This is a genomic window from Collimonas sp. OK307 (assembly GCF_900113705.1).
Classification (GTDB): Bacteria; Pseudomonadota; Gammaproteobacteria; order Burkholderiales; family Burkholderiaceae_D; genus Collimonas.
In genome coordinates this window covers 57,672-115,342 of sequence record NZ_FOQI01000009.1, presented here as the reverse complement: position 1 = coordinate 115,342, position 57,671 = coordinate 57,672, and the positions used below count along the sequence as shown (strand labels likewise).

The following is a 57,671-nucleotide window of genomic DNA, read 5'->3' as shown; positions in this document are numbered from 1 at the left end:
TACTGTTCCGCCGCACCCATCATCTTGTTTTGACGGCCCAGCGCAAGGATCTGCGTGAAACCGACGTAGAAGAAAAGTCCTTCCATGATGCAGGCGAACACGATCAGCGAGCGCAACAATTTCTGATCGTTTTCAGTAGTGCCGGTCTTGAATTCAGGATCGGTCAGCGTATTGATAAAGGGGATCAGGAACTCGTCTTTGTCGCGGATCGATTTGACTTCGTGATAGGCGTTGAAGATTTCCGCCTCGTCCAGACCGAGCGATTCCACGATGTATTGATAGGCGTGGGTGTGGATTGCTTCTTCAAAAGCCTGGCGCAGCAAATACTGCCGGCATTCCGGCGCAGTGATATGGCGATACGTGCCAAGCACGATATTGTTGGCGGCGAGCGAGTCGGCGGTAACGAAAAAACCCAGGTTACGCTTGACCAGACGGCGTTCATCGTCCGTCAGGCCGTTCGGATTCTTCCACAGCTCGATGTCGCGCTGCATGTTGATTTCCTGCGGCATCCAGTGGTTGGCGCAGCCGGCCAGGTACTTGTCCCAGGCCCATTTGTACTTGAACGGGACCAGCTGATTGACGTCGGTATGGCCGTTGATGATGCGCTTGTCAGCGGCATTGACGCGGTGCGTCACGTCGACTGCCGGAGCTGCTTGGAATGCGCTATCGGACATTTGCGGAAGTGCTGAAGGTGCAAATGCCGCTTGCGCCGGCATAGGCGGGGTACGAGGAGCGGGGGCCGAACTTTTTTCTTCATCCCAGGAGAGCATGCTTTATTCCTTTATCTTTCGTAGGGTGGGCACCTGTGCCCGCGCGTGACTTTGCGACTTCAAATTGATCGCCGCGCCTGTTTCGGTAACGCGTGGGCAAAAAACCTGCCCACCCTACTTTCTTTGCAATTGTTTCGTTCTATATGAACTGTTTTACTGGCTTACTGGCAGGCTTCGCACTCTTCAAAACCAGGATCGCCAGGACGCATGGTGCATGCCGGTCCATCCAGTTCTTGTGGCGCAGCCGCAACAGCAGCTGTACCGTAAGTCGCTGCCGCACCGCCGCTGGCGCCGCCATCTACCGAAACCGCATTCAGCGCGCCGGTTTTAGATGTCGACTTTTCAGTATGCGTTGCGCCAATGGTACGCAGGTAGTAAGTAGTCTTGAGACCGCGCAACCATGCCAGCTTGTAGGTTTCGTCGAGCTTTTTACCCGATGCACCTGCCATATAGATATTCAGCGATTGCGCCTGATCGATCCATTTTTGACGACGCGACGCCGCTTCCACCAGCCAGGATGGCTCAACTTCAAATGCCGTGGCGTAAATCTCGCGCAGATCTTGCGGAATGCGATCGATCTTGGCCAGGCTGCCGTCGAAATACTTGAGGTCGGAGATCATCACTTCATCCCACAAACCACGTGCTTTCAAATCGCGCACCAGGTATTCGTTGATTTCGGTGAACTCGCCTGACAGGTTCGATTTCACGTACAGGTTCTGGTAAGTCGGTTCGATACAAGCCGATACGCCAATGATGTTAGAGATGGTGGCGGTCGGTGCAATCGCTACGCAATTCGAGTTGCGCATGCCGAATTCCTTGATGCGGGCACGCAGCTCGGTCCAGTCCAGTGCTTCCGACATGTCGACTTCGAGGTAGCCGCCACGCTCTTCAGCCAGCAGTTTCACGGAATCTTGCGGCAGGATGCCACGATCCCACAAGGAACCGCGATAGCTGCTGTAACGGCCGCGCTCTTCCGCCAGTTCGGTCGATGCCCAATAAGCGTGGTAGCAAACCGCTTCCATCGAATTATCGGCAAATTCAACCGCTGCTTTCGAGGCATAAGGTACGCGCATCATGTGCAGGCAATCCTGGAAACCCATGATACCGAGACCAACCGGGCGATGCCGCAGATTGGAATCACGCGCCTTCTTCACTGCATAGTAGTTAATATCGATCACATTATCCAGCATGCGCATTGCAGTATTGATAGTTTTCTGCAATTTGGCGTGATCCAGCTTGCCGTCTTTCATGTGCGCCGGCAGATTGACCGAACCCAGGTTACATACGGCGATCTCGGATTCGTTGGTGTTCAGCGTGATCTCGGTGCACAGGTTCGAGCTGTGGACCATGCCAACGTGCTGCTGCGGCGAGCGGATGTTGCATGGATCCTTGAAGGTGATCCATGGATGGCCGGTTTCGAACAGCATCGACAGCATCTTGCGCCACAAGTCGAGCGCCTGGATCTTCTTGAACAGGCGCAGTTCACCGCGGGCAGCCTTGGCTTCATAGCCGGTATAGGCTTCCTCGAAGGCCTTGCCGACCTTGTCGTGCAGGTCCGGCGCATCGCTTGGCGAGAACAGGGTCCACTCGCCCTTTTCCATGACGCGCTTCATGAACAGGTCTGGAATCCAGTTGGCAGTGTTCATGTCGTGGGTACGACGGCGATCGTCGCCGGTGTTCTTGCGCAGGTCGAGGAATTCCTCGATATCCATGTGCCAGGTTTCCAGGTAGGCGCATACCGCGCCCTTGCGTTTGCCGCCCTGGTTCACTGCCACGGCAGTGTCGTTTACCACTTTAAGGAACGGCACCACGCCTTGCGACTTGCCGTTGGTGCCCTTGATATGGGCGCCCAGCGAACGTACCGGTGTCCAGTCGTTACCCAGGCCGCCGGCATATTTGGCCAGCAAGGCGTTTTCCTTGATGGCTTCGTAGATACCGTCGAGATCGTCGGCAACCGTGGTCAGGTAGCAAGACGACAGTTGCGAGCGCAGTGTGCCCGAATTGAACAGGGTCGGTGTCGAGCTCATGAAATCGAAGCTGGACAACAGGTTGTAAAACTCGATTGCGCGTGCTTCGCGATTGACTTCATTCAGCGCCAGGCCCATCGCTACCCGCATGTAAAACGCTTGCGGCATTTCGATGCGGATATCCCGGATGTGCAGGAAATAACGGTCGTATAAGGTTTGCAGGCCAAGATAGCCGAATTGCAGGTCGCGTTCTGGCTTCAGTGCTTCGCCCAGGGCTTTCAGGTCGAATTGCGCCAGCTTGCTATCCAGCAGGTCGGATTCAATACCCTTTTTAATGAATTTCGGGAAATATTCGAGATATGCGGCGGGTGCATCAGCTTGCGCCACTTCTTTGCCGAATACTTCCTTACGGATTGTGTGCATCAGCAGACGCGCAGTAACCGTGCTGTAGGCAGGGTCTTTTTCCATCAGTGCACGGGCTGCCAGAATCGCTGATTTGTGCAGTTCTTCGACCGGCACGCCGTCGTACAGGTTCTTGACGGTCTCGGCCAGGATGGCTTCCGCGTCAACGTGCTTTTCCAGGCCGATACAGGCGGCGGTAATCAGGTCACGCACCTGCTGCATGTCCAACACGCGGCGCTGGCCGTCTTCTGTCACAAACAATTCGGTGCCGGCTACGGTTGCCGTGGCGCCGGTTTGTTGCTGCGAACGCTCTTCCATGCGCTTGGCGCGATACAGCACGTAGGCACGCGCCACGTCATGCTCGCCGGAGCGCATCAGGGACAGTTCAACCTGGTCCTGGATGTCTTCAATATGGAACGTGCCGCCATTCGGCTGCCGGCGCACCAATGCGGCGACGACGTTGGAAGTCAATTGCTCGACCAGTTCGCGTACCCGTGCCGATGCAGCACCCTGGCCGCCATTGACTGCGAGGAATGCCTTGGTGACAGCGATCGAGATCTTGGACGGTTCAAAGCCGACCACGGCGCCGTTGCGGCGGATGATGCGGTAGTCGCCGAAACTGCTGGAAACCTTGACGGGAGAGCCGCTACCGGTTGATGGCGGAACACCAGCGACTTCGGCTGATGATTTAACGGAAATTTCTTGAGTAGATTGCACTGAGCCTCCCGAGACTGTGAAAACAGGCGAAACAATTACGCCTGCTGTTATTAATTAGAACCCTGGAACCATTGATGGTTCAGATACTGCTTGTTGCCACATCAGTCATTGCTGCAGTCACTGCTTGATCGACTGCTTCATCGACTACTAATCGGCAGGCGCTCATGACAGATGCCCGAATTCAGATAAAAAAGAGAAAAAACAGCGTTGTTAAATAATAGAAATACGTAATAGAAATACGGTAGAACTACAACAAACCCAGAGGCCGCTTAGCAGCCTGTCCGACACCTGCATTTATACTGATATGAGTACAAAAACAAAACACCACACGGTGGACAGACCATGCAAAACAAGCCACGGACGAGATACGAAAAACACTACATATAGGTTTCTGGATTTGATTTTTACTAATTGTAGTACCTAGGGCGCGCCGATGCAATCCAAAAGTGGGATCTTTTTTATATGCAAAAAGAGACTATTCAATTGACTTTTTTGTCTATGGCTGGAAAGTGCAAAGACGGTTTGCCGGAGGTCTGCTGCATATGCCCGGCTAAGGCTTGCTGGTATTGGGTCCAGTCAAAAAACGGACCTGGATCGGTCTTTCTGCCGGGTGCGATATGTTCATGCCCAGCCACCGCGGCGAGAGGGTAACGCAACTGCAAGGCATGGGTCAATGCCGCAAGTGCTCGATATTGCAATGCTGGAAACTGTTCGAAATCGGTGCCCTCCAGCTCGATCCCGATTGAAAAATCGTTGCAGCGCTCGCGGCCTTCGAAACAAGATACGCCCGCATGCCAGGCACGATCATTGGCCGAGACGAACTGGACCACGCCGCCGTCGCGCAGTATCAGGAAATGGGAGGAAACCCTGAGCGGGCGCAACTGCTCGAAATAAGGATGGGCGTCATAATCCAGGCGATTGCCGAACAGGTCGGCAATATAATGGCCGCCAAACTGGCCAGGCGGCAGGCTGATGTTATGAATCACCAGCAAATCCGCCACGCAACCATCTGGCCGCGCATCGCAGTTGGGCGACGACTGCCGCACCACTTCCTCGGGACGGCACCAGCCGTCTGCACCGATTGAAAAACTTGGGGGAAGCGATGTCTGCTCCGTCATTGTTACCTGGCCCTGGTTCTGAATGAAATCTTAATCCTGCTCATGGATCGACAAACGCTGCATCCGGTAGCGCAACTGGCGAAAGCTGATGCCCAGCAAATCGGCTGCCTTGGTGCGATTGAAATGCGTACGCGTCAGTGCTTGCCGAATCACGTCGCGTTCGATGTCGTCAAGATAATCCGGCAGCGAAGGCGGCAGTTCGGCGCCGTTGAATTGCGTTGCAATGGCAGCCACGCCAGCCGCACCAGTCACAAGCGGCTCCAGGTTCATCGCCATGGCGCTACCAGCCATCCCGGCTTCATAGTAATGATCGCCAGGCTCCAGTGCCTCTGCTACTTCTGCGGACCGCCCTTGGTTGCCCGGCTTCAAACCCAGATCCGCCACCTCGATCACGCCGTCGTTGGCAAACGCCAACGCGCGCTCCAGGATATTCTCCAGTTCGCGCACATTTCCCGGAAACGCATAAGCACGTAGCGCGGACAAAGCCGCCGGCGCCAGCGTCACCTGCTCCGCCTGCGGGGTAAACGCCGACAAGCGTCCCAAGATCGCCGCGACCAGCAGGCCGATGTCATCCAGCCGCTCTCGCAACGGTGGCAGTTTTAATTCAATGACATTCAAACGATAGTACAAATCCTGGCGAAATCTACCTGATTCGACGCACTCGGCCAGATTCTGATGAGTAGCGCTGACCAGACGGACGTCCACCGCCTCCTCCACCGTGGCGCCAACCTTGCGCACCCGGCGCTCCTGGATCGCGCGCAACAGCTTTACTTGCATCGCCAGCGGCAAATCGGCGACCTCATCCAATAGCAAGGTACCGCCATTCGCGGCTTGAAAGAATCCGTCGCGGTCATCGGCGGCACCGGTAAATGCGCCTTTACGGTAGCCGAAGAACTCGGCTTCCATCAAAGCTTCCGGGATTGCGCCGCAATTGACGGCGACAAAGGGTTTGTCGGCGCGCGGACTGAGTGCATGGATATCCCGTGCCGCCAATTCCTTGCCGCTGCCGGATTCGCCGGTAATCGCCACCGGCGCCATGCTGCGCGCCAGACGCACGATCTGCGTACGCAACTCTTGCATGGCGGCAGATTGGCCGATCAGGCGTAACGCAGCGCCGGAGCGTAGTTTGGCATCCGCTGCCGGGCGCTGGTTTTCGACCGGCTTACCGACACGCAACGCCGATTGCACCATCAAGCGCAACTGATCGAGCGCCACCGGTTTCGACAAATAATCGAAAGCACCTGCCTTTAACGCCATGACGGCATTGTCGGCACTGCCGTAGGCGGTAATCACGGCAATCGGTATGACCTTTTCGCCAGTGGTGACTTCGCGCACCAGTTCGATCCCCAGTCCATCCGGCAGACGCATATCGGTCAGGATCAAGGCATAGTCGTTTTGCGCCAAATGGCTGCGCGCCACAGACAAATTTTCTGCGCTATCGACATCCAGCCCCATTTTTACCAATGCTATTTCCAGCAGTTCGCGCAGGTGCGCTTCGTCATCAACAACCAGAATACGGGGTGAAGTCATGGCATTCGTCTTTTTCAGTCAAATCTAATCGGCAAGAGACACCGGGTCATGGGCAGCAAACGCAATAACAAAACGACCACTCACGTGGCTGGAATTCTGTCCTTGAACATCATGCCGGTATTCATAATCGAGCAGTGCGCCGTTATTCAAACACAACTCGCGCGCTAAAAACAAGCCTAATCCGGTACCTTTGCTGGAGGTCGTATAGAACGGCTCGAACAGGTGCGCCCGGACCGCCGGAGAAATCGGTTCGCCATCGTCCTGCACATGCAATTCCAGGCGCTCCGCCACGCTGGACATGACGTGCAAGCGCATTGCGCCCGGCCGGGCACTGGCGTAACGCACCGCGTTCGATAACAGATTTGTCACTACTTCACGCAGATGCAGCGGATCAAACCAGACACTCTGCAGATCTGCAGCATCGATCTGTAAGGCAATCGCAGCCGGCGCCACTGCATGGGTTTGCCTGAAATCCCTGACGATATCGTGCAACAAGGGCGCCAGCAGAATCGGTTCAAGCTGCCGCTGCGCCTTGCGCGACAGCTTCAGGATATCCTCAATCATGCGATTCAGGCGTGCCACATTGTCGTCGATAATCGTCAGCAGGCGCATCTCGGCCGACTCGGTGGCGTCTTCCGCCAGCAAGGTCGCAGCATACGAAATCGACGCCAGCGGATTACGTACCTCATGCGCGATACTGGCGGTCAGGCGACCCATGGCAGCCAGTTTCAGTTGTTGGGCCTGGTTTTCAATTTCGCTGACATCCTGCAAAAAAATGACTGCCCGGTACTCACTCAGTTCGCGCATCCTGACGGCAGCAAAGCGCACTTTCAAATGCGCCGCCAGCTCGCGCCGCCCGCTCCAGCCGATAGCCGCCTCCTGGCCCTGGCCAAGATCGTCGGTATGTTTGATGGTGACGAAAACCGCCTCTCCCACGCTCGGAGAAACCGTGCGTGGCAGGTCGCTTACATGTGACTCCCAGGCAAACAAGGCATCGGTGATGGGTGCCAGCACCGCATAATCGCTCAACTTGTGCTGCTGGTCCTCATCAGACAGGGACAAACCCAGCATGCGCTCGGCCGCCGGATTTGCCATAATCAAAGTGCCAACCGGGTCGACCACCAGCAGACCATCACCCATGTCCTTGATCGCAATGCGGTTAATGTCCATTTGCACCCGCAAATCCCTGCCGCGCTGGGTCGCCAGCTCCTCTTGCTTGATTAGTTTGTTGGCCAGACGGTTAATAACCAGCACCGCAAAAAAGAAGGCGCCGCCATACAAGCCAGCTTGCAAGGTGGAGGCGTCCGGCGCCGACTGCAGAATCTGGTAACCGCTTTCCCCGAGCAGTACGATGGTCGCTATTGAAACAAACAACAGCGCCAACAGCAGCGGCGCCAGGATCGCTGCGCCAGCCAGAGGAAACAGATACAGGATCGCCAGGCCGCCCTTGGCGCCGCCGGCACCTATATACAACATCGACACCGCGATCATGTCTACCGTGATCGGCACCACGATCTGCGCCATGTAATGGCGATGATGATATGCGGTGACCGCAGTGAAGATGCCGGCGCACAGCAGGTAGACGCTGCAGGTTTGCGGATTCGTGAATAGCTGCGAAAACCAGGATTCGCTTTTGCTCTGGGTGCTGAGATAGGCCAGCATGACCATCGCAACCACGATACGCGTCACATTGAAGGTTTGCAGCGTGCGCCAGAAGGTGTCCGGCTTATCGTCCAGCGAAGTGACGGTGGCGGTGTGACTCGGGCTGGGGCTCCTCATACGTATATGTCCTGTCTCACGATGCATCTTGAATTCGCCGGCGCAATGCCCTCAAGCGCCGGCCTCGGCCCAGGGCCACAATAGTTGTAACGGCTCAAAGTGGGACAGGATCTAGGACGAATGCAGGCGGCGATGCTCCGCACTGCAGAAAACCGTGCCGGAGGCATCGGCAAGCGCTTCCGATGCCGGGAAATGCATGCCGCAATGGGCGCAGGCTACCATGGCTTCGGCCTGCACGGAGGTGGCCGCAGTGGAATCCGCACCGTTGGGAAAAGCCGATCCACCAGAAGCGGCACGACCGGAACGATGTCGCTCAAGATTTTTCTTGAGACGCTGTAGCCACACAATTACGGCCAGCACGATGACAATTAGAATAATCAGTTTCATACCAATACCCGATGCAACACAACTTCAAGCACGAAACGGCTTCCTACATACGCCAGTAACAAAATGGCAAATCCGGTCAAGGTAAAACTGAGCGCGGTGCGGCCGCGCCAGCCCTGCCATTTGCGGCCAGCCAGCAGCAGGCCGAACAAGGCCCATGACAGCATGGTGAAGATGGTCTTGTGATCCCATTTGAAGGCCTGGTTAAACAACTCTTCAGAAAACACCACGCCCGACAACACCGTCAGCGTCAACAGGAAGAAACCGAAAGCGATCAGGCGAAACAACAATTTTTCCATGGTCAGCAGGGCCGGCAGACGATCCAGCGCAGCGCCGAACCAGCCGGTTTTAGCCCCGCCCGGGCGGGTGTGCAAACGCGATTCCTGCAACACCATCAATACCGCATGGAAGGCGGCGATGGTCAGGGTGCTATAGGCCAGGATGGAAATGACGATATGCCACAAGAACACCGGCGACTTCCCCCCCAGCGGCACCATGTTTCCCGGAAAGACCGCCGGCAGGATCGCTGCCAGTGCCGCCATCGGCAACACCAGGACCCGCAGGCCGTCCAAAGTGTAGTTGCGATTTTCCAGCCAATAGGCGGCTACCGAAACCCATAAGGTCGCCGACAGCATCATCGAAAATCCGACCCGCAACTCTTGCGGCCCGACGACGTCAGCCCACAGCACGGCGCCATGCAGTAGCCATGCTGCCGCAACGACAATGGAAATAGTCTGGCGTCGGCTCGACGGCAAAAAGGTGCAGCCTATATATAGCAGCGCCACCAGAACGAAAAGATATGTTTGCATCGCGTAAGTTTACAACATGTGGCGTCTGCGCGGCGTGCTCAAACAGGGTGACTATCCAGCTTGCCATGGCTTGCCACGACCGCGGTCTTTATTTCTTGCAATTTCAACATCACATTCATCAATCCTGAGATGTCGGCTCTTATTCCAGGGTCGGCCTCAGCCCGCATCGGGTAAAATGGCTATTTACACTCTTTACCGTGTCAGCTTTAATACGCGTTGCCTTAAAAATTGGCCTATTAGCCTATTAGTTGCGCGGGATTAAGCAAAAACTGGTTCACTTTGACCAATTGCACCTCTTCTGGAAACGCTGTTACCCATGCTCGACAATCTTACCCAACGCCTCGCCAAAGTAGTAAAAACCATGCGCGGCGAAGCGCGCCTTACCGAAACCAACACCGCTGAAATGCTGCGCGAAGTACGTCTGGCCTTGCTCGAAGCCGACGTCGCCCTGCCCGCTGTGCGCGAGTTCATCGCCAACGTCAAGCAAAAAGCATTAGGCGAGGAAGTGATTGCATCGCTGACACCAGGCCAGGCCCTGGTCGGCGTGGTGCAACGCGAGCTGGCCTCATTGATGGGCGCCGATCTCGGTCCCGAGGCGTCGCAACTTAGTTTCGCCACGCAGCCGCCGGCGATCATCCTGATGGCTGGTCTGCAAGGTGCGGGTAAAACCACCACCGTCGGTAAACTCGCCAAATATCTGCGCGAGCAAAAGAAGAAAAAAGTACTGACTGTCTCCGCCGACGTTTATCGCCCGGCCGCAATCGGACAGTTGCAGACCGTAACTGCACAGGTCGGCGCCGACTTCTTCCCGACCGCCACGACCGACAAGCCAGTCGATATCGCACTGGCCGCGCTGGACTACGCCAAACGCCATTATCACGACGTGCTGATCATCGACACTGCCGGCCGGCTGGGTATCGATGAAGCGATGATGAAGGAAATCACCGCTATCCATGCTGCCGTCAATCCGATCGAAACGCTGTTCGTGGTCGACGCCATGCTCGGCCAGGATGCGATCAACACCGCCAAGGCCTTCAACGATGCCCTGCCGCTGACCGGTATCGTGCTGACCAAACTGGACGGCGATGCCCGCGGCGGCGCGGCGCTGTCGGTAAGGCACATCACCGGCAAGCCGATCAAGTTTGCCGGCACTGCCGAAAAACTGGATGGATTGGAAGCTTTCGATCCAACCCGCATGGCCAACCGAATCCTCGGCATGGGCGATATCCTGGCGCTGGTCGAAGAAGCCCAGAAAGGCGTCGATGTTGCCGCAGCCAAGGACCTGGCGCATAAAATCAAGGGCGGCGGCAAATTCGACCTGAACGATTTCAAGGCGCAGCTCGGCCAAATGAAGAAAATGGGCGGCTTGTCCAACCTGATGGACAAATTGCCGGCGCAATTCCAGCAGGCGGCAGGCGGCGCCAATATGGACCAGGCAGAAAAACAGGTACGCCGGATGGAAGGCATCATCAACTCGATGACCGCCCAGGAACGGGCCAAGCCTGAACTGATCAAGGCTTCGCGCAAACGCCGCATCGCCACCGGCGCCGGTGTGCAGGTCCAGGAAGTCAATCGCATGCTGTCGCAATTCGACCAGATGCAGTCGATGATGAAAAAACTCAAGGGCGGCGGCATGATGAAAATGATGCGCGGCATGAAAGGCATGATGCCTGGCATGCGCTAGACCCTGTATCGGTACTGTCCCAGCACGCTCAAAGTACGGTCACTTCGCCTTCAAAAGCCTTGCAAGTCATTGACTTGCAAGGCTTTTCGCAAAATTGGGCCGACTCTGCGCAGCTGCTAACCGGTGGCTGCGGGCATTTGTTACCGCCCCGAATGCTGCAAAGAATACTGAAAATCAGCAAAAACCGGCCGCATAAGCCCGCCAACCGGTGTTTCTCCCGGCGTGGCCGGTGGTTCCGCATCCGTATCAAATCCCGCACAAACCCGTAAAAAACGCTTGCATCGCCAGGAAAAGCGCAACACTATTAGCGATGCGTGCTTGACGCATTTTTTCACTATCCCTGAAGGAGGCTCAAAGATGGCCACAGCAGCAAAAAAACCAGCGGCAAAGAAAGCTGCAGCACCAGCAAAAGCACCGACTAAATCGGCGCCAAAGGCAGCTCCTAAAAAAGTAACTGCAACCGGTACTGTAGCGCGCAAGCCGAATGCAGCGTTCATGAAACCACTGACACCATCGGCTATCCTGGCTGCGGTTGTCGGCGCGACTCCGCTGCCACGCACGGAAGTTACCAAGAAGGTTTGGGAATACATCAAGAAGCACAATCTGCAAAATCCAGCCAACAAGCGCAACATCCTTGCAGATGAAAAATTGAAAGCTGTCTTTGGCGGCAAAAAAGAAGTGTCGATGTTTGAAATGACTAAACTCATTTCCGATCACTTGAAATAAAGCTTAGGGCCTGGCTGCTGGACATTGTTCAACGCGTCGCCCTGAGTGCCAAACAAAAACGCCCGCATCACGCGGGCGTTTTTGTTTCTGCAGATTCCGGCATCAATCTAGTAAATCCGAATAGTCGATTTCTGCATAGCCTGCCAGCGTCTTCCACGGCAGGACCGGCGGCGCGGCAATCACGCGGACCGAAGTCTGGCGACGTGCCGATCCGTGCGCATCGAACGACTCCACCCGGCGCGGATACTGGCCTTTGACATCCCAACCGACCCGCACCGTCAACTCACCACGCTTGCTCTCATAAAGCTGGACACCGTCTTTGACCGGACCAACCGCACGCATGTTTTTCAAACTTTGCGGATCGCTCAAATAGAACGTGCTGCCCCAGTTACCGTTGAAACCGATATTGCCGTAATACTGAGAGTCAACCTTGATGGTGCGACGTTGATGACGCTCGATCAAACGCGCATCCAGCGAACCATCGGCTTGCCGCCGCACCCACATCGGCGAACTGCCGGCATCGGGATGATTGTGTCCGCTGTGATCGTGTTCGTCTGCCACTCCGCTGCCACCAATCTCGCGCTCGGTCCAGACCTGGTCGTTGCGACGGTACACGCGCTCGGTGAATGTCGTTTCGCGCTTGACGCCATCGCGTCCCGACACCATCGAATAATGTTGGACCAGCAGGTTCTGGTCAGGAGGATTGACCGCAGCCTGCGTAAGCAACATCGGCGACAACAGCACCACTGTCATCAACATTTTTATGCCATTCATTCGACTCTTTAAAAAAAACATTTTTCCACCGAAAAAAATTGCCGCCATCGCTGCGATGGCGGCGGTAATACTATTGAAGAAAATTATTACAGGCCAAGCGCATTTTTAACTTTGCCAAACACCTTGATGTTTTCAAATGTGCCTTTGAAACTGTCGCTGCCGGCGCCTGCCGAGAACAGCATCACGTCACCGCCGCCATGCGTCTCCGAACCGGGCGAACCGGCAAAGCGGACGCCAACCTGCTGCAGGTAATCGTCAGCTTCTGTATCGACATTGGTCAAATCCGCTGCATCCGGACGACGCGGCGCGCTGCCGTTACCGAACACCAGCGTGGTGTAAGGCTTGCCATCGGCCGCCAGCGCCAGCTTGCCATCGTAATAGTTGGCGACCTTGCCCAGAATCGGATTGCCGCGTTTCGGATAGCCATTGAAGCCGATCGCATGGTCATGGTCGGCAGTGACCACGATCAAGGTATCTTTCAAGTCGACCAGTTCCAGCGCCTTCTTGATGGCCGCATCGAAAGCTAGCGTATCTTCCAGCGCTCGCTTGGCGTTGGTCCCGTGCAAGGCATGGTCGATGCGGCCGCCTTCGACCATCAGGAAATAACCTTTCGGATTCTTCTTGAGTACGCCGATAGCTTTTTCCGTCATCTCCGCCAGACTCGGCTGGTTCAGGTTTTTCTTGACCCGATCCAGTTCATAATCCATGTCGCTGGCGGTAAACAAACCGAGCAATTTGCTGACATTGGCCGGATTGACGCTCTTCAGTTCAGTGCCCGAAGCGACATAGGTATAGCCGGCCGCCTTGAACATGCTCAGTGCATCAAGCTCGTCATTGCGCTGGCTGGCCGGATTACTTTTCGGCAGGAAATGCCGCAAGCCACCGCCCAGCAAGACGTCGATGCCATCCTTCAACGCCGTGTTATAACGCGGTGCGCCCGGTGTCGCCTGTTCCGTGATGGTGTTGTACGCATCGCGATTGCACACATGGGCGTAGGTCGCGGCTGGCGTAGCGTGGCTGATGCGTGTGGTGCTGACCGCACCGACCGCCTTGCCGGCCCCCTTCGACAATTCCAGCAAAGTCTGTACCGCCTGGCCGTTACCGGCGACGCAGGTGGAGTCCGCCTTGGTTTGATACGGCTTACCGGTGGCATCGAAGGCATTGGTATCGGAAGACATTGAAATCACATCGTTCTTCATTTTGACGCCGGTCATGTACGCCGCCATCGACGGCGCGCTGTCGGTGGTTTGACCGTCCAGCGAGAAAGTCTTGATGCGCGCGGTACGCGTCAAGGTTTCCATCGTCAGGCGGCCAGCTTCGCCATGACCGTAGATGCGTGCCGCGGTAACCGTTACCGGACCCATGCCATCCCCCAGGAAGAAGATGACATTTTTCGCAGTTGCAGTGTCGGCTGCCATGACATTCGCGGTGAATAATAGAGACAGCGGCGATAACGCGCACAGCGTGGCGCATTGATAGATTCGACGTTGCAGCTGCTTGCTAACTGGTTTGATTATTTTCATGTCTGACCTTTGCATATATTCGACAAATTCGTTTCACGGGCGGTAGGCAGTGGGTCGTGGGCCATTTCAGAGGCCTACCGCTTTTTTCACCAGGCCGAACACTTCAGTGTTGTCCAGGACGCCGCGAATATTTTGCGCACCCATACCCTGTGCACCGATAAAGACATTGGTGCCGCCATGCGTTTCACCGCCGGCTTCGGTCGGAACCACCGACTCTTGCATATAGTCTTTGTCAGCCACTTGCATGTCGGACAGCGCACCGCGTGTGGCCAGATGGTTAGGCCCATTGCCGAAGCCGATCACGGTGTAAGGATTGTTGTTGATGTCGCGCTCGGGCTGGCCGGTGAGGACGTTCTTTACCAGGCCAAGAACGCCCGGCTCGCTGCTGGTGGTTTTGCCGGTACGCTTGGCGTAGCCGTTCAGCAGGATCGAATGATCGTGGTCGGCGGTAACCACTACCAGCGTATTTTTCAAACCCGGATCGACTTGCTCCATCTTGTCGAGCGCAACCTTGATCGCATCGTCGAAAGCAACGGTTTCCTGCAGTGCGCGACGCGCATTGGTGGCGTGCAATGCATGATCGATACGACCGCCTTCGACCATCAGGAAGAAACCGGTCTTCTTGCTGTTCAACAGGTCGATCGATTTGCTTGTCATCTGCGCCAAGCTTGGTTCCTTGGCTGCATCGCGATCCAGGTCGTAAGTCATGTGATCTTTGTTGAACAGGCCAACCACTTTCGGTGTTGCGGCGCCGATTTTATCGAACTCCGTAAAATTGCTGGCATAGGTATAACCGGCAGCCTTGAATTCCGCCAGCAGGTCACGGCTATCGCTACGCTTGCTGTCGGCATCGGTCTTCGGCAGGAAATGACGACGGCCGCCGCCGAAAATGACATCGACGCCATCGCTCAGCTTGCTGTTGAAACCGGCGCCCTTGGGCGTCAGCTGCGCGGCAATATTGTTTTCGCCGTCACGGTGGCAGATATGTGAATACGTCGCAGCCGGAGTTGCGTGCGTAATCCGGGTGGTGGTCACGACGCCGGTGCTGTATCCCTTGGCCTTCATGATTTCCAGCAAAGTGTCGGCCGGCGTGCCATTGCCGCTCGGGCAGGTGCTGTCGGCGCCGTTGACATATCCTTTACCGCTGGCGTCGCGGGCGCTGGTATTGGCCGACATGGAGATCACTTCGTTATTCGCCTTGACTCCGGTCATGTAGGCCGCCATCGACGGCGCGCTGTCAGTTACCTGGGCATCGTTGGAATAAGTGGTGACGAAACCGCTTTCCGGCAATGTATCGATGGTCAGGTCGCCCTCTTCGCCGACCTTGTAGATGCGGGCAGCGGTCATCGTGGTGATGCCCATGCCGTCGCCCAGGAAGAAGATGACGTTCTTGCCGGGAACCTTGACTTCAGGTTTCTCGATCGGTGTCTCAACCAGTGAGCTGCTGCCAGAACCGCTGCAACCCGCCAACGCCACCGATCCGATGGCGGCGGCAATCAAAATACGTAATTTCATTCATCGCTCCGTGTTATCAATCAGAAATATGCAGATATTTGTAATAATGTGTAACAACTGTAACCAAAAGTTATTACATGTTGATGACGAACATGCTGATGACGAAGAACGCAGATCTGCGGCCGAAACCGGAAGGGAAACGATGAATGATTGGCCCGAGTACAACTGGGCCAATGAACGGATTGCTTCTTATAGAGGGAGCCGACGACGCCCGGGACAGGCGTCGGCCGCGGGGAGAGTTACCGGTGGGCGGAAACTGTATGGATTGGCAGGTCGTCCTTATATTCCCAGCGCTTCCACGCGGCCAATACCGCATTGGGATATTCAGGACGTCCGCGGCTGCCGTTGTAGCGGCCGAGCGCGAGATACAGGTTGCCCTTTTCCATATCGATGTACATCCGCAGGATCGAACAGCCGTATCGCAGATTGGTCTGCATGTTGAATAATTTGCTACGGTCGGCGTCGCCGATGACGCGGGTCCAGAACGGCATGACTTGCATGTAGCCATGGGCGCTGACGCTGGATAGCGCGTATTTCCGGAATGCCGACTCGACCTGGATCAGGCCCAGCACCATGCCCGGATCGAGACCGGCGCGCTTGGCTTCATACCAGGCGGTTTCCAGGAACTCGATGCGCATTTGCGTATCCGGCAGTTTCTTCTTCAGGCGCTCCGACATTTCGCCCAGCCAATACAAATACTGGATGCGCTGGTCGATGTCGGAAAATTTGGGTTTAGGCGGACGGGCGTCATTGATTGCGCGCGACAAAGCCAGGCGTACTGAATCCGCCAGCTCTTCTTCTTTTTGATTGCCGGCATGCGCCATGCTGCCAAATAATAAAGGCAGCAATATCGGCAACAAGCCAAGCCAACGAGACCAACGCAATCGACACTCCCCAAAATGCACTTTTATTTTGGGATGAGTATACAAAGGTGCGCAAAGAAAGCGCAAAGAAAACGGCGCAAAAGCCCGATGCGCCGTTATTTTGTTGTTTTTAGGAAACTAGACGAGTCTTGATGAAGTCAGCCACCTCTGCCAGCGGTACAGTTGTGGCCTCGGTATCGCGTCGTCCCTGGTATTCCAGCTGACCGTCCTTGAGACCACGATCGCCGATCACCACGCGATGCGGCACGCCAATCAGCTCCCAGTCGGCAAACATTGCGCCCGGGCGTTCGCCGCGGTCGTCCAGGATCACGTCGACGCCAGCCGCCAACAGTGTTTCATACAACTTGTCGGTCTCTTCTTTTACCGCTTCGCTACGGTCATAACCCATCGGGCACAAGACCACTTCGAACGGCGCGATAGCTGTCGGCCAGATGATGCCCTTGTCGTCGAAATTCTGTTCAATTGCAGCGCCCAGGATACGCGTAATACCGATCCCGTAGCACCCCATCTGCAACAGCTGCGGCTTGCCGTTCTCATCCAGGAAAGTCGCCTTCATCGATTCCGAATAGGCGGTTCCCAGCTGGAATACATGGCCGACTTCGATCCCGCGCAGGATGGCCAACGCACCTTTGCCGTCCGGCGATGGATCGCCCTCGACCACGTTGCGGATGTCGAACACCATCGGTTCCGGCAAGTCGCGGCCCCAGTTGACGCCGGTGAAATGGAAATCCACTTCGTTGGCGCCGCTGACAAAGTCATGCATGTTGGCGACGGTAACGTCAGCCACCACGGTAACCGGCTTTTTGGTATTGACCGGTCCCAGATAACCTGGCGGCGTGCCGAAATATTCGACGATTTCCTGTTCCGTGGCGAAACGATAACCGGCCAGGCCAGGGATCTTGTTGACCTTGATTTCGTTCAGCTCATGGTCGCCACGCAGCATCAGCAGCCAGACGACCTTGCTTGCCGGTTCTTTATCGGTTGCGTCTTTTTCAACAGTCAACACGATCGATTTGATGGTGTGCGTCAAAGGTATTTCCAGCAATTCTGCTACCGCTTCGCATTTAGCCTTGCCCGGTGTCGCCGTCTTGGTCAGCGCTTGTGCCGGCGCAGGCCGGGTCGGGTTCAAGGGCAAGGATTCGGCCGCCTCCATATTGGCGGCGTAATCCGACTCAGGACAGTACACGATGGCATCTTCGCCGGTAGCCGCGATAACGTGGAATTCGTGCGAACCGGTGCCGCCGATGGCGCCGTTGTCGGCAGCCACAGCACGGAACTGCAAGCCGAAACGGTTGAAAATGCGTGTGTAAGCGTCATACATGATCTTGTAAGACTGCTTCAGGCCGTCCAGGTCGCGATCGAAAGAATAGGCGTCTTTCATCGTGAATTCACGCCCGCGCATCAAGCCGAAACGCGGCCGGCGCTCATCGCGGAATTTGGTCTGGATATGGTAAAAATTCACCGGCAGCTTGCGATAGGAGCGCAATTCGGTGCGGGCGATGTCAGTAATCACTTCTTCCGAAGTCGGCTGGATGATGAAGTCACGACCGTGGCGATCTTTGACGCGCATCAGTTCAGCGCCATATTTTTGCCAACGCCCGGTTTCTTGCCACAACTCGGCCGGCTGTACCACCGGCATCAGCAACTCGACCGCTCCGGAACGGTTCATCTCCTCGCGCACGATGTTTTCGACCTTGCGGATTACGCGCAAGCCCATCGGCATGTAGGTATAAATGCCGGAACTGATGCGTTTGATCATGCCGGCGCGCATCATCAGTTTGTGGCTAACGATTTCAGCGTCGGATGGAGCTTCTTTGAGCGTGGAGATAAAAAAACGGGAGGCGCGCATAACGATGAATTCTTTTTAAAAAGAGAGGGTTATAATCAACTCAATTTTAAAGGATTAGCTGGCTGATGCGCCTACTCTTTGCACAATTGATTAATGTTCTGGCCATTGTTGCTACAGGTCAGGACAAATTGCGCGCCTAGTCGGGTGAGGACAGAGCTCTTTGCATAGCCATGGCGGCTTTATGGCTCTGTTCCGCAATGATGACGGCAAGCAAGGAATCTAGCAGAAGAAGCAGTAGATCCGCCCGGCCGCAGAAAGTTTTGAGGTAACAACATGCTTGACCGTGAAGGCTTTCGCCCGAACGTCGGCATTATCTTGCTCAATACCCAGAATGAAGTCTGGTGGGGCAAGCGCGTGCGTGAACATTCGTGGCAATTTCCACAAGGCGGTATCAAATACGGTGAAACCCCGGAGCAGGCAATGTTTCGCGAACTCGAGGAAGAAATCGGGCTGAAGGCGGAACACGTCAAGATCATCGGCCGCACGCGCGACTGGTTGCGTTACGAGGTACCTGATCATTTTATCAAGCGTGACGTACGTGGGCATTATCGCGGCCAGAAACAGATCTGGTTTCTGCTGCGCATGGTGGGACGCGACTGCGATGTCAACCTGCGCCTGACCGAGCATCCTGAATTCGACGCCTGGCGCTGGCATGATTACTGGGTTCCGCTGGACGTCGTGATCGAATTCAAGCGGGATGTATACCAGCGGGCCTTGCAAGAACTATCACGTTTCCTGACACGCCCCTTGCAGAATACCCCGCATCACGCCCGTCATTTACGCACCGGCCACGGGCCGCGCGCATCGACATCGACTGAATCCCCCCCGGCCTGTGCCGAACCCGAAAAGAAGTGAGCGTTTCCATGGCTTTTGATTTTGCTTTCCGCATTCCCGCTGCAAAGAAGATCCCGCAACTGCTGCTACTGGCCGCCAGCCTGCTGTTGCCTGGTACCGCCGCACAAGTGCATGCCGCTACCGATCCGTTCTACCCAAGTGCGGCTCCGCAATCGAATTCCGGCTTGCCCGACGAGGACGACGACGACGGGAAATCATGGCAGGAAGTCAAGGCGCAAATCCCGCCGACCCCGCAGACGGCCAATCTGGCGCCGCTTGATGTCGGGCCGACTGCATCGATGAAATTCTTCGTCGATATCAATTCGATATCCGTCGGCAGTGATGGCGTAGTCCGCTATACCTTGGTCAGCAAGAGCCAGGGCGGAGCAGAAAATATCAGCTACGAGGGAATTCGCTGCCAGACTGCTGAAAGCAAGCTGTATGCATTTGGCCAGAAGGATGGCAGCTGGTCGCGTTCACGCATAAGCGACTGGAAGCGGATCAGCGAAGTGTCCGGAAACCGGCAACATGCTGAATTGGCCAAAAACTATCTTTGCCAGGATGGTACGGTGGCCGGCAAAGTTGAAGATATCCGTAGCAGGCTGCGCAGCAATCGCCCGATCAAACCAGGTAGCTGATCGAGAATCCCTACGCCCCAAACAAAAACGGCTCCTGCAATCTGCGGAGCCGTTTTTTATTGCCTGAGACTGCGGTCAGTCTCGTTTGCTGCTTATGTTGCTTATGTTGCTCAAAGCAAAACCATATTATCCCGATGAATCAGTTCCGACTCTTCGACGAAACCAAGGATCGCCTGGATTTCCGATGAAGGATGGCGCATGATGCGGCGCGCTTCGGAGCTGGTGTAGTTGCTGATGCCGCGCGCGATCGCATGGCCATCGACGTCGGTACAGGTAATGACATCGCCGCGGCCAAATTCTCCGGACACTGCGGTCACGCCGATCGGCAACAGGGATTTTCCTTCGTTGCGCAATTTTTGCACGGCGCCGGCATCCAGTATTACCTTGCCTGCGGTTTTCAAATGATCCGCCATCCACTGCTTGCGTGCGGTGAGTTGCGCAGTTTGCGCGGTCAATTGCGTGCCGATCGCCTCGCCACCGGCAAGTCGCGTCAGTACCGCATCTTCACGGCCCCAGGCAATCACGGTGTGGGCGCCCGAAGTCGCGGCCCGCTTGGCCGCCAGAATCTTGGTAATCATGCCGCCGCGGCCGATGCTGGTGCCGGCGTCGCCCGCCATCACTTCCAGCGCAGGATCGCCGGCTTTCGCCTCATGCACAAACTCGGCATTCGGGTCTTTGCGCGGATCGGCGGTATACAGACCCCGTTGATCGGTCAGGATGATCAAGGCGTCGCCTTCGATCAGATTGGCAACCAGCGCGCCCAGGGTATCGTTGTCGCCGAACTTGATTTCATCGGTGACCACGGTATCGTTCTCGTTGATGATCGCCACCACGCCAAAGCGCAACAGGGTGAATAACGTCGAGCGGGCATTCAGGTAGCGTTCGCGATCGGCCAGGTCGGCGTGCGTCAGCAATACCTGCGCGGTACGTATATTGTGTGCACGGAAGCTGGTTTCGTAGATCTGCGCCAGGCCCATCTGGCCAACTGCGGCACAAGCCTGCAATTCGTCGATGCTGGTCGGCCGCTTGTCGAAACCGAGCCGTTGCATGCCTTCCGCCACCGCACCGGAACTGACCAAAACAACTTCCTTGCCCATTGCCCGCAACTCGGCGATCTGGGTCGCCCATTTGGCAATGGCGCCGGCATCCAGGCCCTTACCGTCATTGGTTACCAGGGAGGATCCGACTTTGATGATGATGCGCTTGGCTTTTTGAATGACGGAATTCATATTTTTATCTATAGCGGCCGCTCACCTTCGTTGGCGCAATTCGATTGGCAAACGATGGGGAAACAGCGGGCAAAAAAATAGGCCGCGATCGAAGCAGGTCTTTATTCCCCCCATCGACAACGGCCGCCAACTTCCAGTTTAATCCAGGATCTTGAAACGCGGATCGTCCGGATCGATCGACAGGATGGCTTGGGCTTCCACCACCATGTGCTTCTCTTCCGAGCGCGTTTCCTGCTGGCGCTTCTCGGCCAGGTAGCCGTAGATTTCGGTTACCAGCTCAGGACAGCCATCGCGGTTCAGCGCGGAAATTTCAAATACCGGGCCCTTCCAGCCGAAGCGCTTGATGAAGTCCTTGACGCGCTTGACGCGCTCGCCTTCCGGGATCACGTCGATCTTGTTGAGCACCAGCCAGCGCGGCTTGTCGAACAGCGACTGATCGTATTTCTTCAGTTCCTTGACGATCGCCTTGGCTTCCTTGACCGGATCGACCGTGTCTTCGAATGGCGCCAGATCGACGATGTGCAACAATAAACCGGTACGCTGCAAATGTTTCAGGAACTGGATACCCAGTCCGGCGCCTTCTGCCGCGCCCTCGATCAGGCCCGGGATATCGGCGATCACGAAGCTTTTTTCGTGGCTGACGCGCACTACTCCGAGATTCGGATGCAGCGTGGTGAACGGGTAATCGGCGATTTTCGGACGGGCATTGGACACTGCCGTGATGAAAGTCGATTTACCGGCGTTCGGCTGCCCCAGCAGGCCGACATCGGCCAATACCTTCAGCTCCAGACGCAATTCGCGGCGTTCACCTTCTTTGCCGTCGCTTTTCTGACGCGGTGCACGGTTAGTCGAAGACTTGAAGTGGATATTGCCCCAGCCGCCCTCGCCGCCCTTGGCCAGCAATACTTCCTGTCCATGATCGGTCAGATCGGCAATTGCTTCGCCGGTATTGACGTCAACGATCAGTGTGCCAACCGGCATGCGCAGCTTGATATCGTCGGCGCCCTTGCCGTAGCAATCCGAGCCGCGGCCATTTTCGCCGCGACCGGCGCGATGCATCTTGGAAAAACGATAATCGACCAGCGTGTTGATATTGCGGTCGGCAACGGCCCAGATACTGCCGCCTACGCCGCCATCGCCACCGTCAGGGCCGCCAAACGGGCGGAATTTTTCACGGCAAAAACTCGCAACCCCATTGCCGCCATCGCCGGCAATGACTTCGATTTTTGCTTCATCTATAAACTTCATTCGAAGGTCCTAATGAGGTTGGAGGTTAAATTCTTATTGAAAGACACTGGTAACTTTACCGATTTTTGGTGATTGTTGCAGCACAGGCCGCAACTGGCATTGCAATAATGCCATTATTTTCAAGTGCAACTTGCCGCAAGCGAGTGGACACGCTGCGCGCTCCAAGTTGTCTGAGCAGTGTTTTCAGTGTCAGTTTCAGTGTTTTATGACCAGAAACTAAAAAGGCTCTACCAGCGGCAGAGCCTTTCGCAACAAGGCTCGAAAGCCTTGCTTATGTCGAACTTAAAGAAACTTAAGCTGCTACGACAGTAACGTAGTTACGCTGGGCAGCGCCCTTGGTTACGAATTGTACTTTGCCGTTGATCAGTGCGAACAGGGTGTGATCCTTGCCCATGCCAACATTTTCGCCTGGATGCGTCTTAGTGCCGCGTTGACGAATAATGATGCCGCCAGCGTTGATCGCTTGGCCACCGTAGACCTTGACGCCGAGTCGCTTTGACTCTGAGTCACGGCCGTTGCGCGTAGTGCCGCCGCCTTTTTTATGTGCCATTTAAAACTCCTGGTATCTAGTTAAGTCAATCCGCGCTATTAAGCGTTGATCGAAACGATTTGAATTTCGGTGTAATTTTGACGATGGCCTTGATGCTTCTGATAATGCTTACGACGACGCATTTTGAAGATCTTGACTTTATCGTGGCGACCTTGCGCCAATACCTTAACCGACACCGTAGCACCTTCGACCAACGGTGCACCAAACTTAATGGTGTCACCAGCGCCAACTGCGAGCACTTGATCAATAGTGAGTTCGGTGCCAATGTCTGCAGGTATCTGTTCTATTTTGAGTTTTTCGCCGGCAACAATCTTATATTGTTTGCCACCGGTTTTTATGACCGCGTACATATGAAACCTCATCGAAATGATTGAAGACTATTAAAAAATTTTCTTTCCTAAAACACCATAATCAGCAACAAACAAACACTAAATCGCTGGGCGGAATCGGGAGAACCTGAGATTGTACATGGACTCGGCACTTTCGTCAAAATCTCTTGACAAGTGTGGAATCCACCACACATTCATGCTTCTACCGGGCAACCTTAACCGAATCTTGCCCAAACATTGCTACGCGGCTACACGCCGACACAGACTCACCAGCAGCACAACGGCCTTTTTCATATAATGGCGGTATTCTGAAACTTTTTAAGGTATTGCCATGAGCGATGTACAAGCGTGGATCAAGGAAACCGTGACCAGCAACCCAGTGGTGCTGTTCATGAAAGGAACCGCGCAATTTCCACAATGCGGATTTTCCGGCCGTGCGATCCAGTTATTGAAAACCAGCGGCGCTGAGAACATCGTCACTATCAATGTCCTGGAAGACCCGGTCGTGCGCCAGGGCATCAAGGACTATTCCAACTGGCCTACCATTCCGCAACTCTACGTCAACGGCGAATTCGTCGGCGGTTCCGACATCATGAACGAGATGTTTGAATCGGGCGAACTGCAAACTTTGCTGAAGGCCTGAGACCGCAAGTGGTCTCGTCCAGTCGCCCTGCCGCCGATTCCGTCCAGCCGCCGCGCCGCCTGATTGTAGGCATTACCGGCGCTACCGGCGTCATCTACGGCGTACGGCTGCTGCAGCTGTTGCGCGACATACCTGGCGTCGAAAGCCATTTGATGATTTCCGACGCCGGCGTACTCAACCTGCACCAGGAACTCGATATGCGCCGCAAGCAAGTCGAAGCACTGGCGCATGTGGTGCACAATGTGCGCGACATCGGCGCGGCCATTGCCAGCGGCTCGTTTCAGTCGGACGGCATGATCATTGCGCCCTGCTCGATGAAAACCCTGGCCGCAGTCGCCAACGGACTGTCTGACAATCTGATCACGCGTGCCGCCGATGTGGTCCTCAAGGAGCGTCGGCGCCTGGTCTTGATGGTGCGCGAAACGCCCTTCAATCTGGCGCATCTGCGCAATATGACCAGCGTCACCGAGATGGGCGGCGTCATTTTCCCACCGCTACCGGGGTTTTACCACCGGCCGCAAAGCATCGCGGAGATGGTCGACCATACGTTGGGACGGGTACTGGATTTATTTGCTATCCAGCATACCCTCACGCCACGCTGGAATGGCTTGAAAGCCGATTAAAAAAGACCGGACAAACTGCTCCGGCCTTTTTTTCATTTCTTAGAAAATTTCCAGCACTTACCGTCCGCTACGCCCTGCCAGCCACGCAGTACGCAGCGCCGGCACCAATGCCGGTTTCGCGTCTGCCTTGATGCCTATTTGCGGCGCGCTGTCAGCCAGCAATCTCACTCTAAAGGTCATCAACTCATCGCGTCGAAAGGCATGGATGGTGACGGTGTCGCCAACCCGGTAACGCGCCAGTAGCGCATCCGGCTTGCCAGGTACCCGGATACCATCGACCGCCACCAGCATGTCGCCGGCCGACAAACCGGCACGATGAGCCGCACCGCCTTCATACACATTCGCCAGTTTGCAATCGCCGCCATTGCTCACGGTGCGCACGCCGAGCGAGGGCTTGCCCGGTTTGCGGCTATCGCTCAGCACGATGCCGGTCGGCGCCAATAATTTCGCCAGCGGCAAATCATCGGTTGCTCGCACATAACGATCGAAGAAACGCTTCAGCTTGAGGCCGGTTATTTCATCGAACAAAGCTTCGACCGCAGCCTCGCTGACACCGCGGCCGCTCAACGGATTGTCTGCATAAAAATCGCGGCCATACCTTTGCCACAAGGCGCGCATTACATCGTCCAACGATTTCCGGCCCTTGGTTTCGCTACGGATTGTCAGGTCCAGTGCCAGCGCTACCAGCGAACCTTTGGTGTAATAGCTGACAATCGCATTGGGCGCATTTTCATCCTGGCGATAATATTTGACCCAGGCATCGAAGCTGGAATCCGCCACGCTTTGCTTATGCCGGCCACTGCCAAGCAGCACACCGTTGATAGTTTTTTCAATCAACTTGAAATAAGCCAGCTGATCAATCAGGCCGCTGCGCAACAGCATCAGGTCATCGTAATAGCTGGTGAAACCTTCGAACAACCACAACAAGGGCGTGTAATTCTCGACTTGCAAATCGTAAGGCGCAAACGCCGCCGGCTTGATGCGCTTGACGTTCCAGGTATGGAAATATTCGTGACTGCACAGACCGAGGAAGGTACGGTAGCCATCGCTCATTTCCGCCTGCCCCTTGACCGGCAAATCGGCGCGCGCACAGATCAATGCGGTGGAAGCGCGATGCTCAAGGCCGCCATAACCGTCGCCAACTGCCAGTGTCAGGAACACGTAGCGCTGCATCGGTGCGCGCTTGGCAAACTTGCCGCCAGCTGGCTCGAAGAAGGCAATCTGGGTTTCGCAAATCTTTTTCAGGTCGGCGCTCAAGCGCGCCATGTCCAGATTCGGTACATTGCCGGTAATGGCAATCTCATGCGGTACGCCGTGTGCCTTGAAACTGGCTAGCTGGAAGGTGCCCATCTCGACCGGATGGTCGATCAGTTCGTCGTAGTTGGCGGCGACATAACGGCCAAAGGAACCGCGCTTGGCTTTCAGCGTCGGCAACGCGGTAGCGATACGCCAGGCGTCAAAGGCATCGCCTTGCGGACGCTGGATATCGACGATGTGCGAGGTATTCTCCTGGCCGACCACGCGCAAGAATACGCTGGTGCCGTTGAAGAAACCGTGGGTCTGGTCCAGATGCGCGGTACGCACGGACAGATCCCACGCATACACCAGGTAATGCAAAGTCAACGGCCCGTCGCACGGCGCCGCTTGCCATGAGTGCTTGTCGAGTTTCTTGAGGGCGATCTTGCGACCGTTGGATTCGGCCCGTATTTGTACGATATTGCGGGCAAATTCGCGAATCATGTAGCTGCCGGGAATCCACGCCGGCAAAGCGACGATCTGTCCGACTGCAGCCGGCTCGGCAATCGTCAGCGTAACGGCAAACAGATGTGCGGCCGGATCGGCTGCGACGATGCTGTAGTTCAGGCCGCTGCGGGCGGATTTGGCATTTAATCTGGCAGTATTTTTTTTCATGTTTTATCCCCGAACGTTACCGGCAATCACGGTCAGCATCAGCGCCGCCACCGCCACACAAGTCAATCTGAAACGCAGCTCGATAAACCAGGTAGGCAAGCCGTACCATGGGAACAGGCGTTTGTCAGCCTGATATGCCGCGATAAAGCCGGCAATCAGCAAAGCGAAACCGAAACCGCCAGCCATGGTCGAGAACCAGGCAATGCTGGTCGGCGCCACGCCCCAGACCAAGGCTTTTTTCGTGTGATCTGCCGACAAGTCGGCCCGCAGCACCACCGCGCCCCAGTGGATACCGCCGAGAAAAGACAAGGCGGCGATGCCATAGGCAAGCTGGCCGCGAATGAAATCGCGGAGCCAGTCGGCGTTGACCAGCCAGCATGCCAGTGTCAGCAGCACGAACGGAATCAAGCCGGCATAACCAAGTAAATGAATAAGGCGTTTGTTGAGGAAATGTGGATTCATCTGGGGGCTTCGTCAGGGAGCGTCGGTTTGCACAGGGTGATCACGGGCTGCGCAAAAAGACGCTAGTGTAGCGGGATTGTGCGAATAGGGCCTCACCTCTGCCGATCACTGTCGTATATCGGCGACGATGTCGATATCCTGATGGATGGCCGGATCGGCGACCGCCACTTCGACCACAGGAAATGTTTGCAACAAGCTGCGCGCGCCTTGATCGCCGCGCAATGCCAGCAGCTGCGGTAGATACTTGCGGCTGAAGCCAACCGGATTGCCGCGCCTGCCTTGATAAATCGGCACCGCAATGTCAGCACCTTGACGCATGGCAGAGACCAGGGCCTGGATAGTGGTTGCTTGAAGATAAGGCATATCGGCCAGGGCAATCACCCAGCCGTCGGCATCGACGGTTTGTTGCAGGCCGCAGACCAGCGATGCCGCCATGCCGTCATCGGCAGTGTCGCACCGGACCCAGGGATGGCCTGCAATTTGCGTTACCAGGTCAGCTACGCCAGGACGCAAGACAACACATATCGGCAACGATGCCGCCAGATTGCCGGCAGAAGCTGCCAGTACAGTCTGGCCGGACGCGGTCGGCAACGGCTGCAACAATTTGCTGCGGACACCGCTAGGATCAAAACGCCGGCCGCGGCCTGCTGCCAGCAACAGGCCGACGATTTTTCCACTATATTGTTGACGGCCCATGACGAGTTTCAGATGGGTATCTGTCTATTTCAACGTACTGAATTTAGCTTCCATCGTTTTGGCGTCGATCCAGCCCGGCGAGCGCGTGCCATCGGCAAAGATAATCGTCGGCGTGCCAGTCACATTCAATTTCTGACCGAGCGCCAGCACTTTGTCGTTCGGCGCCTGGCAGTTTGCGGGTGCCGCTGCGGCGGCTTTGCCATCGGCCATCAGGTCAGTCCAGGCCTTGTTGCGGTCTGCGCTGCACCACACATTCCGAGCCTTGACCGCGGAGTCTTCCGCCAGGATGTTGTACAGGAAGGTATACACGGTAACGTTATCGACTTCCTGCAGCGTAGTCTTGTGGAAGCGCTTGCAATAGCCGCAGTTGGGATCTTCGAATACAGCGATCACACGTTTGCCATTACCTTTGACTTTTTTCATGGCCAAATCCAGCGGCAAATCCGAAAAATTCACCTTGCTCAACTCATCCACCCGCTCCCGGGTGAAGTCGCGCGAAGATTGTGCATCCATGATGCGGCCGACAAAGACATACTTGGCGGCGGCATCGGTATAAAAAATATCCTTGCCGACACGCACTTCAAACAAGCCGGAATAAGGGGTCTTGGTCACCTCGTCGACCTTGACGCCATCCCCCAGGCGCGGCTCTATCAGCTTTTTAACCGCAGCCTCCTGCAAAGTCTCGGCACCGGCAACGTTTACCGACAATCCCGACAATCCCGACAGGGCCGCCAAGGCCACCAACATCACTCTTATTTTTTTCATCATCGTTCCAGTTATTCCAGTTATTCGCTATCGGCTGTCCGACCCAAAGCGTGGGTCATTAGTTGTCTTTTTAAGACTGGTACATTATTCAGCAAGTTCAACCCGAGATTGCGCAGCAAGCGCAGCGGGCCTACATCCACACCAAACAGTCGTTCCAATCCGTCGGTAGTCATTTGCATCAACAATATTTCTTCTTTGCGTGCACGCGCATAACGCGCCAGCACGCGTTCATCGCCGCAATCGCCACCACCACTACGCGCGCCACGTTCGGCCAGCACCCGAATCAACGCCGTGACATCGCCGAAACCTAGATTCATGCCATGTCCGGCCAGCGGATGCACTACATGGCCCGCGTCGCCGATCAGGGCAACCCGTGGCGCCACCAAAGCATGGGTTTTGAGCAAGGATAAAGGAAACGCTTGCGCCAGTTCCGGCTGCAAGGGTTGCAATTGGCCCAGCTTGTCGCCAGCCAGGTTTGACAGGCGCGCGGCCAGTTGCGACAACGGTTCCTCTAACAACGAGAGCGCGAGTGTCTCCGGCGCCGACCAGACCAGAGACACGCGCTGTCCGGGCAACGGCAATAAGGCGACGATGCCTTCGTTTTCGGTAAACCATTGGTAGGCAATGCCGTGGTGCGGCCGCTCACAAGCGAAATTGGCAACCACCCCGCGTTGCTTGTAAGAGCGGTAATCGATGCCGATCTGGCATTGGCCGCGCACCCAGGATTGCGCACCGTCAGCGCCCACAACCAGGGCAGCGTCGACGGTTTCGCCCGACTCCAGTTGCAACGTCGCAGCCGCCGCATCCACTTGCATCGCCTTTACACGGCCACCGAGCACCCGCACATTAGAGGAGAATTTCAGCGCTGCATCAAGTGCCTGGTTCAAATTACCATCTTCAACTATCCATGCCAACGCATCGACATGCGCGCTGTAAGCATCGAACGTGAGAGTCCCGGCGGCACTGTCGGTCCCGCCTTTGATTTCCATGCCTTCCACCGCGCTGACACGCGCCGGATCCAGGGCATTCCACACCTTGACCGTCGACAGCAAACTGCGCGCCACATGATTCAATGCGTACACCCGCGTGTCCCAGGCATCTGGCGAGGCGGCCGCTGTAACCGCGGGCGGCGCCATCCCCAACAGGGCGACGCGCAACCCCGCCTGCGCCAAACCCAGCGCCGCCGCCTTGCCAACGGCGCCATTGCCCACAATACAAATATCGTATTTGAGCGTCGGCGCGGCGCCAGTTTTTTTCGAGACTGATCCGATATCTTTCATCCCGCCATTATAGCGACTACGCTTGCAATGGCCTGCGGGTCCCACAAATAGAAATCACCGCGAGAGTCCCCCGCCCCGCCAGACGTGATGTTGCCGCCCGAAATTCAAGCAAAGAGATAAGCAATCGAAAGTTTTTTCAAGAAGTTGCAACAAGGGGCTTTGCAGATCGAAAATGCTTTGCTATACTCCTGTCCCTTGGCCTGGTAGCTCAGTCGGTAGAGCAGAGGATTGAAAATCCTTGTGTCGGTGGTTCGATTCCGCCCCGGGCCACCAAAATCAGAAAAGGGCTTAGCTTCGGCTAAGCCCTTTTTGCATTTGTGGTGCGATATTAAAACGCCTGAAACGCGGAAATTAAAATGCAAAAATCAGCCGCCAGCGCCACCTGGCTCGGGTAAAGTTGCAGATGAGGCCAATGCGATCGGCGAGTGTTGGCAAGTAGTGACAAGTAAAGACGGGTAACAACAGATAACGGCAATGCTTTTGTCGTGATCGCCCGGAGATTTGGTAAGATCACAAATTACGACAATATTTTATATACCTTTAAAGCGAACCAATTGCCGTCTAAACGTTCTATAAACCAATTCGCCAATACTTTCCGCCTTGGTTTATCCCTACATCTCACTGCTTTATGCTCAAAAACAAATCCCGCAAGCCGATTGAAATAAAAATTGCAACTGTGGTCGCCGTATCCGCCATCCTGCATGATTCCGATCCGATGGCATTAGAAGCCGCTCTGCAGGAGATGACCGGCGGCACCGCCGACTTCTTTGACAATGAGTTTGCGGTCATTGATGTAGCCGCGCTAGGACCGGACCGGCCGCCAATAGATTGGCCGCAATTGATTACCCTCTTGAAGAAATATCGCTTGAATGCGGTTGCGGTGCGTAATGCCCCTGCAGAAATGGAAGAAGGCATCATCGCCAGCGGACTGAGCATCGATCACGTCGTGGCTGCACGCCAGGAACCTGCCGCTGCGCCGCCGCCGCCCGCCGCAGTCGCAACAGCTCCCCGCCCCGCCGCCAGCACCATGATTATCGATACGCCGATCCGGGCAGGACAGCGGATTTATGCGCGCGACGCCGATCTGGTCATTACTGCCACAGTCAACAATGGCGCCGAAATCATTGCCGACGGCAGCATCCACGTCTACGCGCCATTGCGCGGGCGGGCACTAGCCGGCGCCAGCGGCGATACTTCGGCACGTATTTTTGCGGCCAGCATGGAAGCCGAACTGGTCTCCATCGCCGGTGTGTATCGCACTTTTGAAAACGGCTTGCCGCCGGAGCAAAAGGGCCAGCCGGCACAAATTCGCCTGAGCGGAGACCGGATTGACGTACTATCGCTCAATTCCGCTTCACGTAATTAGCCGAATAATCGCATCCGGAATCTTATAACGCTTTATCTAATCAGTTGAGGACAGGGTAACTCGCCACGCTTCGGTGGCTCTTGAACTCTGTCCCGCAATGCATAACAAAGGAGCTCTTCGTGGCAAAAATCATCGTTGTTACGTCCGGCAAAGGCGGAGTTGGCAAGACCACTTCCAGCGCCAGTTTTGCATCGGGTCTGGCCATGCGCGGCCACAAAACCGCTGTGCTCGACTTTGACGTCGGCCTGCGCAATCTGGATTTGATCATGGGCTGTGAACGGCGTGTGGTGTACGATCTGATCAATGTGGTCAACAAGGAAGCGACACTGACCCAGGCCCTGATCAAGGACAAGCATTGCGAAAACCTGTTCATTTTGCCGGCTTCGCAAACCCGCGACAAAGATGCCTTGACCGAAGAAGGTGTTGAGAACGTTCTCAACGATCTGGTTAAAATGGATTTCGAATACATTATTTGCGATTCGCCGGCCGGTATCGAACGCGGCGCCGTGATGGCGTTGACATTCGCCGACGAAGCGATTGTCGTGACCAACCCGGAAGTATCGTCAGTGCGCGACTCGGATCGTATCCTTGGCATCATCCAGGCAAAATCGCGGCGCGCGCAAAACGGCGGCGAACCGGTCAAGGAACATTTGCTGATCACCCGTTATTCGGCGAAACGCGTCGACGCCGGCGAAATGCTGTCGTACACCGACGTTCAAGACATTCTGCGCATCCCCCTGGTTGGCATCATTCCCGAGTCGGAATCGGTATTGCACGCCTCCAACCAAGGCAACCCGGCGATTCACATCAAAGGCAGCGATGTTGCCCTTGCCTATGAAGACGTAGTGTCGCGCTTCCTCGGCGAAGAACTCCCCCTGCGCTTTACCTCCTATGAAAAGCCGGGTTTCTTGCACCGCATTTTTGGAGGGAAATAACATGGCATTGCTCTCGTTCTTGTTTAACAGCAAGCCTAAAACGGCATCGGCCGCCAAGGAGCGTCTGCAAATCATCATTGCGCGCGAGCGCAATGGCCGCAACGGGCACGATTTTCTGCCAGCCTTGCATAAAGAACTGATTGAAGTCATTTCGAAATACACCAAGGTAAACGCCGACGACATCAAGATTTCCCTCGATCGCCAGGGCAATCTTGAAGTACTGGACGTCAACGTGGTGCTGCCGGACGCGTAATCGATCACGTAAATCGATCGAACAAGTTAAACTCGCATTTGTCGATCGCATCTGTCAATATCACAGGCTGAATTCGGCGCAACCCCGCGCCGGTAAATGTCGCACAACGACTTGGCCCGGATTCCTGACACGAGCGGCAGCGCATTATTGCGTGCCGCTGGTGGAATTTTACAAATCCCGTCATAAACTGTACGCAACATCGTATATGCACCTCGTGTATGACAATGTCGATTGGCGCTACAGCGCCAAAAGTTTTGGCAATGATCTTGTCAAATGCATCTGACACCACTGAACTTTTATTTTTTTGTGGCAATTGCAATACATTGAAAAAAATATAGAACATTTATCTACAGCAATGTAGCAATAAGATTAATATACTCCTTGTATTCGCCACAACATAGATACCAGCCACCAGCGCTGACATCACCTAACATAGTTAATATATGAGAATTGCTGTCCTTGATGACGACCCCAGTCAAACCGATCTAGTTTGCCAGGTGCTCACATCCAGTGGGCATGTCTGCCATCCGTTCCAGAGCGGGAAAGAGATACTGAATCAGCTGCGCCGGGAAAGCTACGACATGCTGGTTCTGGATTGGCAGGTCCCGGATCTCAGCGGCCCGGAAGTATTGCGCTGGGTAAGAGACAAGCTGCCCAAGACCATCCCGGTCCTGTTCATCACCAGCCGCTCCGGTGAAGATGACATCGTCGAAGGCCTGGCGGCCGGCGCTGACGACTACATGATCAAGCCGATCCGGCGCAGTGAGCTGGTGGCACGCGTGCAGGCCCTATTGCGACGCGCTTATCCGATCCAGAACTCGAGCGAACAAATCGTATTTAACGACTATTTGTTTGAAACGCGCTCAGGCCGCCTGACTCTGGCCGGCAAGCCGATCGAGATCACCCAAAAGGAATTCGACCTGGCTTTGTTGTTTTTTCGCAACCTTGGCCGTCCTCTTTCGCGCGCTTATATTCTCGAGGCAGTCTGGTCGCGCGACGTCGACATTCCGTCCCGTACCATGGATACGCACGTCTCGCGCGTACGGAGTAAGTTACAATTACGACCAGAAAACGGCTATCGACTCGCACCGGTTTATAGCTATGGGTATCGACTAGAACAACTAACAGGATAAGGCGCGTTTCGGTTGCGCTGATTCAGACAGAAATGTGGATATGCGCAGCACACTCAAAAAAATAGCTTTCCTGGCACTTTTCTTTGTTGCGCCCTCGTTCTCGCTTGCAGCTCCACCTTCAGCCCCATCTGCTCCCCCAACGCTGAATCCATCCTCACTCCAAGTGGGCGCGGCAACCGTCACTTACCGCGCGCAACCTGGAGATACTTTAAGCGTCATTGCCGAGCAACTGACCACCAGCAAGAGCAACTGGGTGCAACTGGCAAAACTCAACCGCATCGGAAACGACCGCACGATTCCAGTCGGCACCGCGATCATCATCCCGGTGGCGCTGCTGCCGGATGACCCGAGCACTGCCCAGGTAGCCGCCATGTCGGGCAGCATCGACGCGGTCGCCGCCGACGGCCGCCCGATCAACATCAGCATCGGCACCGTACTGAGCGAAGGCGCCATCATCAATACTGGCAGCAACAGCTTTCTGTCGTTGAGCCTGCCCGACCAATCGCACATCGCACTGCCGTCCAACAGCCAGGTAAAACTGAGCAAGTTGCGTACTGCCCGCTATACCAACAGCCCACGCACTGAAATCGCGCTGCTGAAAGGCCGTGTCGAATCCAGAGTCTCGCCGCTGGATAAAAACAAGGGCCGCTTCGAAGTCCGTTCACCGTTGGCGGTAGCTGGCGTACGCGGCACAGATTTCCGCGTCGGCCTGGTCGGCGATAGCGTCACGACCGAAGTATTGAGCGGCGGCGTTGCGGTGGCAAAGAAAAACCTGCCGCCAGCGCTGACCTTGCACCCGGGCCAAGGTAACGTGACCAATACCGAAGGAGTGGGCAAGGCCGTCGCACTATTGCCGTCACCTCATCTCAAGGGTCAGCCGCAATTGCAAGAACGGCCGACGGTGCGCTTTAGCGTGGTCCCGGTAGCGGGCGCGCATAGCTACCGCGCGCAAATCGCCACCGATACCGACGCCCGCAATATCATTGGCGAGGCAGAGTCGGCCAGCCCTGAGATCAAGATCAACGGCCTTGAGGACGGCGCATATTTCGTCCGCGTCACCGCGCTCGACCAAATGGGGTTGCAAGGCATCCCTCGGACAACCGCGTTTAAATTGAAAGCGCGGCCAGAGCCGCCTATTTCGATCGAACCAAAAAACAAATCGCGCAGCGAAGATGTGATATTTAGCTGGGCCGAAGTCGGTAACGCGCAAGCCTATCATTTGCAAGTCGCCAGCGACGCTGAATTCAAACAGCTGGTAGTTGACCAGGCCGCACTCGCTGTGCCGCAATTCAGCGCCGGCAAACTGGCGCTGGGGAACTACTACTGGCGCGTGGCTACCATCGTCGAACAAACCAACGGCCGCGACCAAGGGCCTTACTGCGACCCGAACAGCTTTGACCTGCTGCCGGCGCTGCAAGTGCCCAAGATTGCCGATGCGATTGATGGCGACCTGTCATTCCGCTGGAGCGCGGAGCCGGGGCAAACATTCCTGGTCGAGATCGGCCGCGACGCCGGCTTCTCGGCACTATTGTTGACGCAAACCACCGCGACACCGGAAATCAACGTGCCGCGTCCGGCCAGCGGCACGTATTTCATTCGCATCAAAGCCACTGACTCCGACGGGTACGTAGCGCCTTTTTCGCCTTCACAAAAAGTCTATATCGGCAGCCGCTGGGTCTCCGGTGACGGTACGCCTTTGCTCAATAGCGGCGGCAGTACCCAAGCCGGATATTAAGTTAACCGAAGTCAACCCAAGCCCGCCGCAACCATGCAAACTCTCACTAACCGTACATGATCAAGCAGGTTATACCGCTCATCAAACGGGTGGCGTTTCGCCAGTGGATGGCGATTACCATCCTGATGCTGATCGTGGCCGGCAGCATGGGTTATGTGAATGGCCTCGGCCGTCTCGACAGAACCTTGTATGACCAGTTCATGCGGGCCGATTCGCGGCCGGCGCGCGACGACATCATCATCGTCGCCATCGACGATTACAGCATCGGCAAACTCGGCCGCTGGCCATGGGACCGCAGTCTGCACGCCAAGCTGCTGAACCGGATCATGCACGCCAACCCGCTGGCAATCGGGCTCGATGTCATCATGTCGGAAGCCGAGCAAGGACAGTCTCCCGGCCAGCGCGCAGACGACCGCGCGCTGGCCAAGGCGCTTGCCGCCAGCAAGCTGACAGTGTTGCCGATAGTCGTCTCCAGTGCCGGTCCCGGCCTCAAGGCTTTGCTGCCGACACCGGATTTCCTCGCTGCCGCCCGCAGCTTCGGCCATATCCACCTGGAACTCGATCCGGACGGCGTCGTGCGCAGTGTCTTCCTGCAGGAGGGCCAGGACGGCAAATGGTGGCCGCATTTTTCGGTAGCGCTGGCCGGTGTCGCCGGACAAAAAATTACCCGGGCAGACGGCGACCTGCCAGGTGCACGGGTAGGCAGCACGCCAGCCGACCCCGACCCGCACAAGGCGGACAGCTGGCAACGCGACTATCAAATCCAGATTCCGTTTGCCGGTAGCAGCGGCCACTTCCGATCGGTGCCTTATGCCTCGGTATTGCGCGGCGATGTTCCCGATCAGTTTTTCACCGGCAAATACGTGTTGATCGGCGCCACCGCGCTCGGCATGGCTGATACTTTTCCGACTCCGGTATCAGGTACCTCCGGCGTCATGCCGGGCATCGAAATCAATGCCAACATCCTGGCTGGCCTGCTGGATCACAAAACGATCAGCATCGCACGGCCTTTGCAGACTGCTCTGTTCAGCATCGTTCCGGTCCTGATCGCACTATCCAGCTACCTGCTGTGGACGCCGCGCATCTCCTTGCTGATCACGGTAAGCCTGATGCTGCTGACGATGGCGGTCAGCTATTGCCTGTTGACGCTGGGGCTCTGGATCGCCCCGACCGCCGCGTTGATTGCGCTGGCCATCGCCCATCCGATATGGAACTGGATCCGCCTCGAATCGGCGATTTCCTATCTTGGGCAAGAATTCATGCTACTTGACCAGGAACCGCATTTGCTGCCCGAGGTGAATACCGAACCGGCGCCGCAGCAGGTGGAAGATTTGCTTGAGCAACGCATCAATGCCATGCGCGTTGCCGCCCGCCGGGTGCGCGATTTGCGCCAGTTTATTTCCGACAGCGTAAATAGCCTGCCGGACGCCACCCTGATTACCACCGTCGATGGCCATGTGCTGGTGTCCAATCAATTTGCCCGGGACTACTTCGCCGCAGCCGGCATACGGAATATCGACGGTGCGCTATTGCCCTACCTGTTTTCCAACATGAGTACACCGCAGGCAAGCAATACCTCGAGCAGCCATGTCTTCAGCTGGTGGGACCTGATCGATCTCGAACACGTATCGACTCTGGCCAACGGCACCACGGTACAGGACCAGCAAGGGCGCGACCTGCTGATCAAAAGCGGCCCCTGCCATTCTGCCCATCAAGTCCTGACCGGCTGGATCGTCAGCATCGTCGACATCACCATTATCCGTGCCGCCGAGCGCAGCCGGGATGAAACCCTGCGCTTCCTGTCGCACGACATGCGCGCGCCGCAAGCCTCGATTCTGGCGTTGCTCGAATTACAGGGCAATCCTTCGTCGGCGCTGCCGCAAAAGGAATTTTTTGCCAGGATCGAGCAAGCCGCTCGCAAGACGCTGGGGCTGGCGGATAATTTTGTCCAGCTGGCGCGCGCCGAATCGTCCGAATACCGGCTCGAAGTGGTGGATTTCCAGGATGTGCTGTACGACGCCGTCGATGAAATGTGGAGTCTTGCCAACAATAAGAAAATCGAACTGATCACCGATATCGAAGGCCAGGAATTCCTGACCAATATCGATCGCTCGCTGATGGCGCGGGCGCTATGCAACCTGATTTCCAACGCTATCAGTTATAGCCTGCCGGATACCAGGATTACCTGCACCCTGCGCCTGAAGTACGTCAAACTGCTACCGCAGATTGTCTGCAGGATCAGCGACCGGGGTTTTGGCATTGCGCCGCACGACCAGGTCAAGTTATTCCAGCGCTACCAGCGTGTCAGCGCCCCCGGCCAGCCGCATACGGACGGCACCGGCCTCGGCCTGGTATTCGTAAAAACCGTGGTGGAACGCCATTTCGGTGAAATCACGCTGGAAAGCACTTTGGGCGAAGGCAGCACTTTCATTGTGACTTTACCGGCTCTCGCCAGCTAAGTTGCTACCAGACCACGATTAAGCCTCCACCAAGCCATGACCAAGCACCAATTGGCCATAGCCAGACTGGAATTTCTTCCCCGGCTACTAAGAGTATAATCCTGGGTTAACAATATTACGATTTTGCTATCCTCTCCTGCCAATTGCATCCATGCACCTGCTAACCGTCGGACTCAACCACACCACCGCGCCTGTTTCCTTGCGCGAGAAGGTGGCATTCCCGTCTGACCAGATCGGTCAGGCGGTGATGGCGGCGCGCGCCTGGTTTGGCGGCAGTAACGGGCCTAGCATGTCAGATGAAGCTGCCATTCTGTCAACCTGCAACCGCACCGAACTGTACGCGGCCGGCAATTTCCAGCACGGCGGCGCTGATGCTATCGATGCTTCGATTGACTCCACCGCGCATTTTCTAGCGCATTACCACCAGTTGCCCTACGCTGACTTGCGGCCGCATTTGTACACCTTGCCGCAAGACAATGCAGTGCGCCATGCTTTTCGGGTGGCTTCAGGACTCGATTCTATGGTGCTGGGCGAAGCGCAGATCCTTGGCCAGATGAAGGATGCGGTGCGCCATGCGGAAGCTGCAGGCGGACTCGGCACTTATTTGCACCAATTGTTCCAGCGTACCTTTGCGGTTGCCAAGGAAGTGCGCAGCACTACTGAAATCGGCGCCCATAGCGTCTCCATGGCAGCCGCTGCGGTGCGTATGTCGGAACGCATTTTCGATACTGTCGCCGGGCAGCATGTCTTATTTATCGGCGCCGGCGAAATGATCGAGTTATGCGCCACCCACTTTGCCGCGCAAAATCCGAAATCCCTGACAGTGGCCAATCGCACCCTGGAACGCGCTGAATTGCTGGCGCACCGTTTCGACGGCAAGGCGATCCGGCTGGCTGATCTGCCGACCCAACTGGGTAATTTCGACATCATCGTTTCGTGCACCGCGTCGAGCTTGCCGATTATCGGCCTTGGCATGGTCGAACGCGCCGTCAAGGCACGGCGTCACAAACCGATGTTCATGCTGGATCTGGCGGTGCCGCGCGATATCGAGACGGAAATCGGCCGCCTCGACGATATTTTCCTGTACACAGTCGACGATCTCGGTTCGATCGTGCAAACCGGCATGGAAAATCGCCAGGCCGCGGTGGCGCAGGCAGAAGCCATCATCGAGACCCGCGTGCAGTCATTCATGCACTGGGTCGACAACCGGGCGGTGGTGCCGGTGATCCAGGACCTGCAGGAATCGAGCGAAGCCATGCGCCGGCTGGAGCTGGAACGGGCTCGCAAGATGCTGGCCAAGGGTGAAGATATCGAAGTCGTCCTGGAAGCTCTCTCCAAAGGCCTGACCGCCAAATTCATGCACGGCCCGCAACAGGCTTTGCACAATGCACAGGGCGATGAACGCGCGCGCCTGGCTGCACTGCTGCCGCAACTGTTCCGCACTAAACGTTAGCGCACCTGCGCTATAGCCGCACGGCCGTGTTTCATCGCAGGCCCTGCGCGTGACGTTGTTTTGTTCTCTCCCTTTGATTCACCCGCCCTGACTGAAACCCGCCATGAAGCCATCAATGCTCGCCAAGCTCGATCAACTTGCCAATCGCCTGGTCGAAGTCAACGACTTGCTGATGCAGGAGGACGCCACCGCCAGCATGGATAGCTATCGCAAGCTGACGCGCGAGCATGCAGAACTGGGGCCCTTGGTGGCGCTATACCAGTCTTATCTGCAAGCCGCCGCCGACATCGAAGCGGCGCAGGAAATGCAATCCGATCCCGACATGAAGGAATTCGCCCAGGATGAGATCCAGGCGGCGAAAGCGCGGATGGAGCAATTGCAGGGCGATCTGCAAAAAATGCTGTTGCCCAAAGATCCTAACGACGAGCGCAATATTTTCCTGGAAATCCGGGCCGGCACCGGTGGTGACGAGTCGGCATTGTTCGCCGGCGACCTGCTGCGGATGTACACTCGTTTCGCCGAGCGCAACCGCTGGCAAGTGGAAATGGTGTCGGAATCGGCATCGGAAATCGGCGGCTATAAAGAAGTCATCGTGCGCGTCATCGGTTTTGGCGCGTACTCCAAGCTCAAGTTCGAATCCGGCGGCCATCGCGTGCAACGGGTGCCCGCCACGGAAACCCAGGGCCGTATCCATACTTCGGCGTGCACCGTGGCCATCATGCCGGAGGCGGATGAAGTCGGCGATGTCGACATCAATCCTGCCGATATCCGCATCGATACCTACCGCGCCTCGGGCGCCGGCGGCCAGCACATCAACAAGACCGATTCTGCCGTGCGTATCACCCACATGCCGACCGGTATCGTGGTTGAATGCCAGGACGACCGCAGCCAGCACAAGAACAAGGCATCCGCCCTGAAAGTGCTGGCGGCCCGTATCAAGGACGGTCAACTGCGCGCGCAGCAATCGAAAGAAGCCGCCACCCGCAAATCGCTGATCGGCTCGGGTGACCGCAGTGAACGGATTCGCACTTACAATTTCCCGCAGGGGCGGATGACAGACCATCGCATCAACCTGACCTTGTACAAGCTCGATTTCATCATGGACGGCGACCTGGAAGAGCTGACCAATGCGTTGGCCGCAGAGCACCAGGCTGATTTGCTGGCAGCGCTGGGCGACGCGATCTGATAATAAGATAGAATTCAGGCCAGTTAATTCAGGCGTGGGCGCAGGTGCCCGCCCCGTCCACCCGGTCCACCCTACGACTCAATTTCATAACCCAAAAATGAAAACATCCAAATCCATTTTGCTTGCAGTTGCCTTCATCGCTCTGGCCGTCCTGGCTGCCGCACTGTATCTGCAGCACTTCCAGGATATGCAGCCGTGTCCGCTGTGCGTGATCCAGCGCTACGCATTCGCGGCGATTGCGCTGATTTGCCTGATCTGTGCCAGCTTGCCAAGCGGCGCTCAAAAAGCCGGGGCCGGACTAGGCATTCTGGCGGGACTGGGCGGAGCCGGCACTGCCATCTGGCATCTGTGGATCATCGCCCACCCAGCGACTTCATGCGGCCGGGATGCGCTGGAAGCACCGATGAATGCGCTGCCGCCTGCCACCTTGCTGCCATCCGTGTTCAAGGTTGACGCTTACGCGCTCTGTTCGACCCCGTATGACCCGATCCTCGGCCTGTCGATACCGCAATGGTCGCTGGTGTGGTCTGTGGTGCTGGTCGTGATCCTGGTTGCCACGCTGTTCAAGCGCAACGGTAGCGGTAATGGCCGCTATTAACACCCGCCAACACTGGTCGCGAATATTTTAATGCCTGGAATTTCCGACACTTTTGCGATACCAGCCGGCAGCAGCATTGCCGCGGTATTGAAGCAGGCGCCGCTGGATCCGCTGGAGAACCGCATTCTGCTGATGCATGTGCTGGGATTGACGCGGATACAGTTGATTACCCAGGACGAACGGGTTATCGATGCACAGCAAGCACAACAACTTTCAACATTGTTTCAACGGCGCCTGCTGGGTGAGCCGATTGCCTATATCGTCGGCCAACGCGAATTTTACGGATTGCAGCTCGAAGTCACGCCGGATGTCTTGATCCCGCGCCCCGAGACTGAACTGCTGGTCGATCTGGCGTTACAACATCTGCCCGCTACCGATACCGGGAACACGCCGAGCGTGCTTGATCTCGGCACCGGTTCGGGCGCCATCGCGATTGCCATTTCGCACAGCTGCCCGGAGCTGAAGGTAACGGCGTTGGATGTCAGTGCCGCTGCATTGGCTGTGGCCGGCCGCAATGCGACGCGCCATCTGACGCCAGACCCAAACCGGCTACAGCTTTTGCAAAGCAACTGGTATAGCGCGTTAGCGGATCAGCAGTTCGATGTGATCGTTGCCAATCCACCGTATATCGTTGCCGGCGACAGTCATCTCACCCAAGGCGACTTGCGCTTCGAACCGCAGGATGCGCTGACCGATCACGCGGATGGCCTGAGCGCGCTACGCAGCATTATCGACGGCGCCGGCCGCTACCTGAAAAATGGTGGCTGGTTATTGATGGAGCACGGCTACGATCAAGCCTCGGCAGTACGCGCGTTGTTGCAAGCGCAGCAGTTCGATGCGGTACAAAGCTGGACGGACATTGCGGCTATCGAACGCGTCAGCGGCGGTAGATATAAAGCACAGTAGATTATTAGAAAACAAAAAAGCGCGGCATGCCGCGCTTTTTCACATTCTTGCAGAATCGCAATCCTTCAATTCGTCAATCCATCAATCCATCAATCCTTCTTCTCACCCCAGATTGCCGGGTACACAACACCCGCAATGAGTGCGCCAACCAGCGGTGCCAGCCAAAACAGCCACAGCTGCTGCAACGCCCAACCACCGACAAACAGTGCCTGGCTGGTGCTGCGCGCCGGATTCACCGAAGTATTCGTGACCGGGATGCTGATCAAGTGAATCAAGGTCAGGCACAGGCCGATTGCGATCGGCGCAAAACCCGCCGGTGCGCGCTTGTCTGTTGCGCCCAGAATCACGATCAGGAACATAAAGGTCATTACCACTTCAGAGATCAACGCCGCAGTCATCGAAAACTGGCCGGGTGAATGTTCACCATAACCATTTGCCGCAAAACCGCCGATATCCGCGCCCGGCTTGCCGGTAGCGATCAAATATAAGATGCCCGCCGCAACGATGCCGCCGACCACCTGCGCTACCCAGTAAGGCAAGATCTCGTTTTTCGGGAAACGACCAGCGGTAGCCAATCCAAGCGTCACTGCAGGGTTCAGATGGCAGCCGGAAATATGGCCAATGGCAAATGCCATCGTCAACACTGTCAAACCGAAAGCCAGTGCCACACCATGGAAGCCGATGCCGAGGCCCGGAAATCCCGCTGCCAGCACGGCGCTGCCGCAACCACCAAGAACCAGCCAGAATGTGCCGAGAGCTTCCGCCCCCAGACGTTTAGAAAGATGCATATTCGACTCCTGAAGAAATACTACTGTGTGATGTACCTTAATGAGCGACAAGCCTTGGATCTTTGCCCTGTCGCATGCGGCCACAAGCATATTTGCTGATTCATCGACAAACAAGAATAATAATTATCATTTAACAATATTTTTCATTTGCAACTCATCTTCATCCATTCTTCACAGACTAGCCCGACAGTTGACTATCCGGCATGACGCAAATAATACCATCGGGAAATACTCTATGGTGACATAACGACATTGCTGCCATTCAGTCAACGGCGAATCAGTTACCTACTCAGTTGCCCACTCAGTTACCAAATTTCCGGCGGATTTCTTTTCTGACTGTCAAGACTGGCGGAATTATCTGGATTGCGTATCATCCAACGCTTGATTTTCATTCTTAAGACTCCTCATGCTGCCTTCGATCGAACAACGTCTCGCCCTTGAACTTGCCGCCAAACCGGCGCAAGTCGCCGCTGCCGTCGCCCTTCTGGACGAAGGCGCCACCGTGCCTTTCATTGCCCGTTACCGCAAGGAAGCCACTGGCGGCCTGGACGATATCCAATTGCGCTTGCTGGAAGAGCGCCTGCGTTACCTGCGTGAGCTGGAAGTGCGCCGCGGCGCGATCCTGGCCTCGATTGAGGAACAGGGCAAAATGACCCCGGCACTGCTGCAGGCAATCAGCCTGGCGGAAGACAAGACCCGGCTCGAAGACTTGTACCTGCCGTACAAACTCAAACGCCGCACCAAGGCGCAAATCGCCGCAGAAGCCGGTTTGACCGAATTGGCGGATGCACTGCTTGCCAATCCCGATCTGAATCCAGAGCAAGAAGCTGACAAATACCTGAAGCCGGCATTCAGCACCGACAACGGCGACAATCCTGGCGTAGCCGATGCCAAGGCGGCACTCGACGGCGCCCGCCAAATCCTGATGGAGCGTTTTTCGGAGGATGCCTCGCTGCTGCAGGCGCTGCGCGAATATCTGACCGAACACGGGGTAGTCGAATCGAAAGTGGTGGAAGGCAAGCAGGATGCAGGCGAAAAATTCGCCGACTACTTCGACTATTCGGAAACCATCGGCACCATTCCATCGCATCGTGCGCTGGCGCTGTTCCGTGGCCGCCGCGAAGAAATCCTGAATGTCGTGCTGCGTCTCGATACCGAGGAAGAAAAGCCGAAATGGGATGCCCCCCATAATCCATGCGAAGGCCGCATCGCCGCCCGTTTCGGCATCAGCAACAAGAGCCGCAGCGCCGACAAATGGCTGAGCGACACGGTCCGCTGGAGCTGGCGCGTCAAGGTTTTCATGCATCTGGAAACCGAGTTGATGACGAAGCTGCGCGAAAAAGCCGAAGTCGAGGCGATCAACGTTTTTGCACTCAACCTGAAAGCGTTGCTGCTGGCAGCGCCAGCCGGACCACGCGCCACCATGGGGCTCGACCCCGGCCTGCGCACCGGCGTCAAGGTGGCGGTAATCGATGCCACCGGCAAGGTAGTCGACACCACTGCAATCTATCCGCATCAGCCGCGCAATGACTGGGATGGCTCGTTGCATACGCTGGCGCAGCTGGCGGAAAAGCACAAGGTATCGCTGATTTCGATCGGCAACGGCACCGCTTCGCGCGAGACCGACAAGCTGGCGCAAGACCTGATCAAGCTGCGGCCGGAATTGAAGCTGACCAAGATCGTGGTGTCGGAAGCCGGCGCTTCGGTCTACTCGGCCTCCGAGTTCGCTTCCCGTGAATTGCCGGACATGGATGTCTCGTTGCGCGGTGCCGTGTCGATCGCGCGCCGCCTGCAGGATCCGCTGGCGGAACTGGTCAAGATCGATCCGAAATCGATCGGCGTCGGCCAGTATCAGCATGACGTCGGCCAGACCCAGCTGGCGCGATCGCTGGATGCGGTGGTGGAAGATTGCGTGAATGCGGTCGGGGTTGATGTCAATACGGCATCGGCACCGCTGCTGGCGCGTGTCTCCGGGCTGAACGCCAGCGTCGCCCAGAGCATCGTCACGTATCGTGACATGAAGGGCATGTTCGGCTCGCGTGCAGCGCTGCGCGACGTGCCGCGCCTGGGCGATAAAACGTTCGAACAGGCCGCCGGATTCTTGCGCATCATGAATAGCGACAATCCATTGGACGGCTCGGCGGTCCATCCGGAATCCTACCCGCTGGTGGAAAAAATCCTGGCCGACATCAAGAAGGACGTCAAGGGCGTGATCGGCGACAGCAAACTGCTGACGTCGCTCAACCCGGCCAAATATGCCGATGACAAATTCGGTGTGCCGACCATCGCCGACATTCTCAAGGAGCTGGAAAAACCGGGCCGCGATCCGCGTCCGGAATTCACCACTGCCACCTTCAAGGATGGCGTCGAAGAAATTCGCGATCTGCGGCCTGACATGATTCTGGAAGGCGTAGTCACCAATGTGGCGGCGTTTGGCGCATTTGTCGATATCGGCGTGCATCAGGATGGCCTGGTGCATATTTCCGCGCTCTCCAATACCTTCGTCAAGGATCCGCACAGCGTCGTCAAAGCCGGCCAGGTGGTGAAAGTCAAAGTGCTGGAAGTCGACGAAAAGCGCAAGCGTATCGCGCTAACCATGCGCTTGACCGATAACGCGCCGGTTGCCGGCGCCAAGCCGGAGCAACGTGCAGACCGCAATGACGCCAAACGCATGTCGCAGCAACGGCAGGCAGCACCAGCACCGGCAAATGGCGCCATGGCAGCGGCTTTTGCAAAGTTGAAGGGATAGCAATATCGCTGCGATCGAACGGCTTCGTTCCACGCCAAGGCGGGGCCGGAGCCGTTCCGTAGCGCTGCTGTAAAGTCAGGCAAGGGCCAATTTGATATCGACAGGCCCGAATCACGGCTGTCATCGTATAATCACGGCACAATCGATTTCCAACAGGTTTTATTTTGTCAGCCGCTCCCAACACTTCATCCTCACAATTCATGATGTCCCCGATCGCGGCCGATATGGAAGCGGTCAATGCGGTGATTCGCCGGCAATTGCATTCCGAAGTGCCGCTGGTGAACCAGATTGCTGAATACATCATCAGCGCCGGCGGTAAACGCCTGCGCCCGGTGCTGGTCTTGCTGATGGCTCAGGCTTACGGCTATAGCGGCGACAAGCACCACGAATTGGCAGCGGTGATCGAATTCATTCACACCGCCACCCTGTTGCACGACGACGTGGTCGATGAATCGTCCTTACGGCGCGGACGCCAGACCGCCAATGCGCTGTTCGGCAACGCCGCCTCGGTGCTGGTTGGCGACTTCCTGTATTCACGCGCCTTTCAGATGATGGTAGCGGTCGATAATGCGCGTGTAATGCAGATCGTCGCTGACGCCACCAACGTTATAGCTGAAGGCGAAGTGCTGCAATTGCTGAACATGCACAATCCGGATGTCTCGGAAGAAAACTACCTGCAGGTGATTCGCTCCAAGACCGCCAAGTTGTTTGAGGCGGCGGCTCAGCTCGGCGTCTTGATCGCCGGCGCCGGCGACGATGTAATTGAAGCCGCGGGCGAATACGGCCGCTCGCTTGGCACCGCTTTCCAGCTGATCGACGACGTCCTGGATTATTCCGGCAACGCCAGCGATATCGGCAAGAATGTCGGCGACGACCTGCGCGAAGGCAAGCCAACCTTGCCTCTGATTTACCTGATGGAAAATGGTACTCCTGAGCAACGGGAACTAGTGCGCAGTTGCATCGAAAATGGCGACGAGCAGCATTTCAATGAAATCCTGGCAGCCATTACCACTTCAGGCGCATTGGACTACACGCGGCGCGAAGCCGAAAAAGCCTCGCAGCGGGCGGCGGCAGCGATCTCGGGGTTGCCAAATAGTCAGTTCAAAGATTCTTTGCTACAATTATCTGTGTTCGCTGTGGACCGGAATCACTGAGAATTCCGCAAGGGGACTGTCGATTGGCAGCCCAAAAACCTGTTCAATGAATTGAACAGCTAGATCGGGGTGTAGCTTAGCCTGGTAGAGCGCTACGTTCGGGACGTAGAGGCCGGAGGTTCGAATCCTCTCACCCCGACCAGCCGACACATTGGCTGGTTAACCTTTTTAACCTTTCATCTTACGGTGACCCTTTGGATGCCGTGCCCATATGGGTGCAGATTCTTGCACTAGTTGTACTTATCTTCCTGTCGGCTTTTTTTGCAATGGCGGAAACCGCTCTGGTGGCCGCCAACAAGCATCGCCTGCGCCATCTGGCCAAGCGCGGCAGCAAGGCAGCCACTACCACGCTGTGGCTGCTCGAACGCACCGATAAACTGCTGTCGCTGATCCTGATCGTCAATACTTTGGTCAACGCCCTCGCTACGGCGCTGGTGACAGCGATTGCCATTACGACGTTCGGCAATCACCAGAAAGTGATCACCGTCGCCACTGCGGCGGTTGCCTTCCTCCTGATCGTATTTGCCGAAATTACACCGAAGGTCATAGGTGCGACCTATCCCGAGCGCATTGCCTTGCCGACCAGCTTCATACTCAAACCATTGATGGCGCTGGCCAAGCCATTGATCTGGTTCGTCAATCTGTTCGTATCGGCGATCCTGAAGATCCTGCATATCAAAACCGGCAAAAATGCGCAAGAACAGCGAGTGTCGCCGGAAGAGCTGCGCTCCATCGTGCTGGAAGGCGGCAATTTCATGCCGCAAAAACACAAGAGCATTTTGCTTAATTTGTTCGACCTGGAAAAAATCTCGGTGGAAGATGTCATGACGCCTAGGGCGCAAGTTGAAGCGTTGAATTTGTCCGCTTCGGTGGACGATATCAAACACCAGTTAACCACTTGCTATCACAACAAATTGCCGGTATATGAAGGCGAAATCAACCAGATCGTCGGTATTTTGCATGTGCGCAAGGCAATGGCATTGTTGAATCAGGAAGAAGAACTGACGGTCGAACATTTTCGCCAGCTGCTCACCACGCCATACTTCGTGCCGGAAGACACCGACGTTTTCACGCAGCTGCAATATTTCCAGGAAAACCACGAGCGCCTGGGCATCATCGTCGACGAGTATGGCGAAGTACAGGGACTGGTGACCCTGGAAGACATCATTGAAGAAATGATTGGCGAATTCACCACCTCCAAGCCGGGCGCCGCGCGCGCCGACAGTTTTTCCTGGAATCCGCAAGGCCAATGCCTGCTCGAGGGTGCAACTACCCTGCGGGATATCAACAAACGCCTTGGTTTGAATTTCCCGCTCGATGGTCCCAAGACCTTAAACGGCCTGTTACTGGAATGGCTACAGGACATTCCCGACAATAACGTCAGCCTGAAAATTGCCGGATGCATCATAGAAATCGTACAAGTGCAAAACCAGGCGATCAAGGTTGCCAAATTGATGCGACCGAATAAACTACAAGAACACTAAAAACACTGCCCAACGGCAACTTTTACGACACATTTCTTCACAAATCCTTTACAAGTGAGTTTCCCGTAGGGCATCATTGGTCGGTTCGAATGGTTCGGCACATCTTTTGGTATTGACCCCCTTATGGCAGCAGTATTTCCGAATTCCAGTTCCACCAATCCGATATCAGGATTGGCGCGCGCGTTGCTGCAAGCCGGACGTCTTTCGGCGCCACAGATCGAGTCGCTGCACAAGAAATCGAGTGACAGCCAAACACCGTTTATTGCCGCCTTGCTGGAAAGCGGCCATCTTGATGCGCGTTCGCTCGCCCTGTTTTGCGCCGAGACCTTTGGCTATCCGCAGCTGGACCTGAGCGTGCTCAATTTGAGCACGCTGCCGGAAAAAGCCATCGACGCCAAACTGATGGAAAGCCATACGGTGCTGGCGCTGGCGAAACGCGGTAACAAAATCTACGTTGCACTGTCAGACCCGACCAATGTCCAGGCGCTGGACCAGATCAAGTTTCAAACCGAGCTGACGGTTGAACCTATCATCGTCGAGCATCCGATCCTGCTCAAGCATATTCAGAAACTAGCCAAATCGGCCGAGCAAAGCCTGAATGAGATGGTGGGCGACGAGCAGGAGATCAATTTCGTCGAAGAAGACGCGGCAGCTGTGGCGGACGCGGCAGCCACGGATATTGACGATGCGCCGGTAGTCCGTTTCTTGCAAAAGATCCTGACCGACGCCATCAACCAAGGTGCATCCGACTTGCACTTCGAGCCTTTCGAAAAATTCTACCGCATCCGTTTCCGGGTCGATGGCGTATTGCGCGACATGGCGCAGCCGCCGCTGTCGATCAAGGACAAACTGGTATCCCGCATCAAGGTCATCTCCAAGCTGGATATTTCCGAAAAGCGGGTGCCGCAAGACGGCCGCATGCGCCTGATCGTTTCCAAAACCCGCGCGATCGATTTCCGGGTCAGCACATTGCCGACCCTGTTCGGCGAAAAAGTCGTAATGCGTATCCTGGATCCGAGCCAGGCCCAGATGGGGATTGACGCGCTGGGTTACGATCCGGATCAAAAAGCCATTTTGATGGACGCCATTCAGCGTCCGTACGGGATGGTGCTGGTGACCGGCCCGACCGGTTCCGGTAAAACCGTATCGCTGTATACCTGCCTGAACATCCTGAACCAGCCAGGCATCAACATCTCCACCGCTGAAGACCCTGCCGAAATCAATTTGCCGGGGGTCAATCAGGTCAATATCAACGACCGCGCCGGCCTGACTTTTCCGGTGGCGCTGAAAGCTTTCCTGCGGCAGGATCCCGACATCATCATGGTGGGTGAAATCCGCGACCTGGAAACTGCCGACATATCGATCAAAGCAGCGCAAACCGGTCACATGGTGTTTTCCACGCTGCATACCAACGATGCGCCATCGACCCTGACCCGCTTGATGAATATGGGTGTGCCCGCGTTCAATATCGCCTCGTCGGTGATCCTGATCACGGCGCAACGGCTGGCGCGTCGCCTGTGCAGTTGCAAACAGCCGATTACTGTACAGGAAGAAGCCTTGCTCGAAGCCGGATTCACCGAAGATGACATCGACGGTACCTGGATGCCTTACAAGGCGGTTGGCTGCGAGCGCTGCAACGGCACCGGTTACAAGGGACGCGTCGGTATCTATCAAATCATGCCGATTACAGAAGAAATAGAACGCATTATCCTGGCGCACGGTACGGCGCTGGAAATCGAAGCACAGGCGATGCGTGAAGGTGTCAAAACCTTGCGGTTGTCGGGATTAGTAAAAGTTAAACAAGGGCTGACCAGCCTCGAAGAAGTGCTTGGCTGCACCAATATCTAATTAGGGGAATAGTTCATGGCAACTGCTGCACGCAGCGTCGCAAGCTCACGTCAGGTCAAGGAGTGGGTGTATCTTTGGGAGGGCAAAGATAAAAAGGGCAAGGTAATTCGAGGTGAATTGCGCGCAGGCAGCGAGACCGTGGTCAACGTCACCATGCGCCGCCAGGGAATCCTGGTCACCAAAGTTAAAAAGAAGACCTTCCGTAGCGGGAAGAAAATTTCCGACAAGGATATTTCCCTGTTTACGCGCCAACTGGCTACCATGATGAAGGCGGGCGTTCCGCTGCTGCAGTCTTTCGATATCGTCGCCAAGGGTCACGCCAATCCGTCAGTATCGAAACTGGTCAATGATATTCGGGGTGATGTTGAAACCGGTACCAGCCTGAGTCAGGCATTTCGCAAGTTTCCACTTTATTTCGACCCGCTTTTCTGCAATCTGGTCGGCGCTGGCGAGCAAGCCGGTATTCTTGAAGATTTGCTGGAACGGCTGGCAATCTATAAAGAAAAAACCCTTGCCATCAAAGGCAAGATCAAATCAGCCATGTTTTATCCGGTCTCTATCCTGGCGGTGGCCTTTATTGTCACCGCAGTCATCATGATCTGGGTAGTACCGGCGTTCAAACAAGTATTCTCCAGCTTCGGCGCCGACTTACCGGCACCGACCCTGTTCGTAATGGCAATCTCGGATTTCATGGTGTCTAACTGGTACATCATCTTCCCTACCATATTTGCCGGCCTGTACCTGTTCTTCCAATCCTGGAGACGCTCGCTAAAAGTACAGCGCTTCATGGACCAACTGCTGCTAAAAGCGCCGATTTTCGGTTCGGTGATACGTAAAGCCACCATTGCACGCTGGACCCGCACACTGGCAACCATGTTTGCCGCCGGCGTGCCATTGGTCGAGTCGCTAGACTCAGTAGGCGGCGCATCCGGCAACGCGGTTTATCTCGATGCAACCAAGAAAATCCAAAGCGAAGTCAGCACCGGCACCAGTTTGACGACCGCCATGGAAAATGCCAATGTGTTCCCGAACATGGTGACGCAGATGGTCTCGATCGGCGAAGAGTCCGGCTCGCTGGATAACATGCTGGGTAAAGTTGCCGATTTTTATGAAGCCGAAGTCGACGATGCGGTAGCATCCTTGTCCAGCCTGATGGAACCGCTGATCATGGTCATCCTTGGCGTACTGATCGGTGGCCTGGTGATCGCCATGTATCTGCCAATTTTCAAACTGGGTTCGGTGGTCTGATGCAAGATGGTATTTTTTTCCTGGCGGCGGGAAGCCTGCTTCCCACCGCACTGGCAGCTGTTTTTGGATTGTTGATCGGCAGTTTTCTGAATGTAGTGATTCATAGATTGCCGATCATGATGCAGCGTGAATCGGACAATTATGTCGCCCACGAAAGCGGCAAACCGCTGCCGCATACCGAGCGTTACAACCTGGTAGTGCCGCGTTCGGCCTGCCCGCAATGCAAACGTCAGATCGGCGCGCTGGAGAATGTGCCGGTACTGAGTTACCTGGCGTTACGTGGCAAATGCGCCGGCTGCAAAACGCCAATCTCGATTCGCTATCCGCTGGTCGAAGCATTGACCGGCGGCCTGTCGGCGCTGCTGATCTGGCACTTCGGCAGCGGTTGGGTCGGCCTGGCGACCTTGGTGTTTGTCTATCTGCTGATCGCGATGACATTTATCGATGCTGATACGCAGTTGCTGCCAGACGACCTGACTCTGCCTTTGTTATGGATCGGCCTGCTGCTTAACCTGTCCGGCCTGTTCGTGCCGTTGCAGGACGCGGTGATTGGCGCTGCTGCCGGCTATCTGAGCCTGTGGGCGATTTACTGGGCGTTCAAACTGCTGACCGGTAAAGAGGGCATGGGATACGGCGACTTCAAGTTGCTGGCCGCGCTTGGCGCCTGGCTGGGTTGGAAAACGCTCCCCATCATTATCCTGTTTTCATCATTGGTAGGCGCTGCAGTCGGCATTGCCCTCATCGTTTTTACCCACCACGGACGCGACAAACCGATCCCTTTCGGCCCCTATCTGGCTGCCGCCGGCTTGCTCGCCTTGTTTTATGGCCGGACAATTCTGGAAACTTATTTCGGTTTTACTACCTAACATCGTATGAACCAGCACGATGCGGCGAATGACGACAAGCTAGCGCCAACTACTGACAGATTCACTGTCGGCCTGACCGGCGGTATCGGCAGCGGCAAAACCACCGTTGCCAACATGTTTGCCGAACGCGGCGCCGCCGTTATCGACACCGATGTCATCGCCCATCAGCTGACCGCTGCGAATGGCATCGCCATCGCGCCGATCATTGCCGAGTTCGGCAGCGCCTTCATCGACGCCAGCGGCGCCATGGACAGAGCCAAAATGCGTGCCCATGTATTTTCTGATGCGTCGGCAAAACAGCGCCTGGAATCGATTTTGCATCCATTGATCCGGGCCGAAACCGCCAGCGCGGCAGAACATGCTGAAGGTGCGTATGTGATTTTCGTCGTGCCTCTGTTGATTGAGTCCGGCAACTGGACGCAACGGGTAAAGCGCATACTTGTCGTGGATTGTGACGAACAGGTTCAATTACATCGCGTGATGCAACGCAATGCGCTGAACCAGTCACAGGTACAAGCCATCATGGCGACACAAGCCACCAGACAGCAACGCCTGCAGGCCGCCGACGATGTGATTATCAATAATAGCGACCCCGCTGCGCTATTGCCGCAGGTAGCCCGATTACATGCGCTGTATGATGCGATGAGGAAGCAATGAGTAGATCGTTATAATGGTATAAAGCTTTATACTAAAGCCGCGTATTAAAACTCTATTTTTCAAGCGAAAACCTCTCGCTCAATGTTAAAAATAGAAGGGCATTTGTAATTTCTGTTCGCATCGTTCAGAATCATGTCTTATCCGGCTCAAATTCTTAAGGGATGTCACTTTGATCGTCTACGAATATCCTTTCAACGAGCGCATTCGCACCCTGTTGCGGCTGGAAGACCTGCACGAAAGATTTGGTTTTTTCGTACAACAGGAAAGTCCGTTACAGCACCATGTCGCGCTCTCCACCATTTTCGAGATGCTGGAGGTCGCTGGACGCGCCGATTTGAAATCGGATTTGCTGCAAGAACTGGAACGGCAAAAACAAACCCTGCTCGGCTTTAAATCCAATCCGAACGTCGCTCCCGATATGCTGGACGCCATCTTGCAAGAGATAGACAGGGTCAGCACCGCGCTCATGGCCACCCAGGGGAAAACCGGCCAGCACATACGCGAGAACGAATGGTTGATGAGCATCCGCGGCCGCACCATCATTCCCGGCGGTGCCTGTGAATTCGACTTGCCTTCGTATTACGCCTGGCAGCAACATCCGGCGGAACAACGATTCGCTGACATTATTGGCTGGTTTGGACCGTTGGCGCCTTTGTTCGACGCTATCAGCATAGTTTTGCGATTACTGCGAGAAACCGGAAGTTCGGCAAAGATAGACGCACAAAACGGTAGTTATCAGCAAATGCTGCAAGGGAAGTCTTATCAGATGCTACGCCTGATCATTGATGAGCAGCTCGCCGCCATCCCAGAAATATCGGCCAACAAATACATGTTGTGGGTGCGCTTTACCAGGCAAGGTGGCGATTTGAAGCCTAAAGCGTACGAGGGCGACGTGCCGTTCGAGCTGACTCTTTGTAATTTTTAACTGCTTTTCGATTGTTTTCGAATGTTTTTTGATAGATTTGTATGACTACTACCGTTGATTGCCCGACTTGCGGCATAAAAGTTGAATGGATTGCAGCTAACAAGTTCCGGCCGTTTTGCTCGGAACGCTGTAAGCAGATCGACCTGGGCGCCTGGGCTGAAGAGAAATACGCGATCCCTGCAGTCAATCCGCCGGATGAGATTGATGATGATGGCAAGCTACCGCAGTAGTTGCCAACATTGTCAGTATCACCGATAGATTAAACGTTAGCGCTCTCCCGGCGCAATTCGTCCAGCCATTCGATCAAGGGAATCGCAGCCGGCAACAAAGGCTCCACGCCTACGCTGCCTTGCCAGGAGAATGCCTGTCCTTCCAGGCTTTGCGGCTCGCCACGCCATTCACGACTAATGTAGAAGTGCAGCCGCACCCGCGCATGCGGATAGTGATGCTCAATCCCGCACCACGGCTCGGCTGAGGCGATTTCAACCCCCAGCTCTTCCATCAGCTCGCGCTTGAGCGCATCGAAAATCGACTCGCCCGACTCTACCTTCCCACCCGGAAACTCCCAATATCCCGCCATCGGCTTGCCTTCCGGCCGCTGCCCCAGCAATACATCGCCATTAGGCTTCATCAGAATGCCCACAGCCACATTCACCGGCACCCGATCAGGAGAGACCGGCGCGCTCAAGATCGTGTCATCCGGCCGGCGTAATCACGCGCGAATTGCCATGCAACCCGGCCCGAACGCGAGGCCCGTTGCAGGGCCCAGCGCAAGGCATCGCCACGCGCTTCGGCGATCTGCTCCGCGGTGCAGCCGAAATGGCCCAGCCAATGGCCGACGATATCCAGGTAATCGTCTTGTTTGAACGGATAAAACGATACCCACAGCCCAAAGCGCTCTGAAAGTGAAATTTTTTCCTCGACGGTTTCACCCGGATGCAGGTCGCCGTCCTCGGTAGTTTTGTAAGTAGCGTTGTCGGACATCCGCTCCGGCAGCAGATGGCGGCGGTTGGAAGTTGCATAAATCAATACATTGTCCGACTGTGCGGCTATGCTGCCGTCGAGCGCCACTTTGAGCGCCTTGTAACCGCTTTCACCCTCTTCAAACGAGAGGTCGTCGCAAAAAATGATGAAGCGCTCAGGACGCTCGGCCACCAGGTCGACTATATCCGGCAATGCCGCCAAATCGTCCTTATCTACCTCTATCAGACGCAAACCTTGGGATGCATACTGATTCAGGCAAGCTTTGATCAAGGACGACTTGCCGGTGCCGCGGGCACCAGTCAACAGCACATTATTCGCGGGCCTGCCATCGACGAACTGGCGGGTATTCTGGTCGATCTGCTGCTTCTGTATTTCGATATTGTGCAGGTCTGCCAGCGCAATATCCGAGATATGGCCAACCGCTTGCAAATAACCGCCAGCCGATCCGCCACGATGGCGCCAGCGAAAAGCTGTTGCCGCCTGCCAATCGGGAGCCGCCTTGGCTGGCGGCAGAATGGATTCAAGGCGACCTAGCAGGGCTTCGGCGCGGAGTAGGAATTGATCTAATTGAGTCATGGCTGAGGGAGGTCGATAGCGTTGATGGCAGATGTTAATGATTGCCTCATTCTGACGCAAAGCAAAACGATACTGGATGAATATTATTTGTCGGAACGGATCCGGCACCCTGGCCGCAGCCGGCCAAGGTGCCACCTACTCTTGGAAAAACACGCGCCTCAAGAGCGATAGTCTGCGTTAATCGACACATAGTCATGCGATAAATCGCAAGTCCAGATGGTCGCGGCAGCGTCGCCGCGCGCCAGTTGTACCCGTACCGTAATTTCGCTTTGTTTCATTACACGCTGACCGTCCGCTTCCTGATATTCGGGATTGCGGCCACCATTTTTGGCCACCAGCACGTCATCCAGATACAGATCCAGATTACTGACATCCAGATCGTCGACACCGGCATAGCCGATCGCCGCCAAAATCCGCCCGAGGTTCGGATCGGAAGCAAAGAATGCCGTCTTTACCAGCGGCGAGTGAGCGATCGAATAGGCGATCTTGCGGCATTCGGCAACATCCTGGCCCTGCTCCACGGTAACCGTGATGAACTTGGTGGCGCCCTCGCCATCCCGAATGATCATTTGCGCCAGATGCTGGGAAATATCGGTGACGGCAGCTGCCAGCTCCGCATATTCCGGGCTGTCGACACTGTTGACTTCCAGTTCGCCGGCACCGGTGGCGATCAGCATGAACGAATCGTTGGTCGAGGTATCGCCGTCGATAGTGATGCAGTTGAACGAGCGGTCAGCAGCCTGCCGCACCATCTTCTCCAATACCGGCTGCGCTACTTTTGCATCGATAGCGAGGAAACCTAGCATGGTCGCCATATTCGGCTTGATCATGCCTGCGCCCTTGCTGATGCCCGACAGCGTTACCGGTTTACCGGCGATCATCAGGCGGCGCGAAGCAGCTTTCGGCTGGGTGTCGGTAGTCATGATGGACTCGGCGGCATTAAACCAGTTGTCGCTCTTCAGGTTGCCTATAGCCTGTGGCAAACCAGCGGTAACGCGCTCCACCGGCAGCGGCTCCAGGATCACTCCGGTCGAGAACGGTAATATCTGTGCCGCATGGCAGTCCAGCAATTCCGCGAGCGCATCGCAAGTGGCATTGGCTGCGGCCAGGCCGGCCTCACCGGTGCCGGCGTTGGCGTTGCCGGTATTGATCAGCAGCGCACGGATCGGCTCGCCGGAAATCTCGGCGGCGGCCAAATGCGCTTTACTCACTTGCACCGGCGCGGCGCAAAAACGGTTTTGCGTGAATACCCCGGCCACCGTCGCGGTCGGCGCCAGTTTCATTACCAGCAAGTCCTTGCGATTCGCTTTACGCACGCCGGCCTCGGCGTGACCAAGTTCGATGCCGGCTACAGGCAGCAAGTCGGCGGCGACAGGAATAGGGGAATTGACGGCCATGAGAATCCTTAACTAGGTGTAAATGTTAGTGGCGTAGGTTTGCCAGATTATGAGGTATTGGTCCGTTCAACTCAGGAGACGGAGATGGTGGTCCAGACGCGTATTTTAAGGGGTAAGGCGAGGCCATGTGTAAATCTGCTGTAACAAAAGAAGAAGGGCGGGTTTCCCCGCCCTTCTTTTACTATTGCCTATTACTTACTGCCGATCATTCCTGATTACATCAGTTGACCATGGCATTGCTTGTATTTCTTGCCACTGCCGCAAGGGCAAGGGTCGTTACGGCCGACTTTCGGTACCGCACTGCCCTGCTGATGTGACTCATCGCTATGCGCAGTTGGCGCCAGCAATGCTTCCGGCGCTGCACTTGGATCGAAATCAGCGTGTTGATAATGCACATTTTCAACGTGGGATTGCGCCATATCTTCTTCTGCTGCAGCAATTTCCTCACGATTTTCGATGCGTACCGTCATCACCACCTTGACCACTTCATTTTTGATCAGATCCAGCATCTGGCCGAACAATTCAAACGCTTCGCGCTTGTATTCCTGCTTCGGATTTTTTTGTGCGTAGCCGCGCAGATGAATCCCCTGGCGCAGATGGTCCAGCGCCGCCAGATGTTCACGCCAGTGGCTGTCGACGCTTTGCAGCATGACGCTACGCTCGAAACCGGCAAACGATTCCTTGCCGACGATTTCAGTCTTGGCATCGTAGGTAGTGTTAGCCGCCGTCAGCACACGTTCCAGCAGTTCTTCGTCGGTCAGGTTCGGCTCCGCCTTCAACATCTCGCCCAACGGTACTTCCAGATGCAGGTCGTTCGCCAAAGCCGTTTCCAGCGCAGGAATATTCCACTGCTCTTCGAGCGATTCTTCCGGTACATAAGTACGGAAAGTATCGTCCAGGACGCCTTCGCGCAATGATGCAACCGTCTCGGAAACGCCTTGCGATTCCAACAGCTCATTACGCTGCTGATAGATCACTTTACGCTGATCGTTGGCGACATCGTCATATTCCAGCAACTGCTTGCGAATATCGAAGTTACGCGCTTCAACTTTGCGCTGCGCCGATTCAATCGAGCGCGATACGATACCAGCTTCGATCGGCTCGCCTTCCGGCATTTTCAGACGATCCATGATCGCGCGCACACGGTCGCCAGCGAAGATGCGCAGCAAAGCGTCATCCAGCGACAGGTAGAAACGCGAGGAACCCGGATCGCCCTGGCGCGCGGCACGGCCACGCAACTGGTTATCCACCCGGCGCGATTCGTGACGCTCGGTACCGATGATGTGCAAGCCGCCCGAATTGACCACGTGGTCATGCAGCGATTGCCATTCA

The 57,671-nt window shown here is 55.9% G+C and carries 51 protein-coding genes and 2 tRNA genes (2 of these 53 cut by a window edge); 27 read left to right on the top strand and 26 right to left on the bottom strand.

Annotated features, from left to right (window positions below; translation table 11 throughout):
* The 7 genes from BM205_RS13520 to BM205_RS13490 all read right to left on the bottom strand — a co-directional run.
* A protein-coding gene (locus BM205_RS13520; protein ID WP_092415266.1) for a ribonucleotide-diphosphate reductase subunit beta crosses the window boundary here: on the bottom strand, positions 1 to 770 show its 5' portion. 388 nt of this gene lie to the left of the window's left edge; 770 of the gene's 1,158 nt are visible here — the first part of the coding sequence; its start codon is at positions 768 to 770; its stop codon lies beyond the left edge, outside the window.
* Positions 771 to 931: 161 nt separating this feature from the next.
* A complete protein-coding gene (locus BM205_RS13515) occupies positions 932 to 3,856 on the bottom strand; it encodes a ribonucleoside-diphosphate reductase subunit alpha (RefSeq protein ID WP_092415264.1) in 2,925 nt (974 codons plus the stop codon).
* 479 nt (positions 3,857 to 4,335) lie between these two features.
* Positions 4,336 to 4,974 carry a 1,6-anhydro-N-acetylmuramyl-L-alanine amidase AmpD gene (gene ampD, locus BM205_RS13510; RefSeq protein WP_092415262.1) on the bottom strand — a complete coding sequence of 213 codons (639 nt, stop codon included), beginning with the start codon at positions 4,972 to 4,974 and terminating at the stop codon, positions 4,336 to 4,338.
* 30 nt (positions 4,975 to 5,004) lie between these two features.
* The gene (locus BM205_RS13505) at positions 5,005 to 6,504 is read right to left on the bottom strand and encodes a sigma-54-dependent transcriptional regulator (RefSeq protein WP_092415260.1); all 1,500 of its coding nucleotides are present in this window, start codon (positions 6,502 to 6,504) and stop codon (positions 5,005 to 5,007) included.
* A 24-nt stretch (positions 6,505 to 6,528) separates the two neighbouring features.
* Entirely contained in the window at positions 6,529 to 8,283 is a 1,755-nt protein-coding gene (locus BM205_RS13500) for a sensor histidine kinase (protein ID WP_092415258.1), read from the bottom strand.
* Positions 8,284 to 8,394: 111 nt separating this feature from the next.
* Positions 8,395 to 8,670 (bottom strand): PP0621 family protein, encoded by a 276-nt coding sequence (locus tag BM205_RS13495; protein WP_092415256.1) that lies wholly within the window; start codon positions 8,668 to 8,670, stop codon positions 8,395 to 8,397.
* Entirely contained in the window at positions 8,667 to 9,476 is an 810-nt protein-coding gene (locus tag BM205_RS13490) for a cytochrome C assembly family protein (RefSeq protein WP_092415254.1), read from the bottom strand. Before BM205_RS13490 ends, BM205_RS13495 begins: the two co-directional genes overlap by 4 nt.
* 316 nt (positions 9,477 to 9,792) lie before the next feature.
* Here BM205_RS13490 and ffh point away from each other — a divergent pair, with 316 nt between their 5' ends.
* Both ffh and BM205_RS13480 read left to right on the top strand, forming a co-directional pair.
* The gene (gene ffh, locus BM205_RS13485; protein WP_092415252.1) at positions 9,793 to 11,160 is read left to right on the top strand and encodes a signal recognition particle protein; all 1,368 of its coding nucleotides are present in this window, start codon (positions 9,793 to 9,795) and stop codon (positions 11,158 to 11,160) included.
* Positions 11,161 to 11,517: 357 nt separating this feature from the next.
* A complete protein-coding gene (locus BM205_RS13480) occupies positions 11,518 to 11,886 on the top strand; it encodes an SWIB/MDM2 domain-containing protein (RefSeq protein WP_092415250.1) in 369 nt (122 codons plus the stop codon).
* A 102-nt stretch (positions 11,887 to 11,988) separates the two neighbouring features.
* Here the strand turns inward: BM205_RS13480 and BM205_RS13475 are convergent, their stop codons facing one another.
* The 5 genes from BM205_RS13475 to BM205_RS13455 form a co-directional block, all read right to left on the bottom strand.
* Positions 11,989 to 12,660, bottom strand: a complete 672-nt coding sequence (locus tag BM205_RS13475) for a hypothetical protein (protein ID WP_092415248.1) — start codon at positions 12,658 to 12,660, stop codon at positions 11,989 to 11,991.
* 86 nt (positions 12,661 to 12,746) lie between these two features.
* Entirely contained in the window at positions 12,747 to 14,183 is a 1,437-nt protein-coding gene (locus BM205_RS13470) for an alkaline phosphatase (protein ID WP_092415246.1), read from the bottom strand.
* Positions 14,184 to 14,249: 66 nt separating this feature from the next.
* Positions 14,250 to 15,698 (bottom strand): alkaline phosphatase, encoded by a 1,449-nt coding sequence (locus BM205_RS13465; RefSeq protein WP_092415244.1) that lies wholly within the window; start codon positions 15,696 to 15,698, stop codon positions 14,250 to 14,252.
* A gap of 239 nt (positions 15,699 to 15,937) precedes the next feature.
* Entirely contained in the window at positions 15,938 to 16,522 is a 585-nt protein-coding gene (locus tag BM205_RS13460; RefSeq protein WP_254783892.1) for a lytic transglycosylase domain-containing protein, read from the bottom strand.
* 169 nt (positions 16,523 to 16,691) lie between these two features.
* On the bottom strand, positions 16,692 to 18,431 hold the full coding sequence (locus BM205_RS13455; RefSeq protein ID WP_092415240.1) for a proline--tRNA ligase: 1,740 nt from the start codon (positions 18,429 to 18,431) through the stop codon (positions 16,692 to 16,694).
* A 273-nt stretch (positions 18,432 to 18,704) separates the two neighbouring features.
* Here BM205_RS13455 and BM205_RS13450 point away from each other — a divergent pair, with 273 nt between their 5' ends.
* Together BM205_RS13450 and BM205_RS13445 are read left to right on the top strand one after the other, a co-directional pair.
* On the top strand, positions 18,705 to 19,286 hold the full coding sequence (locus tag BM205_RS13450; RefSeq protein ID WP_092415238.1) for an RNA pyrophosphohydrolase: 582 nt from the start codon (positions 18,705 to 18,707) through the stop codon (positions 19,284 to 19,286).
* 8 nt (positions 19,287 to 19,294) lie between these two features.
* Positions 19,295 to 19,903: a CNP1-like family protein gene (locus BM205_RS13445; protein ID WP_092415236.1), complete on the top strand. Its 609-nt coding sequence runs from the start codon at positions 19,295 to 19,297 to the stop codon at positions 19,901 to 19,903.
* 110 nt (positions 19,904 to 20,013) lie between these two features.
* Here the strand turns inward: BM205_RS13445 and proB are convergent, their stop codons facing one another.
* The 4 genes from proB to rplU form a co-directional block, all read right to left on the bottom strand.
* Positions 20,014 to 21,132: a glutamate 5-kinase gene (gene proB, locus BM205_RS13440; RefSeq protein WP_092415234.1), complete on the bottom strand. Its 1,119-nt coding sequence runs from the start codon at positions 21,130 to 21,132 to the stop codon at positions 20,014 to 20,016.
* A gap of 138 nt (positions 21,133 to 21,270) precedes the next feature.
* A complete protein-coding gene (gene obgE / locus BM205_RS13435; RefSeq protein ID WP_092355437.1) occupies positions 21,271 to 22,380 on the bottom strand; it encodes a GTPase ObgE in 1,110 nt (369 codons plus the stop codon).
* 292 nt (positions 22,381 to 22,672) lie between these two features.
* Entirely contained in the window at positions 22,673 to 22,930 is a 258-nt protein-coding gene (gene rpmA / locus BM205_RS13430; protein ID WP_092415232.1) for a 50S ribosomal protein L27, read from the bottom strand.
* Between the two features lie 38 nt (positions 22,931 to 22,968).
* Entirely contained in the window at positions 22,969 to 23,280 is a 312-nt protein-coding gene (rplU, locus tag BM205_RS13425) for a 50S ribosomal protein L21 (RefSeq protein WP_038493216.1), read from the bottom strand.
* A gap of 310 nt (positions 23,281 to 23,590) precedes the next feature.
* Here rplU and grxD point away from each other — a divergent pair, with 310 nt between their 5' ends.
* Positions 23,591 to 23,902 carry a Grx4 family monothiol glutaredoxin gene (grxD, locus tag BM205_RS13420; RefSeq protein WP_061944363.1) on the top strand — a complete coding sequence of 104 codons (312 nt, stop codon included), beginning with the start codon at positions 23,591 to 23,593 and terminating at the stop codon, positions 23,900 to 23,902.
* An 8-nt stretch (positions 23,903 to 23,910) separates the two neighbouring features.
* On the top strand, positions 23,911 to 24,525 hold the full coding sequence (locus tag BM205_RS13415) for a UbiX family flavin prenyltransferase (protein WP_092415230.1): 615 nt from the start codon (positions 23,911 to 23,913) through the stop codon (positions 24,523 to 24,525).
* Positions 24,526 to 24,582: 57 nt separating this feature from the next.
* Here BM205_RS13415 and BM205_RS13410 read toward each other — a convergent pair whose 3' ends face one another.
* From BM205_RS13410 to BM205_RS13390, 5 genes are all read right to left on the bottom strand, one after another.
* Positions 24,583 to 26,436, bottom strand: coding sequence for a M61 family metallopeptidase (locus tag BM205_RS13410; protein WP_092415228.1), 1,854 nt, complete (start codon positions 26,434 to 26,436; stop codon positions 24,583 to 24,585).
* Positions 26,437 to 26,439: 3 nt separating this feature from the next.
* The gene (locus tag BM205_RS13405; RefSeq protein WP_092415226.1) at positions 26,440 to 26,898 is read right to left on the bottom strand and encodes a DUF3429 domain-containing protein; all 459 of its coding nucleotides are present in this window, start codon (positions 26,896 to 26,898) and stop codon (positions 26,440 to 26,442) included.
* 105 nt (positions 26,899 to 27,003) lie between these two features.
* Positions 27,004 to 27,594: a nucleotidyltransferase family protein gene (locus BM205_RS13400; RefSeq protein ID WP_092415224.1), complete on the bottom strand. Its 591-nt coding sequence runs from the start codon at positions 27,592 to 27,594 to the stop codon at positions 27,004 to 27,006.
* 24 nt (positions 27,595 to 27,618) lie between these two features.
* Positions 27,619 to 28,359: a DsbC family protein gene (locus BM205_RS13395; RefSeq protein ID WP_092415222.1), complete on the bottom strand. Its 741-nt coding sequence runs from the start codon at positions 28,357 to 28,359 to the stop codon at positions 27,619 to 27,621.
* A 20-nt stretch (positions 28,360 to 28,379) separates the two neighbouring features.
* Positions 28,380 to 29,639, bottom strand: coding sequence for an FAD-dependent monooxygenase (locus tag BM205_RS13390; protein ID WP_092415220.1), 1,260 nt, complete (start codon positions 29,637 to 29,639; stop codon positions 28,380 to 28,382).
* 197 nt (positions 29,640 to 29,836) lie between these two features.
* On the opposite strand from BM205_RS13390, the gene BM205_RS13385 reads away from it, so the two are divergent.
* The 11 genes from BM205_RS13385 to prmC all read left to right on the top strand — a co-directional run bounded on the left by BM205_RS13385 (position 29,837) and on the right by prmC (position 41,663).
* Positions 29,837 to 29,912, top strand: a tRNA-Phe gene (locus BM205_RS13385).
* A 355-nt stretch (positions 29,913 to 30,267) separates the two neighbouring features.
* The gene (minC, locus tag BM205_RS13380) at positions 30,268 to 31,005 is read left to right on the top strand and encodes a septum site-determining protein MinC (RefSeq protein WP_092415218.1); all 738 of its coding nucleotides are present in this window, start codon (positions 30,268 to 30,270) and stop codon (positions 31,003 to 31,005) included.
* Between the two features lie 119 nt (positions 31,006 to 31,124).
* Positions 31,125 to 31,940 carry a septum site-determining protein MinD gene (gene minD / locus BM205_RS13375; protein WP_092415216.1) on the top strand — a complete coding sequence of 272 codons (816 nt, stop codon included), beginning with the start codon at positions 31,125 to 31,127 and terminating at the stop codon, positions 31,938 to 31,940.
* Between the two features lies 1 nt (position 31,941).
* Positions 31,942 to 32,193, top strand: coding sequence for a cell division topological specificity factor MinE (gene minE / locus BM205_RS13370; RefSeq protein ID WP_092415214.1), 252 nt, complete (start codon positions 31,942 to 31,944; stop codon positions 32,191 to 32,193).
* 443 nt (positions 32,194 to 32,636) lie between these two features.
* Positions 32,637 to 33,326, top strand: coding sequence for a response regulator transcription factor (locus tag BM205_RS13360; RefSeq protein WP_092355461.1), 690 nt, complete (start codon positions 32,637 to 32,639; stop codon positions 33,324 to 33,326).
* A gap of 40 nt (positions 33,327 to 33,366) precedes the next feature.
* Positions 33,367 to 35,061 (top strand): FecR domain-containing protein, encoded by a 1,695-nt coding sequence (locus tag BM205_RS13355; RefSeq protein WP_092415210.1) that lies wholly within the window; start codon positions 33,367 to 33,369, stop codon positions 35,059 to 35,061.
* Positions 35,062 to 35,117: 56 nt separating this feature from the next.
* Positions 35,118 to 37,520: a CHASE2 domain-containing protein gene (locus BM205_RS13350; protein ID WP_092415208.1), complete on the top strand. Its 2,403-nt coding sequence runs from the start codon at positions 35,118 to 35,120 to the stop codon at positions 37,518 to 37,520.
* 151 nt (positions 37,521 to 37,671) lie between these two features.
* The gene (hemA, locus tag BM205_RS13345) at positions 37,672 to 38,973 is read left to right on the top strand and encodes a glutamyl-tRNA reductase (protein WP_092415206.1); all 1,302 of its coding nucleotides are present in this window, start codon (positions 37,672 to 37,674) and stop codon (positions 38,971 to 38,973) included.
* 103 nt (positions 38,974 to 39,076) lie between these two features.
* Positions 39,077 to 40,159, top strand: a complete 1,083-nt coding sequence (gene prfA / locus BM205_RS13340; protein ID WP_092415204.1) for a peptide chain release factor 1 — start codon at positions 39,077 to 39,079, stop codon at positions 40,157 to 40,159.
* Positions 40,160 to 40,256: 97 nt separating this feature from the next.
* Positions 40,257 to 40,757, top strand: coding sequence for a disulfide bond formation protein B (locus BM205_RS13335; protein WP_092415202.1), 501 nt, complete (start codon positions 40,257 to 40,259; stop codon positions 40,755 to 40,757).
* Between the two features lie 30 nt (positions 40,758 to 40,787).
* Positions 40,788 to 41,663, top strand: a complete 876-nt coding sequence (gene prmC, locus BM205_RS13330; RefSeq protein WP_092415200.1) for a peptide chain release factor N(5)-glutamine methyltransferase — start codon at positions 40,788 to 40,790, stop codon at positions 41,661 to 41,663.
* Positions 41,664 to 41,752: 89 nt separating this feature from the next.
* Here prmC and aqpZ read toward each other — a convergent pair whose 3' ends face one another.
* Positions 41,753 to 42,451, bottom strand: coding sequence for an aquaporin Z (aqpZ, locus tag BM205_RS13325; RefSeq protein WP_092415198.1), 699 nt, complete (start codon positions 42,449 to 42,451; stop codon positions 41,753 to 41,755).
* A gap of 406 nt (positions 42,452 to 42,857) precedes the next feature.
* On the opposite strand from aqpZ, the gene BM205_RS13320 reads away from it, so the two are divergent.
* From BM205_RS13320 to BM205_RS13275, 10 genes are all read left to right on the top strand, one after another.
* Positions 42,858 to 45,200, top strand: coding sequence for a Tex family protein (locus BM205_RS13320; protein WP_092415196.1), 2,343 nt, complete (start codon positions 42,858 to 42,860; stop codon positions 45,198 to 45,200).
* A 203-nt stretch (positions 45,201 to 45,403) separates the two neighbouring features.
* Positions 45,404 to 46,354, top strand: a complete 951-nt coding sequence (gene ispB / locus BM205_RS13315; protein ID WP_092415460.1) for an octaprenyl diphosphate synthase — start codon at positions 45,404 to 45,406, stop codon at positions 46,352 to 46,354.
* 65 nt (positions 46,355 to 46,419) lie between these two features.
* A tRNA-Pro gene (locus BM205_RS13310) sits at positions 46,420 to 46,496 on the top strand.
* A gap of 52 nt (positions 46,497 to 46,548) precedes the next feature.
* Positions 46,549 to 47,838 carry an HlyC/CorC family transporter gene (locus tag BM205_RS13305; protein WP_092415194.1) on the top strand — a complete coding sequence of 430 codons (1,290 nt, stop codon included), beginning with the start codon at positions 46,549 to 46,551 and terminating at the stop codon, positions 47,836 to 47,838.
* 123 nt (positions 47,839 to 47,961) lie between these two features.
* Positions 47,962 to 49,686 (top strand): type IV-A pilus assembly ATPase PilB, encoded by a 1,725-nt coding sequence (gene pilB, locus BM205_RS13300; protein ID WP_092415192.1) that lies wholly within the window; start codon positions 47,962 to 47,964, stop codon positions 49,684 to 49,686.
* Between the two features lie 15 nt (positions 49,687 to 49,701).
* Positions 49,702 to 50,934: a type II secretion system F family protein gene (locus BM205_RS13295; RefSeq protein ID WP_092415190.1), complete on the top strand. Its 1,233-nt coding sequence runs from the start codon at positions 49,702 to 49,704 to the stop codon at positions 50,932 to 50,934.
* The gene (locus tag BM205_RS13290) at positions 50,934 to 51,800 is read left to right on the top strand and encodes a prepilin peptidase (protein ID WP_092415189.1); all 867 of its coding nucleotides are present in this window, start codon (positions 50,934 to 50,936) and stop codon (positions 51,798 to 51,800) included. Before BM205_RS13295 ends, BM205_RS13290 begins: the two co-directional genes overlap by 1 nt.
* A 6-nt stretch (positions 51,801 to 51,806) precedes the next feature.
* Positions 51,807 to 52,457, top strand: a complete 651-nt coding sequence (coaE, locus tag BM205_RS13285; RefSeq protein ID WP_092415187.1) for a dephospho-CoA kinase — start codon at positions 51,807 to 51,809, stop codon at positions 52,455 to 52,457.
* 169 nt (positions 52,458 to 52,626) lie between these two features.
* Positions 52,627 to 53,382 (top strand): cell division protein ZapD, encoded by a 756-nt coding sequence (zapD, locus tag BM205_RS13280; protein ID WP_092415185.1) that lies wholly within the window; start codon positions 52,627 to 52,629, stop codon positions 53,380 to 53,382.
* 41 nt (positions 53,383 to 53,423) lie between these two features.
* The gene (locus tag BM205_RS13275; protein ID WP_092415183.1) at positions 53,424 to 53,612 is read left to right on the top strand and encodes a DNA gyrase inhibitor YacG; all 189 of its coding nucleotides are present in this window, start codon (positions 53,424 to 53,426) and stop codon (positions 53,610 to 53,612) included.
* A gap of 29 nt (positions 53,613 to 53,641) precedes the next feature.
* Here the strand turns inward: BM205_RS13275 and mutT are convergent, their stop codons facing one another.
* The 4 genes from mutT to secA form a co-directional block, all read right to left on the bottom strand.
* Complete coding sequence (mutT, locus tag BM205_RS13270) at positions 53,642 to 54,070, bottom strand: 8-oxo-dGTP diphosphatase MutT (protein ID WP_092415181.1); 429 nt, start codon at positions 54,068 to 54,070, stop codon at positions 53,642 to 53,644.
* Positions 54,067 to 54,942, bottom strand: a complete 876-nt coding sequence (locus tag BM205_RS13265; RefSeq protein WP_092415179.1) for an ATP-binding protein — start codon at positions 54,940 to 54,942, stop codon at positions 54,067 to 54,069. The genes mutT and BM205_RS13265 overlap by 4 nt, the downstream gene beginning before the upstream one ends.
* Before the next feature lie 158 nt (positions 54,943 to 55,100).
* Positions 55,101 to 56,339, bottom strand: coding sequence for a bifunctional glutamate N-acetyltransferase/amino-acid acetyltransferase ArgJ (gene argJ, locus BM205_RS13260; protein ID WP_092415177.1), 1,239 nt, complete (start codon positions 56,337 to 56,339; stop codon positions 55,101 to 55,103).
* A gap of 215 nt (positions 56,340 to 56,554) precedes the next feature.
* Positions 56,555 to 57,671, bottom strand: partial view of a preprotein translocase subunit SecA gene (gene secA / locus BM205_RS13255; protein ID WP_092415175.1) — the final stretch only. It continues 1,643 nt past the right edge of the window; the window shows 1,117 of its 2,760 coding nt (coding positions 1,644-2,760); its start codon lies beyond the right edge, outside the window; the stop codon is at positions 56,555 to 56,557.

Coding starts and splice junctions, on each gene's coding strand:
- BM205_RS13475 (WP_092415248.1), bottom strand. CDS start 12,660: ATGAATGGCATAAAAATGTTGATGACAGTGGTGCTGTTGTCGCCGATG.
- BM205_RS13355 (WP_092415210.1), top strand. CDS start 33,367: ATGCGCAGCACACTCAAAAAAATAGCTTTCCTGGCACTTTTCTTTGTT.
- BM205_RS13450 (WP_092415238.1), top strand. CDS start 18,705: ATGCTTGACCGTGAAGGCTTTCGCCCGAACGTCGGCATTATCTTGCTC.
- BM205_RS13470 (WP_092415246.1), bottom strand. CDS start 14,183: ATGAAAATAATCAAACCAGTTAGCAAGCAGCTGCAACGTCGAATCTAT.
- BM205_RS13455 (WP_092415240.1), bottom strand. CDS start 18,431: ATGCGCGCCTCCCGTTTTTTTATCTCCACGCTCAAAGAAGCTCCATCC.
- aqpZ (WP_092415198.1), bottom strand. CDS start 42,451: ATGCATCTTTCTAAACGTCTGGGGGCGGAAGCTCTCGGCACATTCTGG.
- ispB (WP_092415460.1), top strand. CDS start 45,404: ATGTCCCCGATCGCGGCCGATATGGAAGCGGTCAATGCGGTGATTCGC.
- BM205_RS13320 (WP_092415196.1), top strand. CDS start 42,858: ATGCTGCCTTCGATCGAACAACGTCTCGCCCTTGAACTTGCCGCCAAA.
- minC (WP_092415218.1), top strand. CDS start 30,268: ATGCTCAAAAACAAATCCCGCAAGCCGATTGAAATAAAAATTGCAACT.
- BM205_RS13410 (WP_092415228.1), bottom strand. CDS start 26,436: ATGAAAAAAAATACTGCCAGATTAAATGCCAAATCCGCCCGCAGCGGC.
- BM205_RS13445 (WP_092415236.1), top strand. CDS start 19,295: ATGGCTTTTGATTTTGCTTTCCGCATTCCCGCTGCAAAGAAGATCCCG.
- coaE (WP_092415187.1), top strand. CDS start 51,807: ATGAACCAGCACGATGCGGCGAATGACGACAAGCTAGCGCCAACTACT.
- BM205_RS13360 (WP_092355461.1), top strand. CDS start 32,637: ATGAGAATTGCTGTCCTTGATGACGACCCCAGTCAAACCGATCTAGTT.
- argJ (WP_092415177.1), bottom strand. CDS start 56,339: ATGGCCGTCAATTCCCCTATTCCTGTCGCCGCCGACTTGCTGCCTGTA.
- BM205_RS13405 (WP_092415226.1), bottom strand. CDS start 26,898: ATGAATCCACATTTCCTCAACAAACGCCTTATTCATTTACTTGGTTAT.
- grxD (WP_061944363.1), top strand. CDS start 23,591: ATGAGCGATGTACAAGCGTGGATCAAGGAAACCGTGACCAGCAACCCA.
- BM205_RS13265 (WP_092415179.1), bottom strand. CDS start 54,942: ATGACTCAATTAGATCAATTCCTACTCCGCGCCGAAGCCCTGCTAGGT.
- prfA (WP_092415204.1), top strand. CDS start 39,077: ATGAAGCCATCAATGCTCGCCAAGCTCGATCAACTTGCCAATCGCCTG.
- pilB (WP_092415192.1), top strand. CDS start 47,962: ATGGCAGCAGTATTTCCGAATTCCAGTTCCACCAATCCGATATCAGGA.
- BM205_RS13490 (WP_092415254.1), bottom strand. CDS start 9,476: ATGCAAACATATCTTTTCGTTCTGGTGGCGCTGCTATATATAGGCTGC.
- rpmA (WP_092415232.1), bottom strand. CDS start 22,930: ATGGCACATAAAAAAGGCGGCGGCACTACGCGCAACGGCCGTGACTCA.
- prmC (WP_092415200.1), top strand. CDS start 40,788: ATGCCTGGAATTTCCGACACTTTTGCGATACCAGCCGGCAGCAGCATT.
- BM205_RS13495 (WP_092415256.1), bottom strand. CDS start 8,670: ATGAAACTGATTATTCTAATTGTCATCGTGCTGGCCGTAATTGTGTGG.
- BM205_RS13505 (WP_092415260.1), bottom strand. CDS start 6,504: ATGACTTCACCCCGTATTCTGGTTGTTGATGACGAAGCGCACCTGCGC.
- BM205_RS13350 (WP_092415208.1), top strand. CDS start 35,118: ATGATCAAGCAGGTTATACCGCTCATCAAACGGGTGGCGTTTCGCCAG.
- BM205_RS13390 (WP_092415220.1), bottom strand. CDS start 29,639: ATGAAAGATATCGGATCAGTCTCGAAAAAAACTGGCGCCGCGCCGACG.
- BM205_RS13465 (WP_092415244.1), bottom strand. CDS start 15,698: ATGAAATTACGTATTTTGATTGCCGCCGCCATCGGATCGGTGGCGTTG.
- BM205_RS13290 (WP_092415189.1), top strand. CDS start 50,934: ATGCAAGATGGTATTTTTTTCCTGGCGGCGGGAAGCCTGCTTCCCACC.
- minE (WP_092415214.1), top strand. CDS start 31,942: ATGGCATTGCTCTCGTTCTTGTTTAACAGCAAGCCTAAAACGGCATCG.
- BM205_RS13500 (WP_092415258.1), bottom strand. CDS start 8,283: ATGAGGAGCCCCAGCCCGAGTCACACCGCCACCGTCACTTCGCTGGAC.
- BM205_RS13395 (WP_092415222.1), bottom strand. CDS start 28,359: ATGAAAAAAATAAGAGTGATGTTGGTGGCCTTGGCGGCCCTGTCGGGA.
- BM205_RS13335 (WP_092415202.1), top strand. CDS start 40,257: ATGAAAACATCCAAATCCATTTTGCTTGCAGTTGCCTTCATCGCTCTG.
- rplU (WP_038493216.1), bottom strand. CDS start 23,280: ATGTACGCGGTCATAAAAACCGGTGGCAAACAATATAAGATTGTTGCC.
- BM205_RS13460 (WP_254783892.1), bottom strand. CDS start 16,522: ATGGCGCATGCCGGCAATCAAAAAGAAGAAGAGCTGGCGGATTCAGTA.
- BM205_RS13275 (WP_092415183.1), top strand. CDS start 53,424: ATGACTACTACCGTTGATTGCCCGACTTGCGGCATAAAAGTTGAATGG.
- ffh (WP_092415252.1), top strand. CDS start 9,793: ATGCTCGACAATCTTACCCAACGCCTCGCCAAAGTAGTAAAAACCATG.
- BM205_RS13400 (WP_092415224.1), bottom strand. CDS start 27,594: ATGGGCCGTCAACAATATAGTGGAAAAATCGTCGGCCTGTTGCTGGCA.
- BM205_RS13295 (WP_092415190.1), top strand. CDS start 49,702: ATGGCAACTGCTGCACGCAGCGTCGCAAGCTCACGTCAGGTCAAGGAG.
- hemA (WP_092415206.1), top strand. CDS start 37,672: ATGCACCTGCTAACCGTCGGACTCAACCACACCACCGCGCCTGTTTCC.
- BM205_RS13480 (WP_092415250.1), top strand. CDS start 11,518: ATGGCCACAGCAGCAAAAAAACCAGCGGCAAAGAAAGCTGCAGCACCA.
- obgE (WP_092355437.1), bottom strand. CDS start 22,380: ATGAAGTTTATAGATGAAGCAAAAATCGAAGTCATTGCCGGCGATGGC.
- proB (WP_092415234.1), bottom strand. CDS start 21,132: ATGAATTCCGTCATTCAAAAAGCCAAGCGCATCATCATCAAAGTCGGA.
- ampD (WP_092415262.1), bottom strand. CDS start 4,974: ATGACGGAGCAGACATCGCTTCCCCCAAGTTTTTCAATCGGTGCAGAC.